This is a genomic window from Listeria booriae, assembly GCF_000766865.1.
GTDB classification, from domain to species: Bacteria; Bacillota; Bacilli; order Lactobacillales; family Listeriaceae; genus Listeria_A; species Listeria_A booriae.
Window position 1 is genome coordinate 230,686 of record NZ_JNFA01000024.1, and the last position, 57,671, is coordinate 288,356.

52 protein-coding genes (2 of these 52 only partly in view) are annotated in these 57,671 nt (G+C 40.6%); 43 read left to right on the forward strand and 9 right to left on the reverse strand.

The genetic code is table 11. The features are described 5' to 3' along the window. Positions 1-394, forward strand: partial view of a carbohydrate ABC transporter permease gene (locus EP57_RS10760; RefSeq protein WP_036086607.1) — the 3' portion only. The gene continues 431 nt to the left of window position 1, outside the view; the window shows 394 of its 825 coding nt (coding positions 432-825); its start codon lies off the left edge, out of view; the stop codon is at positions 392-394. A gap of 19 nt (positions 395-413) precedes the next feature. Further along, entirely contained in the window at positions 414-1,076 is a 663-nt protein-coding gene (gene pgmB, locus EP57_RS10765; protein WP_036086608.1) for a beta-phosphoglucomutase, read from the forward strand. Positions 1,077-1,119: 43 nt separating this feature from the next. Here pgmB and def read toward each other — a convergent pair whose 3' ends face one another. Further along, a complete protein-coding gene (def, locus tag EP57_RS10770) occupies positions 1,120-1,671 on the reverse strand; it encodes a peptide deformylase (RefSeq protein ID WP_036086610.1) in 552 nt (183 codons plus the stop codon). A gap of 733 nt (positions 1,672-2,404) precedes the next feature. Here def and pdhA point away from each other — a divergent pair. The 8 genes from pdhA to EP57_RS10810 all read left to right on the forward strand — a co-directional run bounded on the left by pdhA (position 2,405) and on the right by EP57_RS10810 (position 9,516). After that, positions 2,405-3,520: a pyruvate dehydrogenase (acetyl-transferring) E1 component subunit alpha gene (gene pdhA, locus EP57_RS10775; protein ID WP_036086611.1), complete on the forward strand. Its 1,116-nt coding sequence runs from the start codon at positions 2,405-2,407 to the stop codon at positions 3,518-3,520. 2 nt (positions 3,521-3,522) lie between these two features. Beyond that, positions 3,523-4,500, forward strand: a complete 978-nt coding sequence (locus tag EP57_RS10780; protein WP_036086613.1) for an alpha-ketoacid dehydrogenase subunit beta — start codon at positions 3,523-3,525, stop codon at positions 4,498-4,500. Positions 4,501-4,690: 190 nt separating this feature from the next. Continuing rightward, positions 4,691-6,331, forward strand: coding sequence for a dihydrolipoyllysine-residue acetyltransferase (locus EP57_RS10785; protein WP_036086614.1), 1,641 nt, complete (start codon positions 4,691-4,693; stop codon positions 6,329-6,331). 4 nt (positions 6,332-6,335) lie between these two features. Continuing rightward, positions 6,336-7,739, forward strand: coding sequence for a dihydrolipoyl dehydrogenase (gene lpdA, locus EP57_RS10790; RefSeq protein ID WP_036086615.1), 1,404 nt, complete (start codon positions 6,336-6,338; stop codon positions 7,737-7,739). Positions 7,740-7,858: 119 nt separating this feature from the next. Beyond that, positions 7,859-8,179: a hypothetical protein gene (locus EP57_RS10795; RefSeq protein ID WP_052167641.1), complete on the forward strand. Its 321-nt coding sequence runs from the start codon at positions 7,859-7,861 to the stop codon at positions 8,177-8,179. A gap of 81 nt (positions 8,180-8,260) precedes the next feature. Then, complete coding sequence (locus tag EP57_RS10800; protein WP_036086616.1) at positions 8,261-8,578, forward strand: hypothetical protein; 318 nt, start codon at positions 8,261-8,263, stop codon at positions 8,576-8,578. 119 nt (positions 8,579-8,697) lie between these two features. After that, entirely contained in the window at positions 8,698-8,970 is a 273-nt protein-coding gene (locus EP57_RS10805; RefSeq protein WP_036086617.1) for a UPF0223 family protein, read from the forward strand. A 12-nt stretch (positions 8,971-8,982) separates the two neighbouring features. Next, positions 8,983-9,516: a DsbA family protein gene (locus tag EP57_RS10810; RefSeq protein WP_036086620.1), complete on the forward strand. Its 534-nt coding sequence runs from the start codon at positions 8,983-8,985 to the stop codon at positions 9,514-9,516. Positions 9,517-9,569: 53 nt separating this feature from the next. Here EP57_RS10810 and EP57_RS10815 read toward each other — a convergent pair whose 3' ends face one another. From EP57_RS10815 to EP57_RS10830, 4 genes are all read right to left on the reverse strand, one after another. Next, positions 9,570-10,616 carry an acyltransferase family protein gene (locus EP57_RS10815; RefSeq protein WP_036086624.1) on the reverse strand — a complete coding sequence of 349 codons (1,047 nt, stop codon included), beginning with the start codon at positions 10,614-10,616 and terminating at the stop codon, positions 9,570-9,572. Between the two features lie 104 nt (positions 10,617-10,720). Next, positions 10,721-11,551, reverse strand: coding sequence for a hypothetical protein (locus EP57_RS10820; RefSeq protein ID WP_036086626.1), 831 nt, complete (start codon positions 11,549-11,551; stop codon positions 10,721-10,723). 81 nt (positions 11,552-11,632) lie between these two features. Beyond that, positions 11,633-12,577, reverse strand: a complete 945-nt coding sequence (locus EP57_RS10825) for a magnesium transporter CorA family protein (RefSeq protein ID WP_036086628.1) — start codon at positions 12,575-12,577, stop codon at positions 11,633-11,635. Positions 12,578-12,772: 195 nt separating this feature from the next. Beyond that, positions 12,773-13,390, reverse strand: a complete 618-nt coding sequence (locus EP57_RS10830; RefSeq protein ID WP_114982933.1) for a YktB family protein — start codon at positions 13,388-13,390, stop codon at positions 12,773-12,775. 141 nt (positions 13,391-13,531) lie between these two features. On the opposite strand from EP57_RS10830, the gene EP57_RS10835 reads away from it, so the two are divergent. From EP57_RS10835 to EP57_RS10845, 3 genes are all read left to right on the forward strand, one after another. After that, positions 13,532-14,305, forward strand: a complete 774-nt coding sequence (locus EP57_RS10835; RefSeq protein WP_036086631.1) for an inositol monophosphatase family protein — start codon at positions 13,532-13,534, stop codon at positions 14,303-14,305. A gap of 243 nt (positions 14,306-14,548) precedes the next feature. Next, positions 14,549-16,390: a translational GTPase TypA gene (gene typA / locus EP57_RS10840; protein WP_036086633.1), complete on the forward strand. Its 1,842-nt coding sequence runs from the start codon at positions 14,549-14,551 to the stop codon at positions 16,388-16,390. 147 nt (positions 16,391-16,537) lie between these two features. After that, on the forward strand, positions 16,538-17,470 hold the full coding sequence (locus EP57_RS10845; protein WP_036086635.1) for a DUF5068 domain-containing protein: 933 nt from the start codon (positions 16,538-16,540) through the stop codon (positions 17,468-17,470). Positions 17,471-17,502: 32 nt separating this feature from the next. Here EP57_RS10845 and EP57_RS10850 read toward each other — a convergent pair whose 3' ends face one another. After that, positions 17,503-17,718 carry a YlaI family protein gene (locus EP57_RS10850; protein WP_036086636.1) on the reverse strand — a complete coding sequence of 72 codons (216 nt, stop codon included), beginning with the start codon at positions 17,716-17,718 and terminating at the stop codon, positions 17,503-17,505. A 69-nt stretch (positions 17,719-17,787) separates the two neighbouring features. On the opposite strand from EP57_RS10850, the gene EP57_RS10855 reads away from it, so the two are divergent. The 7 genes from EP57_RS10855 to EP57_RS10885 all read left to right on the forward strand — a co-directional run bounded on the left by EP57_RS10855 (position 17,788) and on the right by EP57_RS10885 (position 21,749). Next, positions 17,788-18,087 carry a hypothetical protein gene (locus EP57_RS10855; RefSeq protein ID WP_036086638.1) on the forward strand — a complete coding sequence of 100 codons (300 nt, stop codon included), beginning with the start codon at positions 17,788-17,790 and terminating at the stop codon, positions 18,085-18,087. Between the two features lie 137 nt (positions 18,088-18,224). Beyond that, complete coding sequence (locus tag EP57_RS10860; RefSeq protein ID WP_036086640.1) at positions 18,225-18,503, forward strand: Fpa/YlaN family protein; 279 nt, start codon at positions 18,225-18,227, stop codon at positions 18,501-18,503. Positions 18,504-18,660: 157 nt separating this feature from the next. Continuing rightward, positions 18,661-18,945 carry a DUF3130 family protein gene (locus EP57_RS10865; RefSeq protein WP_036086642.1) on the forward strand — a complete coding sequence of 95 codons (285 nt, stop codon included), beginning with the start codon at positions 18,661-18,663 and terminating at the stop codon, positions 18,943-18,945. 1 nt (position 18,946) lies between these two features. Continuing rightward, complete coding sequence (locus EP57_RS10870) at positions 18,947-19,315, forward strand: hypothetical protein (protein WP_036086644.1); 369 nt, start codon at positions 18,947-18,949, stop codon at positions 19,313-19,315. Beyond that, entirely contained in the window at positions 19,312-20,820 is a 1,509-nt protein-coding gene (locus tag EP57_RS16520) for a T7SS effector LXG polymorphic toxin (protein ID WP_052167642.1), read from the forward strand. Before EP57_RS10870 ends, EP57_RS16520 begins: the two co-directional genes overlap by 4 nt. Before the next feature lie 4 nt (positions 20,821-20,824). Then, on the forward strand, positions 20,825-21,274 hold the full coding sequence (locus EP57_RS10880) for a hypothetical protein (protein ID WP_036086647.1): 450 nt from the start codon (positions 20,825-20,827) through the stop codon (positions 21,272-21,274). A 220-nt stretch (positions 21,275-21,494) separates the two neighbouring features. Then, entirely contained in the window at positions 21,495-21,749 is a 255-nt protein-coding gene (locus tag EP57_RS10885; protein WP_036086649.1) for a hypothetical protein, read from the forward strand. A 243-nt stretch (positions 21,750-21,992) separates the two neighbouring features. Here the strand turns inward: EP57_RS10885 and EP57_RS10890 are convergent, their stop codons facing one another. Continuing rightward, on the reverse strand, positions 21,993-22,907 hold the full coding sequence (locus EP57_RS10890; RefSeq protein WP_036086650.1) for an ArsR/SmtB family transcription factor: 915 nt from the start codon (positions 22,905-22,907) through the stop codon (positions 21,993-21,995). A gap of 341 nt (positions 22,908-23,248) precedes the next feature. Here EP57_RS10890 and EP57_RS10895 point away from each other — a divergent pair, with 341 nt between their 5' ends. From EP57_RS10895 to EP57_RS16525, 14 genes are all read left to right on the forward strand, one after another. Then, the gene (locus EP57_RS10895) at positions 23,249-24,511 is read left to right on the forward strand and encodes an extracellular solute-binding protein (protein ID WP_036086651.1); all 1,263 of its coding nucleotides are present in this window, start codon (positions 23,249-23,251) and stop codon (positions 24,509-24,511) included. A 69-nt stretch (positions 24,512-24,580) separates the two neighbouring features. After that, the gene (locus EP57_RS10900) at positions 24,581-25,483 is read left to right on the forward strand and encodes a carbohydrate ABC transporter permease (protein WP_052167643.1); all 903 of its coding nucleotides are present in this window, start codon (positions 24,581-24,583) and stop codon (positions 25,481-25,483) included. Between the two features lie 21 nt (positions 25,484-25,504). Next, positions 25,505-26,347, forward strand: coding sequence for a carbohydrate ABC transporter permease (locus EP57_RS10905; RefSeq protein ID WP_036086654.1), 843 nt, complete (start codon positions 25,505-25,507; stop codon positions 26,345-26,347). A gap of 12 nt (positions 26,348-26,359) precedes the next feature. Further along, entirely contained in the window at positions 26,360-26,788 is a 429-nt protein-coding gene (locus EP57_RS10910; protein ID WP_036086656.1) for a hypothetical protein, read from the forward strand. Further along, positions 26,785-28,518 (forward strand): glycoside hydrolase family 2 protein, encoded by a 1,734-nt coding sequence (locus tag EP57_RS10915; RefSeq protein ID WP_036086658.1) that lies wholly within the window; start codon positions 26,785-26,787, stop codon positions 28,516-28,518. Before EP57_RS10910 ends, EP57_RS10915 begins: the two co-directional genes overlap by 4 nt. Before the next feature lie 141 nt (positions 28,519-28,659). After that, positions 28,660-29,871 carry an FtsW/RodA/SpoVE family cell cycle protein gene (locus tag EP57_RS10920; RefSeq protein WP_149028041.1) on the forward strand — a complete coding sequence of 404 codons (1,212 nt, stop codon included), beginning with the start codon at positions 28,660-28,662 and terminating at the stop codon, positions 29,869-29,871. 500 nt (positions 29,872-30,371) lie between these two features. After that, the gene (pyc, locus tag EP57_RS10925) at positions 30,372-33,815 is read left to right on the forward strand and encodes a pyruvate carboxylase (protein ID WP_036086662.1); all 3,444 of its coding nucleotides are present in this window, start codon (positions 30,372-30,374) and stop codon (positions 33,813-33,815) included. Positions 33,816-33,892: 77 nt separating this feature from the next. Next, the gene (locus EP57_RS10930; RefSeq protein ID WP_036086665.1) at positions 33,893-34,798 is read left to right on the forward strand and encodes an ABC transporter substrate-binding protein; all 906 of its coding nucleotides are present in this window, start codon (positions 33,893-33,895) and stop codon (positions 34,796-34,798) included. 278 nt (positions 34,799-35,076) lie between these two features. Beyond that, on the forward strand, positions 35,077-35,883 hold the full coding sequence (locus EP57_RS10935; RefSeq protein WP_036086779.1) for an ABC transporter permease: 807 nt from the start codon (positions 35,077-35,079) through the stop codon (positions 35,881-35,883). A gap of 13 nt (positions 35,884-35,896) precedes the next feature. Beyond that, complete coding sequence (locus tag EP57_RS10940; RefSeq protein ID WP_052167644.1) at positions 35,897-36,928, forward strand: ABC transporter ATP-binding protein; 1,032 nt, start codon at positions 35,897-35,899, stop codon at positions 36,926-36,928. A gap of 234 nt (positions 36,929-37,162) precedes the next feature. Then, a complete protein-coding gene (locus tag EP57_RS10945; RefSeq protein WP_036086667.1) occupies positions 37,163-38,110 on the forward strand; it encodes a glycosyltransferase family 2 protein in 948 nt (315 codons plus the stop codon). Beyond that, positions 38,107-38,544, forward strand: a complete 438-nt coding sequence (locus EP57_RS10950; RefSeq protein ID WP_036086670.1) for a GtrA family protein — start codon at positions 38,107-38,109, stop codon at positions 38,542-38,544. The genes EP57_RS10945 and EP57_RS10950 overlap by 4 nt, the downstream gene beginning before the upstream one ends. A 15-nt stretch (positions 38,545-38,559) precedes the next feature. Further along, a complete protein-coding gene (locus EP57_RS10955) occupies positions 38,560-40,050 on the forward strand; it encodes a DUF6056 family protein (protein ID WP_052167645.1) in 1,491 nt (496 codons plus the stop codon). Positions 40,051-40,154: 104 nt separating this feature from the next. Next, positions 40,155-43,766 (forward strand): PA14 domain-containing protein, encoded by a 3,612-nt coding sequence (locus EP57_RS16525; protein ID WP_052167646.1) that lies wholly within the window; start codon positions 40,155-40,157, stop codon positions 43,764-43,766. 48 nt (positions 43,767-43,814) lie between these two features. On the opposite strand, the gene EP57_RS10965 is transcribed toward EP57_RS16525, so the two are convergent. Further along, on the reverse strand, positions 43,815-45,827 hold the full coding sequence (locus EP57_RS10965; RefSeq protein ID WP_036086672.1) for a DUF6270 domain-containing protein: 2,013 nt from the start codon (positions 45,825-45,827) through the stop codon (positions 43,815-43,817). Positions 45,828-46,087: 260 nt separating this feature from the next. Here EP57_RS10965 and EP57_RS10970 point away from each other — a divergent pair, with 260 nt between their 5' ends. Together EP57_RS10970 and EP57_RS10975 are read left to right on the forward strand one after the other, a co-directional pair. Then, complete coding sequence (locus EP57_RS10970) at positions 46,088-48,409, forward strand: bifunctional glycosyltransferase/CDP-glycerol:glycerophosphate glycerophosphotransferase (protein ID WP_036086673.1); 2,322 nt, start codon at positions 46,088-46,090, stop codon at positions 48,407-48,409. Further along, positions 48,409-49,437 carry a hypothetical protein gene (locus tag EP57_RS10975; RefSeq protein ID WP_036086675.1) on the forward strand — a complete coding sequence of 343 codons (1,029 nt, stop codon included), beginning with the start codon at positions 48,409-48,411 and terminating at the stop codon, positions 49,435-49,437. The genes EP57_RS10970 and EP57_RS10975 overlap by 1 nt, the downstream gene beginning before the upstream one ends. 49 nt (positions 49,438-49,486) lie before the next feature. On the opposite strand, the gene galU is transcribed toward EP57_RS10975, so the two are convergent. After that, a complete protein-coding gene (galU, locus tag EP57_RS10980; protein WP_036086677.1) occupies positions 49,487-50,380 on the reverse strand; it encodes a UTP--glucose-1-phosphate uridylyltransferase GalU in 894 nt (297 codons plus the stop codon). A 226-nt stretch (positions 50,381-50,606) separates the two neighbouring features. Here galU and EP57_RS10985 point away from each other — a divergent pair, with 226 nt between their 5' ends. The 7 genes from EP57_RS10985 to EP57_RS11015 all read left to right on the forward strand — a co-directional run. Beyond that, positions 50,607-51,320, forward strand: a complete 714-nt coding sequence (locus EP57_RS10985; RefSeq protein WP_036086679.1) for an IspD/TarI family cytidylyltransferase — start codon at positions 50,607-50,609, stop codon at positions 51,318-51,320. Next, positions 51,313-52,338, forward strand: a complete 1,026-nt coding sequence (locus EP57_RS10990) for a ribitol-5-phosphate dehydrogenase (protein WP_036086681.1) — start codon at positions 51,313-51,315, stop codon at positions 52,336-52,338. The genes EP57_RS10985 and EP57_RS10990 overlap by 8 nt, the downstream gene beginning before the upstream one ends. A gap of 339 nt (positions 52,339-52,677) precedes the next feature. Continuing rightward, a complete protein-coding gene (locus tag EP57_RS10995; protein ID WP_036086682.1) occupies positions 52,678-54,057 on the forward strand; it encodes a glycosyltransferase family A protein in 1,380 nt (459 codons plus the stop codon). An 18-nt stretch (positions 54,058-54,075) separates the two neighbouring features. Next, positions 54,076-55,230, forward strand: a complete 1,155-nt coding sequence (locus EP57_RS11000; RefSeq protein WP_036086685.1) for a CDP-glycerol glycerophosphotransferase family protein — start codon at positions 54,076-54,078, stop codon at positions 55,228-55,230. Between the two features lie 10 nt (positions 55,231-55,240). Then, positions 55,241-56,395: a CDP-glycerol glycerophosphotransferase family protein gene (locus EP57_RS11005; protein ID WP_036086687.1), complete on the forward strand. Its 1,155-nt coding sequence runs from the start codon at positions 55,241-55,243 to the stop codon at positions 56,393-56,395. 54 nt (positions 56,396-56,449) lie between these two features. Beyond that, positions 56,450-56,833: a glycerol-3-phosphate cytidylyltransferase gene (gene tagD / locus EP57_RS11010; RefSeq protein ID WP_036086689.1), complete on the forward strand. Its 384-nt coding sequence runs from the start codon at positions 56,450-56,452 to the stop codon at positions 56,831-56,833. Between the two features lie 136 nt (positions 56,834-56,969). Further along, positions 56,970-57,671, forward strand: the 5' end (the start) of a protein-coding gene (locus tag EP57_RS11015) for a sensor histidine kinase (protein WP_036086692.1). 744 nt of this gene lie beyond the right edge of the window; only the first 702 of its 1,446 coding nucleotides appear in the window; the start codon lies at positions 56,970-56,972; its stop codon lies off the right edge, out of view.

Genomic DNA, 57,671 nt, shown 5'->3' on the forward strand with positions numbered 1-57,671 from the left:
ACCAGGCGCGATTAATTTTGGTTATATTTTTATGATGCGACAGTTTTTCGTGAATTTCCCTAAGGAGGTCGAAGAAGCGGCGCAAATGGATGGGTTAAGCCGGACGCAAACCTTCTTCCGGATCGTGTTCCCAATGGCGCAGGCCTCGATTGCCACACAAGGTGTATTCGTATTCCTCGGATTGTGGAATGAATTCATGAAGCCATTGCTATACATCACATCTCCTGAAAAATACACATTAACACTTGGTTTACAGTCATTTCAGACGCAAAATGCGACACAATGGAATTACATTATGGCGGCATCCGTCGTTTCGATTATTCCAATTTTGATATTATATATTGTTTTGAATAAATATTTCATGAAGGGCGTACGAATCGGTGGCGATAAGTAAGCTTGAAAAGGAGTTTAAGATGGAAAAATTAGAAGGTATTATTTTTGATTTAGACGGTGTCATTACCGATACAGCGGAGTTTCATTACTTGGCGTGGAAGAAGCTCGCGGACAAATTTGGTATTGAGATAGATCGGGATTTTAATGAAACGTTAAAAGGAGTGAGCCGCACAGATTCTTTGGAACGCATTTTAGCATATGGTGGCCGTTCTGCGGATTTTGATGCCAAAGAAAAAGCAGAGATGGCAGAATGGAAAAATGATGTGTACAAAGAGATGATCGAGGCAATTCAACCAAGCGATATTTTGCCGGGAATTGAATCGTTTTTGAAAGAATTGAAAGAAGCAGGAATTCGGACAGCGATTGCCTCTGCCTCGAAAAATGCAGAAATGATTTTGTGCTCACTCGGAATTCGCGACCAATTTGACTACGTGGTAGATGCTGCGAAAATTACGAAATCCAAACCAGATCCAGAAGTATTTTTGAAGGCGTTAGAATTATTAGGGCTTTCTGCGGAGGTGTGTATTGGTGTGGAGGACGCGGCGTCAGGAGTGGACGCGATTAAAGATGCAAAGATGCGCGCAGTTGGTATCGGCAGCATTGACATTCTAGGACGGGCAGATTTAGTACTAGCCAGTACAGCAGACCTGCAGTTAGAACAACTCCGAAATATCGGTAACTAAAAAAATGCGCCTCCACATCACTTGCGGAAGGCGCATTCTTCATTTATTCATACACAATCACGTCAGGAGGCAAGTACGACGGATTCTTCTTATTGATATGGTCATAAAACATAACCCCGTTCAAATGGTCAATCTCATGCTGCACAACAATCGCGGGATAACCCTTCAAACGCAATTTCAACGGCTTGCCGTCAATATCAAAAGCTTCCACCGTCACACGCGCACTACGCACGACATAACCCGGAATCTCGCGATCGACCGACAAACATCCTTCGCCGCCGCCAAGACACGCATTTTCCACCGAATGGCTACGAATTTTTGGATTGTATAAAATATGGCTGTACAGGCGATCGTTATCATCGTGTAAATGAATCGCGATAAAACGCTTCGAAATGCCAATTTGCGGTGCAGCGATACCAACACCACCACGAAGTTCGTGTTCCTCGGCGATTTCAGGATCTTGACTATTAATTAGAAATTCCAACATTTTTTGACCGGTTTCTTTATCTTCATCCGACAAAGGAAAATCAACAGGTTCTGCGACAGCGCGCAAAACGGGGTCTCCCTCACGGACAATATCATCCATTGTAAGCATTTTTTTCTCTCCTGTTCTTAATAAGCTACTATTTATTTTAACAAAAAATCCGGATATTGTGAATGAATTTTGCTTCAATAGGGTATGGTACTGTATTCAAGTTATTTTTAGTGAAAATAAAAACATAATAAACACGAACGTTTGAATCGTATTACATAATATCGTTCGCTTAGCATGACTGTTATACAAATCATTAAGTTTGTGAATTCACAAACAAAAGAAGCTATTTACAAATAAAATTGGAAAGGTGAAGCCTAAGCCATCTTTGCTTTATTATATAACAGTTTGCTTCTATAAACGTAAATCCTAATACAGTTTTTCAAAAGCGAATGATCGCTAAAAAACACTGAAACCGCAATAAAACAAAGTAAGTTTAAGTTATTGACGAAAGCGAAAGGATGGTGTAAATTAAAAGGGAAGATTGGTGTATTAATAGTAAGGTGTTTAAAAAATATAACAGCGATGAACTTGTTCATGGATCACCACGAAGCAAGATGAATTTGTGAGAGCGTACGTTTTTCACAAACTCATCCTAAAAGTTTGCGCTACATTATCATTTTTTGCAACCAACCAATACACGAATCCAGCTAGGAAACTTGAGAATGGAACCGAACATTGTATTGCTTGCCTGACAAGCTATCTTTTTGCTACATTAGAAGTAGTGGAAAAAATATCAAATGTTTGCGCATTCAATTCTTAAAATATTTCAATCCAGAAGGGAAGAGATTACACGATGGCTTCTAAAACAAAGAAGACAGTAGTAGATGTGAAAGAACAGTTTAAAGCTGTTGCCGATCAATTTGAATTGGTCCAAATTTTAAATGAAAAAGGAGAGGTTGTTAATCCTGACTTAATGCCTGACTTAACAGACGAGCAGTTAGTAGAATTAATGACGCGTATGGTTTGGACACGTGTGCTTGACCAACGTTCGATTTCATTAAACCGCCAAGGACGCCTAGGTTTCTACGCGCCAACAGCAGGACAAGAAGCGTCTCAACTTGCTAGCCACTATGCACTAACGAAAGAAGATTACGTGCTACCAGGTTACCGTGACGTTCCACAAATGATTTGGCACGGACTACCATTAACTAAAGCTTTCTTATTCTCACGCGGACACTTCGTTGGAAATCAATTCCCAGACGAACTAAACGTATTATCTCCACAAATCATCATCGGCGCACAAATCGTGCAAGCAGCTGGTGTTGCATTAGGCCTTAAGAAACGTAAAAAAGACGCAGTAGTTATCACATACACTGGTGACGGTGGTTCTTCACAAGGTGATTTCTATGAAGGTATGAACTTCGCCGGTGCTTACCACGCTCCAGCAATCTTCGTTGTTCAAAATAACATGTTCGCTATCTCTACACCACGTGAAAAACAATCTGCTGCCGTAACATTGGCACAAAAAGCAGTTGCAGCTGGTATTCCAGGCGTACAAGTAGACGGTATGGACCCATTAGCAGTTTACGCAGTAACAAAATTCGCGCGTGACCGTGCAGTTGCAGGCGATGGTCCAACACTTATCGAAACAATGACTTACCGTTACGGTCCACATACACTTTCAGGTGATGATCCAACGCGTTACCGTACAAAAGAATTGGACGGCGAATGGGAATTGAAAGATCCAATCGTTCGTTTCCGTACTTTCTTAGAAGCAAAAGGACTTTGGAACGAAGAAAAAGAAAACGAAGTCATCGAAAAAGCGAAAGAAGAAATCAAAACAGCAATTAAAGAAGCAGACGCTACACCAAAACAAAAAGTAACGGATCTTCTTAAAAATATGTACGAAACACCAACTGCTCCAATCAAAGAGCAACTGGCAATTTTTGAAGCGAAGGAGTCGAAATAATCATGGCGCAAAAAACAATGATTCAAGCGATTACAGATGCGCTTGCAGTAGAACTAAAAAATGACGAGAACGTTTTAGTTTTCGGTGAAGATGTAGGTAATAACGGTGGGGTTTTCCGTGCTACTGAAGGTCTTCAAGCAGAATTTGGCGAAGATCGTGTATTCGATACACCACTAGCTGAGTCTGGTATCGGTGGTCTTGCTATCGGTCTTGCACTAGAAGGCTTCCGTCCTGTTCCTGAAATTCAATTCTTCGGTTTTGTATTTGAAGTAATGGATTCCGTTGCTGGTCAAATGGCACGTATGCGTTACCGTACTGGTGGCACACGTACTGCTCCAATTACAATTCGCGCACCATTTGGTGGTGGTGTTCATACTCCTGAACTTCACGCAGATAACCTAGAAGGCTTAATGGCTCAATCACCAGGTCTTAAAGTAGTTATCCCATCAACACCATACGATGCAAAAGGTCTATTAATTTCCGCGATTCGCGATAATGACCCAGTTATCTTTTTAGAGCACATGAAATTATATCGTTCATTCCGTCAAGAAGTTCCAGAAGGCGAATACACAGTTGAAATCGGTAAAGCAGCTGTTCGTCGTGAAGGTACTGACGTTTCTATCATCACTTACGGAGCAATGGTTCAAGAAGCTGTAAAAGCAGCAGAAGAACTTGAAAAAGAAGGCGTATCTGCAGAAGTTATCGACCTTCGTACAATCAGCCCGTTGGATGTTGACACAATCGTTGCTTCCGTTAAGAAAACAAACCGTGTTGTCGTAGTACAAGAAGCGCAAAAACAAGCTGGTATCGCAGCTAACGTTATCGCTGAAATCAACGACCGCGCAATCCTTTCACTAGAAGCACCAGTAATGCGTGTTACAGCACCAGACAGTGTTTTCCCATTCGCCCAAGCAGAAACAGTTTGGTTACCAAACCATAACGATATCGTTGAGCGTGTGAAAGAAGTATTGGCGTTTTAATTAGAAAAGCTGAACCAGCCGCAATAAAAACCCGTACTTGGTTTTTGTTGCGGGCGTGAAGTTTTCGCGGAGTTGGCTGGTGAAGCTAGATCCGAAGGCGCTAAACAAGACGTTTCTTGAGTTTGTTACTTTCATTTAGAACAGACTCAAAAACGTCCTTTTATAAAATAAATCAGGAGGCTTTTAAAAAATGGCATATTCATTTAAATTACCTGACATTGGTGAAGGTATACATGAAGGAGAAATCGTCAAATGGTTCGTAAAACCAGGCGATAAAATTGAAGAAGACGCGTCCCTTTTTGAAGTTCAAAATGACAAATCTGTAGAAGAAATTACTTCTCCTGTAACCGGAACTGTCAAAGAAATTCTAGTAGACGAAGGCGTAGTAGCAACAGTTGGTCAAGTATTGATTACTTTTGACGGTGTAGAAGGTCACGAAGACGACGCCGAAGAAGCACCAGCACCTGCTGCAAAACAAGAAGAAGCGCCAGCAACCGCATCAGGCGGTAAAGGCATTTACGAATTCAAATTACCAGACATCGGCGAAGGCATCCACGAAGGCGAAATTGTGAAATGGTTCGTAAAACCAGGCGACCAAATCGAAGAAGACGCAACAATTTTTGAAGTACAAAACGATAAATCTGTAGAAGAAATTACTTCTCCTGTCGCTGGAACGGTTAAAGACATTCTAGTAGGCGAAGGCGTAGTAGCAACAGTTGGTCAAGTTCTAATCACATTCGAAGGCGACTTTGAAGGCGAAGCGACAACAGCTGATCACTCTTCTACTCCAGAATCTCCAGCAGATTCAGCGAAAGTAGCAAACAATGACGCTGCTAAAGCTCCAGTATCAGGCGGAAACGGCACACCATCATCACAAAAAGATCCAAACGGTCTTGTGATTGCAATGCCATCCGTTCGTAAATATGCACGTGAAAAAGGCGTTGACATCCGTCAAGTTGCTGGCTCCGGCAAAAACAACCGTGTACTTAGCGCAGATATCGATGCTTTCCTAAATGGCGACGCATCAGCAGTTGCAAGCACTTCAAGCGAAGCGGCTCCAGCAGCGAAAGAAGAAACAAAATCTGCACAACCAGCAGCAAAAGCAGCACCAGTTGTTAGCGGCGGCACATACCCAGAATCACGCGAGAAATTAACACCAACACGTAAAGCAATCGCAAAAGCAATGGTTAACTCGAAACACACTGCGCCACACGTAACGCTAATGGACGAAATCGAAGTTTCGGCTTTGATGGTTCACCGTAAACGTTTCAAAGATGTAGCAGCAGAAAAAGGTATCAAACTTACTTTCCTACCTTACATGGTAAAAGCGCTAGTAAACACATTGCGTGAGTTCCCAGTGTTAAATACAACACTTGACGACGCAACAGACGAACTAGTTTACAAACACTATTTCAATATCGGTATTGCAGCAGACACTGATCACGGTCTTTACGTACCAGTTATCAAAGACGCTGACAAGAAATCGATTTTTGCAATCTCAAATGAAATTAATGAATTAGCTACAAAAGCACGCGACGGTAAATTGACTGGTGAAGAAATGCGTCACGGTTCTTCTACTATCTCAAACATCGGATCTGCTGGCGGACAATGGTTCACACCAGTTATCAACTACCCTGAAGTAGCAATTTTAGGTGTAGGTCGTATCGCTGAAAAAGCAATCGTAAAAGACGGCGAAATCGTAGCAGCACCAGTACTTGCATTATCACTAAGCTTCGATCACCGCGTTATCGACGGCGCAACAGCTCAAAAGGCTATGAACAATATCAAGCGGTTATTAAATGACCCAGAACTTTTACTAATGGAGGCGTAAAAAAATGGTAGTAGGCGATTTTCCAGAAGAAAGAGACACCATCGTCATTGGTGCAGGACCCGGCGGATATGTTGCGGCAATTCGCGCAGCACAATTAGGACAAAAAGTAACAATTATTGAGAAAGAACATTACGGCGGCGTTTGTTTAAACGTTGGTTGTATCCCTTCTAAAGCCTTGATCACAGTTGGTCACCGCTTTGCAGAAGCAAAACATTCCGATAACATGGGAATCACAACAGACAACGTAAACCTTGACTTCACAAAAGCACAAGAATGGAAAGGTTCCGTAGTCAGCAAATTAACAACAGGCGTAAAAGGCTTGCTTAAAAAGAATAAAGTGGAAATGTTAGAAGGAGAAGCTTTCTTCGTTGATGAGCATTCTCTCCGCGTTATTCACCCTGATTCTGCGCAAACTTATACGTTCAACAACGTAATCATAGCAACTGGTTCACGTCCAATCGAAATCCCAGGCTTCAAGTTTGGCAAACGCGTGCTTAGCTCAACAGGCGCTCTAGCTCTTACAGAAGTTCCTAAGAAATTGGTTGTTATCGGCGGCGGTTATATCGGTACAGAGCTTGGCGGAGCGTTCGCTAACCTTGGTACAGAGCTAACAATCCTTGAAGGCGGTCCAGAAATTTTACCAACATACGAAAAAGACATGATTTCGCTTGTAAAACGCAACCTTAAAGGTAAAGGCGTAGAAATCGTAACAAAAGCTTTGGCTAAATCTGCCGAAGAAACGGAAAACGGCGTAAAAGTAACATACGAAGCTGGCGGCGAAACAAAATCAATCGAAGCTGACTACGTATTAGTAACTGTAGGCCGTCGTCCAAATACGGATGATATCGGTTTAGAACAACTAGGCGTAAAAGTAAGCGAACGTGGTTTGATCGAAGTTGACAAACAAGGTCGCACAAATATCTCTAACGTTTACGCTATCGGCGACATCGTTCCTGGTGTTCCACTAGCACACAAAGCAAGCTACGAAGCAAAAGTTGCCGCTGAAGCAATCGCTGGCGAAGCATCTGAAAATGACTACACAGCATTACCAGCCGTAGTTTTCAGTGATCCAGAATTAGCAACAGTTGGTTTAACTGAAAAAGAAGCCAAAGAAAAAGGCTTCGACGTGAAAGCTGCTAAATTCCCATTCGGTGGTAACGGTCGTGCCCTATCACTTGACGCTCCAGACGGATTTGTACGTCTTGTAACACGCAAAGAAGACGGCTTAGTTCTTGGCGCACAAGTAGCAGGAATGAACGCATCTGATATCATCTCTGAAATCGGATTAGCAATCGAAACAGGCGTAACAGCAGAAGATATCGCGCTTACAATTCACGCTCACCCATCATTAGGCGAGTTGACAATGGAAGCAGCAGAACTTGCGCTAGGACGTCCAATCCACATGTAATAATAATGACGCTATTCGGGGCAACTCGGATAGCGTTTTACCTATGTAAAAAATTATTGTGAAACGACCCACAAAGTAGTATGATAAACATATAAAAATAAAAGAATCCAGGTGTAAAATTGAAAAAGCAAGTTGAAAAAATAATCTTCGGTATTATTTACGGTTTCTCAGCAATCTTCTTTCTAGGTTTTATCGTCAACATCGTGCATGGTTTTATTATTCATATGCACGAAACAGATAGCTGGCGCGCAGTCTTGCGTATTTTAGCAAGCCCAGTCACTGATCCCGCGATTTTCCAAGTACATGTAGGCAATAACATTTGGTCGATGTTTCTAGCAATCATCATCAGTTACGTATTGCCAGCATTTTTCTGCGTTTCCACGTATTTCTTAAAACAAGATTACCTAGAAACCCACGAAAACAGCAGATTTCTTCATTGAAAACAGTTTTTATGTGATTTTACATAACAAAAGGAGTAGAATGAAGACAGACCACATAAACTAAAGGGATTAGGTGAAATAATGGGGACGTTAAAGCGCGCGTTGTTTTGGATTTTGTATGTCATATCAGGCATTTGTTTTGTGCTAACGATCGTAGCATTCATTATTGGATTTATGCACCACTTACACGATACAGGCGGGTGGCGCTCGGTCATTCAGATTTTAGAAACACCGATTACAGGCTTTATTAAGCTAACACAAGGCTACATTCAAAAATCGGTTATCGAAGTCATTTTACTATGTATCGTAAGCTATGCATTGCCAACATTTTTCTGTATCGCAACACACTACATACGGAAAAACAAACGTTTAGCTTTAGAGAACGACGATGAGCATTGATTCTACGGAGTCAGTGCTTTTTTCTTGCAATCACAATATTTTAAACCATACAAAGTTCGTGCTAAAATAGAAGAAGAACATCCGAAGAAAACGCCATAAAAGCAAAGGGGAGGTTAAACATGGAATATAGTTACCCGCTCAATCTCGATTGGTCTACAGAAGAAATAGCGATTGTTATTAACTTTTATCAAGCCGTTGAAAAAGCCTACGAAACAGGAATTGACGCATCGGAAATAAAAGCAAAATATAGTGATTTTAAGCAAGTCGTACGCTCCATCGGCGAAGAAAAGAGTCTCGGTCGCGAGTTCGAAAAAGCAAGCGGCTATTCTGCGTATCGCGTCATGCAGCTCGTAAAAGACGCCACGACAAGCAAAATCAAAATGCAACCCTAGGAGGAATTTTAAATGGATATTAGTGAAATTATTGCAGGAAATGTAGGAACAGAAGCAGGCATTCATATCGGGAAAAGCGACGCACCCGTGAAAGTATTATCATTTATCAACGTACGTTGCCCATTCTGCCGTGAATGGCACGAGAAATCCCGTGACGTGCTTAGCCGTTACATCGAATCTGGCCGTATCGAACTAATCGTGAAACCTTTTGATAAGGAAAAAGAATCTTTACAACGCGGCAACGTTTTCCATCACTATCTAGATTACGCAGCACCAGAAGAAACATTGTCGATTTTAGATGATATTTATGCACGACAAGACCTTTGGGGCTCGCTAACACTAGAAGAAGTGGCGAACTTCGCAGAGGACGAACTAGGCCTTACAAAACAAGATAACCAAGACCAAGCAGATAAAATCATCGCAGAAGCTAACGCAGCCAACATCCGCTTAGTACCAACTGTTATCATCGGCGAGCATATTTTCGATGAGCATATCTCACCAGAAGAGTTAGAGCAATTGATTTTAGAAGAAGTAGGGAAAGAATAAGAAAAATAGCACGTTTAGCTAATTATAAATTTAGCCAGACGTGCTATTTTGTATTATTCTTCAAGTGCGGCCTTATTTCTGTCATGTCGAAACTGAAGAATGGTATTTAAAGGATTGGTTATCCAACAAAGCCATTTGCTGATCGCAACTAAAAAACTACAGACAAACAGGGAGATACAAATAACAAAAGTGAGCTTTAAAAAGATGTTCCATTGGGTTAAATTTGATGTATACATGCGGAGTACAAAGAAAAATAGAGGATGAAATAGAAAAATAACAAGTGAATTATCACCCCATAAAGTTAGAAGGTTCTCGCTTTGATTGATAAGTGCAAAAAGAATAGCAATCATAATACATGCGATAAGGTATTGCTGGAATTCTATTTCAAAAAAATTGCGCCAATTTATAGCAAATGCACTCGATTGTAAAAAGCCATAAAAGGCATTTTCAAACTTTAACAAGTTTGTGGATAGCAGCCAGACAATACCGAAAATAAGAATCGAGCTTCCTAACAACTTGAATTTGAAAGAATAAAGGATCGTTTTGCACTTATTCATTGTCTTGTAATCGATATAAAAACCTAATAGAAAGAATGGAAAAAACACGAAAGTTCTTTGAATAGAAAGAAATTGTCCAGAAACCTGAGGATGATTCACTAGAAATCCTGTAGCCCACCAGCGAATCCCGATACTAATAACTAGAATCCCTGTGATGATAAAAAAGCTCCATAAACGATGTTTCCCAATTTTGTTGAGTGAAATAGCAACTAAATAGAAACAAGCAAGGCTGATTAAATACCATAGATGGAAAATAGGTGTTGTAAATCTGAATGTAAAAGCTTCCGAATAATGTGTAAAATAGGTGATAAAAGCATAAAATGATTGAAAAATTATGTATAACAACAATAGATTGATTACCTTTTTAAAAGTAACGTTTTTTGCAAAATAACCGTTCAGGAAAATAAATGCAGGCATATGGAATGAATAAATCAGTACGATTAATGGTTCCATTCCAGCCCTTACAACTAAAAGTAAGTGTCCTAAGACAACTAGAAAAATGAGTATCCCTTTTATATTACTTAATTTCACATCTTTTGTCATGATATCCCTCCACTAGGATTATATCATAACTGAATAAAAAATAGAGAGATGCAAAAAATAAAAAAGGCAACTTAAATATTCCTTGAAGTTGCCAATTTTCTATATCAATCCGTAAAACTCGTCGCAACAGAAATCCCATCCAATGGATCAGCAAACTGCGTCACCATATAAGTGGTCGCGCCGTCTTGCCAGCTAATCCTATTTCCATCTGCTCTATTTGGCACGGCTTCTAGCTTCACACCACCAACTTGATGCGGTGCAGGAAGCGTCTCTGTTTCTAGTTTAGCGACTACTTTTTTCGCTAAATCGATCGAATCTTGCTGATTGCCGCTCGTCGTGTTACGCACGCTCAAGCTCCAACGACCTTCTGCCCAACTAAGAAAAGTAGAGCCAGCCCCAGCGTCTGAATAGCCTGTAATGCCAGACCCTAAGTCCACGCCATTAACGCCTGTGTTCACGTTATCCATGTGGCCTGTCGCATCTGCTGCTTCTTGTTCGGTCGCATATGTCTTTCCGGAAACAGTTACAAGTGGGGTAGCTTTTTCTGTGTCTTTCAAGTCTGCACTATTTACCGAAATCGGTTGTTTTGTTTCGTAAAACACCACTTGATAGTTATCGGAAGTAGATGTTGTTTTAGCGCTTAAATAATCTTTTTTAGAAGACAACGGGATGTTTTTAGGGAGCATAACGATGACGTCAGTAGTCAATTTTGATTTTACTGTAGCTAAAACATCTTTTTGAGATAGTGTCGTTGTGTCTGAACTGCTTTTCGTGTCTTTTTTCGCTGTGTCATCCATTGTTTTACCGTAGTTGTTATTATTGCTTCCGTACGAATTTCCACCGCCGCTAGAACTATCTGAGGAGTATGAACCGCCGCAACCTGCAAGCGTCAGTGTGCCTAAAAGAATTGGAATCATCACCATTTTCTTGTTCATCACATTTCACCTCTTTGGTAGAGTTTTCCCGATTTTCATATAAAAAAACCACCTCCAGCCAAGAAGGTGATTTCGTCGTACTTAAAAGAATTTTCGTCTCCAAAAAACAAAGCCGAGTAGTCCCGCGATACCAAAGGAAATGCAGATAACGAGGACCCAAGCAATCGGTATATCCGAAAGTGGCAACCGCACGTTCATCCCGTAAAAACTGAAAACCATCGTTGGAATCGTTAAAATGATCGTAAAAGAGGTCAGGAATTTCATCACGATATTCATGTTGTTCGAAATAATCGAGGCATAAGCATCCATCATCCCGCTCAGAATATTCGAATGGACTTCCGCCATCTCGATACCTTGACGATTCTCGATAATAACATCTTCTAGTAAATCTTGGTCTTCTTCGTACATTTTCACGATATGTTGGCGCATCATCTTATCTAGCACCAATTTATTTGATTTCAGGGCGGTTAAGAAGTAAACCAAACTTTTCTCAATCCCCATCAAATCATATAGTTGCTTGTTTTTCATGGATTCATGTAGTTCTTTTTCAATGTCATCGGTTTGGCGACTCATCCGTTTCAAGTGACGGAGGAATTGCGTGGAAATCATGTATAAAATCTGCAAGGCGAAACGCGTTTTCATATGTGTAAAGAAGCCTTTAATGCGATTTTTGATGAATGATTGAATAATCGATGAGTCAATCGTGCAAATCGTGATAAAGTAATCTTTCGTCATAATCATCCCGAGTGGAATGGTTTCAAATGAGGCGTAATGAATATCATCCTCATCGACAATCGGAAAGTCACAAATAATCAGGACAGCTTCGGTATCGTCGTCGCGCTCAATCCGGGCACTTTCATCTTTATCTAGTGGATCTTCTAGAAATTCTAATGGAATATTATATTGTTCGGCAATTTGGTTGATTTCTTCGGACGATGGCGCTACGATGTTAATCCAGCAATTGCGTTCTGGATGTTCTAATTCTTCTAATTTGCCAACGTCATTTGATTTGAATATTTGATGCATATTTATTCCTCCCTTTCTAGGATTCTAACGTATGCATGGGATACTGATGCACGCCATGAATAGAATCCTTTATTATCTGATGCGGATCAGGTTCGCTCGGTGCTATATTCGTTTTCATGGTGCTCAACTCCTTTTTCAAATAATCACAACCCCTCTATTATACAGAGATTTCGCCTTTTTGTATATGCTATTCGCTTAAATTTCTTGCATTTCAAAACTCATCTGATAAAGAGGTAACAATAAATCAACAGTTTCTTCCAATGTCTTGGTAAAAGCGGTTTTGTTCTTCAATGCCGCGTCACCAGGTTGGAAAATACGACCAACTAAAAACTCGCCTTTTTTAACATCGCGGAAACGTTCTAACGCTTTCGTCAAATCGGTATTTTGCACAAGGCTCGTTGGTTTTTCTGTGTGATCTAGTGAGATGGAGAAGTTTGCTGGTAAATTTTTAAGTGTATCGAGATTTTCTAGGAAGTTGTGGACAACGATTTGGCGGTTTTCGGTTTCATATATGAAGGCAAGCCAGATAAAAACATATTCATCCCAAATCCCAACTTGGAAGTGTGGGTGTTTTTTGTAGCCGCGTTTGTTATTCGCGACAGCAAGCCAAGTGCTATCAGGTGGATTGACGGAACGGCGCGCATGTCTCGCAATATGTAGAAACATTTCGTCTCCTGTTTTGGCGCTTAAATAAGTTGCAAGCCCTTCACCAATTTGGCGAAATTTCGGTTGAATCTGCGTTTGAATAGCCTCCATCCGCTCCTCCAAACCCGGCGTTTGCATGGCTTTAAAATCTTTTTTCGTAAAACTCATTGTGATTCCTCGCTTTCGTGAAAATAAACATTATCTCTATTATACGGAATCCAGAAAAGAGATGAAAGCAATAGTGCTCAAAAGCTGAATTTAACGCCTATTTATGATAAGCTAGGAAAAAAGAACGGGGAGAGATTAGTTATGCCACTAGAAAAAATCGATCAGCTAGCACGTGAATGGCTTGAAGAAGCGGGAAATCGTATTTTCATGTCGCTAGAACAATCCAATATCGAAGTCGACACAAAAGCAGACCGCAATGATTTAGTAACGAACGTGGATAAAGCGACAGAACGCTATTTTGCAGATAAAATTGCCGAACATTTTCCAAATCATCGCTTACTTGGTGAAGAGGGCTACGGCGAGGAGATTACAAGCTTGGAAGGTGTTGTCTGGGTACTTGACCCAATCGATGGCACGGTGAATTTTGTTGAGCAAAAGCGGAATTTCGCGATTTCACTTGGTATTTATAAAGAAGGTATCGGCGAACTTGCTTATATTTATGATATTATTGCGGGCGAATTTTACTTTGCAAAGCGCGGTGAAGGGGCATTTGTGAACGATGAACCAATCCCGGCGTTAGCTCCTGATAAAAAACTGGAGAATGCGTTAGTGATTATTAATACAGCGGCCATGCGTAAATTTCCGCAAACACTGGAAGTTATTCGAAATGCTCGCGGCTTGCGTCTTTACGGTGCGGCGACACTCGAATACATGGCTGTAGCAACAGGACGAGCAGACGCGTATATTAGCGCTAATTTGTCACCATGGGATATCGGTGCAGGTAAAATCATCGCCGAAGAAGTAGGTGCTATCGTGACGCGTGCAAACGGCAATCCAATGGTGGTCACAGAAAAAGGTGATTCTTTCGTAGCAAGCCCAGGCGTCCACGCTGAAATTTTACGAGATTATTTTTAGTTTTTGAAATAAAAATCGTGCCAAATGCTTGCGAATATGCTATAATTGGAAAGTTGAAAAACTAAACGATCTAGGAACGGGGAAAATAACTAATTTTCCTTTTTCTTTTGGCTCTGGTAGCTAAGTCGTATTACCATATATGTAGAGCGCTTGACTTTAGTTAGGCCAATATTTGAGTCGCTGAGCTAACGAACACAAAAGCCAGCTTCGCGAAAGGTAATTTTATATTAGGAGGAACTAGTTTTGAAATTAAGAGAAGATATTCGTAACGTCGCCATTATTGCCCACGTTGACCATGGTAAAACAACATTGGTGGACCAACTTTTACGTAAGTCAGGAACATTCAACGATCATGAGCAAGTAGCTGAACGTGCGATGGATAGTAACGCAATTGAGAAAGAACGTGGTATCACTATTTTAGCTAAAAACACGGCCATCAATCACAATGGCGTGCATATTAATATTTTAGATACTCCTGGACATGCCGATTTCGGTGGGGAAGTAGAACGTATTATGAAAATGGTTGACGGTGTTGTCTTGGTCGTTGATGCCTATGAAGGTACAATGCCACAAACGCGTTTCGTATTGAAAAAAGCGCTAGAACAACATTTAACACCACTTGTTGTTGTAAACAAAATTGACCGCCCATCTGCTCGTCCAGCAGAAGTTGTGGATGAAGTTTTAGAATTGTTTATCGAACTAGGTGCAGACGAAGATCAATTGGAATTCCCAGTTGTTTACGCTGCGGCAGTTAACGGAACAAGTTCATTAAGCGACAACGTGGATGACCAAGAAGAAACAATGGACCCAATTTTTGACTTGATTATTAATAACGTACCAGCTCCTGTGGATAACAGTGACGAGCCATTGCAATTCCAAGTATCTTTACTTGATTACAATGACTATGTTGGTCGTATCGGTATTGGCCGTATTTTCCGTGGTACAATGGAAGTTGGTCAATCGGTAGCCTTGATGAAATTGGACGGAAGCGTGAAGAAATTCCGCGTAACTAAAATGTTCGGTTTCTTAGGCTTAAAACGTGTCGAAATCACGCAAGCAAAAGCGGGTGACTTAGTTGCCGTTTCTGGTATGGAAGACATTTTCGTAGGGGAAACAGTAACGCCAGACGATCACCAAGAAGCATTGCCAATTTTGCGTATCGATGAGCCAACACTACAAATGACATTCGTAACAAACAATAGCCCGTTCGCAGGTCGCGAAGGAAAACACGTAACAAGCCGTAAAATAGAAGAACGCTTGCTTGCTGAATTACAAACAGATGTAAGTTTACGTATCGAGCCTACTGCTTCACCAGACGCTTGGATTGTATCAGGTCGTGGTGAGTTGCATTTATCTATCCTAATCGAGAACATGCGTCGTGAAGGTTATGAACTACAAGTATCGAAACCAGAAGTTATCATCCGCGAAATCGATGGCGTGAAATGTGAGCCAATGGAGCGCGTTCAAATTGACACACCTGAAGAATACGTTGGTAGCATCATGGAATCTATCGGTTTACGTAAAGGTGAAATGGCTGATATGGTCAACGATGGTTCTGGTCAAGTTCGCTTGATTTTCCTAGTACCATCACGTGGACTGATCGGTTACACTACCGAATTCCTATCAATGACTCGTGGTTACGGTATTATCAACCACACATTCGATTCTTACCAACCAATGCAAAAAGGTCGTGTCGGTGGACGTAGCCGTGGCGTACTTGTATCTATGGAAACAGGTAAATCAACAACTTACGGAACAATGCAAGTCGAGGACCGTGGTACGATTTTCGTTGAGCCAGGTACAGACATTTACGAAGGTATGATCGTCGGTGAAAATAACCGTGAAGGCGATATCGCAGTAAATATCGTAAAAGCGAAACAAATGACAAATATCCGTTCAGCAAATAAAGACCAAACAAACGTTATCAAAAAACCTCGTACATTGACGTTAGAAGAATCATTAGAATTCCTAAACGACGACGAGTATTGCGAAATCACACCAGAAAACATTCGTTTGCGTAAGAAAATCTTGAACAAAAACGAACGTGAAAAAGCAGCGAAACGTACAAAAACTGCTGATAAATAATAATTTGCAAAGCCGTCTGATCCGATCAGGCGGTTTTTTGATGTAGAAATTTCACTGTGTTAATTATTTTTGTAACACGATTGTAATATGGCGATTTTTTTGGTATAGTTAGAAGTAAGGGGAAACGTTTAATAAGGAGGGATTTACATGAAGAAATTACTGATGGTAGGCATGATGAGTGCAATGTTAGTGGGGCTTGCGGCTTGTGGTTCGGACGCAGATTCAAAATCAGCAGAATCAGACAAAGCAACACCCAAAACCGAGGAAAAAGAAGTAGCAAAGAAGGCGGAAACAACAAAGCAAGATGTAAATTCCGATACTGATGCGAATAAACAAACAGAAGAAAAACAAGATAAAGAGAGCACAACAGCTAAAGAAGACACACCGACAACTGAAAAGGCAGAAGAAAAAACAAGTGAACCAGCAGCACAAAATGATACAACCAAAGAAACACCAGACACAGACACTGCAAAAACAGAAGAAAAAACACCGGAACAAAAACAAGCGGCAGCGGCTGGCGCCTTCTCTTTGACACCAGCTGGTTTCAAACAATCCGCAGTAGCGCCAAAAACAGGTGGAACCGTATCACTTGTCTATTTGAATACAACGCCAGAAACAGCCGATTTTGGGCCACTTAAAGTAACCGTCAAACAATACAAACTAGAAAGCGTAACAGGAGCTAATAAGAAGATGGACCCGTATAGCCCAGAATCTTACTTAGCAAATCAAGATGGTTTCGTTGTTACAGCAGATGTCGTTATTGAAAACACATCAGCAAGCAATATTAACTACTTGGCTGAGCGCATCCAAATCAATGGCGGCGGCATTTCTAAAGGTGCTAGCTTAGAGAACTTTGTGCCGACTGCCTACCAATTGAGCGGTAGCGCTACATCACACAATATTTTCCCGGCGAAATCCAAACGCGAAGGGGCGATTACGTACATGCTTAACAAGGACAATTACTATACGCTTGTCCACTTAACGAAGCTTGTCGTACCAAACCCAAATGATTTCGCAGACAAAGCATTACCAGTAAAAACAACAAAGGCAATCGATTTAGATTTTCGCATCACAGAGTAACAAAGTCGTAAGTACGCGAAAACCCGCCAGTCCTAAAGATTAGCGGGTTTTTCGATAAAGTTTTTCGTTTTGGGTTTATGAAATTCGAACTTGCCAGAATTAATTCGTTCCACCGTTTTTTGTGCAATTCGGGTTTCGCATTCTGGGCAAAGATACATACGAATCGGCTTATTGCGTAGCTGCTTCGTCTTAAATTTCTTATCGTCTAATTCATCAATTGTTTCACATAAAATACATTGTGCCTTCATTTGCGTTCACCTCGTGCTTTTATTATAGCATGGAAAAATAGAAAGTAAAACGTAGAGGAGCTGTTTCCTATGATTCAAATACAGAAAAAATATACAGAGTTGATTTGGACCTCGGTTACTGGATTATTGGCTGTTTTGGCATTCGTGTTCGTGCAAGATGCTGTGTATTGGTTTGATAACTTCTACGTGGTGTTTAGTGCGGCAGGAATTATTATTGCGAGTTATCTTGTTGCCACCTGTATTTCCTTTGTACGCTCATTGAAAGGAACGCTATCAGGAGTTGAAATGCTCGTCATTTATTTTTCCGTGCCGGCGAGTTTGGTTTTATCCGTATGCATGTTTCTTTTAACAGTTATGTGGCTAGGCTAAAAAAATTATGTTGATATCAGGTTACTTTCGTAAAAAAATATGCTATACTTTAGGAAGATAAAATTCAAAAAATTGTACTTTCTTTGGAAATAGATGAATTAGGCGCATACGATGTGTTTTGAATGGGGGTTTCTGTAGTGACGGATAAACAAATAGACCACAGAGAAGAGGCAGTAAAGCTTCTTAAAGATGACGCAAAGCGAATTTTGCAGTTGATTAAAGTGCAGATGGATAACTTAACTTTACCTCAATGTCCAGCTTACGAAGAAGTTTTGGATACTCAAATGTACGGCTTATCGCGCGAAATTAATTTTGCGGTGCGATTAGGACTGATTGATAGAGCAGAAGGACAAAGCTTGCTAAACACGCTGGAGAAAGAACTTTCCGTGTTGCATGAGTTGTCGACGAGTAAATGAATAGACAAAGAAAAGCCATTCGACACGGTGTCGGGTGGCTTTTTGAGTTTGAAGGAGTAATAGAGTAGGAGTGGATTTCTCATTATTTACCTGACAAGGCACCTATATTTTGTTATAATAAAAATATCTTATTCCTATCAAAAAAGGAAGGTGCAACATGGCTAAAATTAATGTGAATAGGGAAATCATGATGAATCATGCAGCTGATTTGAGTGCTAGTGTACAGGGAATGTCGTATCACCCGATGAAAAATGGGAATATGAGCTATACGCAGAGTCACTCCATTTCGCAATACAGAGCGTGTTTGCTGGATTTATTGGAGGCCGTGGAGACTTTTGAAAGCGTTGTCTCTGAGGATGCGAAGCGTATCAAACAAATTGGTGAGGCTTACGCGCAAAAAGACAGAGAAGTTGGGCAAAAGCTACAGTTGGAGGTGCGCTAGAATGGATCGAAAAGTGGAGGCACTACACCAGCAATTACAAAAGATGAGGCAGGAGAAAGAAGTACAGGAAGATGCGTTATATGCGATACGGCAAAAACAGGTGCGGTTAGAATCGGTGGAATCGGAACTATTTCATATGGAACGAGAGAAATCGAATTTGGTGGCGCAAGCGCATGAGGTTTGGCAAGGAAATCACGGAAGAAGCGTGGCACATGAAGCGGAAGGTATAGCGCATCAGAATTGGCGCCAACTTCGAAGGACGGTCGAGGAATCAAGAGAAGCCTTACAGCAGGAACAACAACGGCTACAAAAGACGGTCTATCAGCTAGAGAAAGAGCAGAAACGGATACATAAGGAGTTGTTGCTATGACGCGCATTGATATCGCAGAAGTCACCCATTTCAGAAGCCAACTCCGTGCAACAAATCAGACCATCACACCACGCATCGAAGCTGTCAGACAAGCAGTGATACAGTACTTGAACGATGAGTCAATAACAGGCGAAGCGATTCAGGCATCCAAAGACTATTACGCAGGCGCATATATTCAGCTATGTGGATCAATGAAACAAGCATTAAAAATGAGTGAAGAGAAGCTACAGCAGTATATTCAGGCTTTTCACAGCCAAGTAGATTCATCTCCCAATGCAAAACTGGACGCAGATGGTATTTACGATTTAAATCAAAAAATCAACGGCTTTGAGAATCGAATGGAGCATCTAACCGCAGAACTCAGTGCGATTAATGGAACCCAAAAAGCATCCGAGCTGAATAATCTCGCGACACAAATCTTTGAAGCACATAAAAAAGAAGCCATTTTAGCGAAGTATCTAGACTTTGAGCGGAATCATGCCAATTTTTTCAGTGAGTTAGGAGAACTAGCCCATTATATCAAGCAGGCTTTGCAGGATATTCAGAAAAATATTCGTTTTGATAGGGCGACTGGCACGTATGGCATGGAGAAGATAAATCGAACCAATTTTAGCGAACTTTCCAGATTATATGCGAGTCAACAAGCCATCGATGATCAAATAAAAGAAATCGAGGCTATTGGTTTGACTCCTATGATTTCAAAGGGGAACAGTGCAGGATTTATACTGCAAGACGGGCAACTGAATACGACGGCTACGCTTGGATTTGTAAATGAGCAGATGATATACTGGGAGAATGAATCGACTTTCCGAGAGCTTTTCTTAGTAGGCTCTTCGTATCGCGTGTTGTATGGTATTGACGCGGTAACAGGTCAGCATGTGACTGACTCGAGATTAGCATTTGATTTGCTAGTATTGGCCAGTAGCGCTTTTGGTGTTTCCGGTTTTGCGACACGTTTCGGAGCAGCCAAAACGGCAGCTTTTGATAAGAATGTGGTACTGAAAAATATCGAGGCAAGCAAGACCGCACGCGCCAGTTCTAATTTTAATGTATACGCCTCGAAAGAAAAAGTGGTGTTAAGGGATGTAGAGGAGCGAATATACGAGGTTAGAAAAGACAGCGCTGGAACTGAGATTGGAAAACATTCTGTAGGAACTTTAAATAGAGAACAAACTAGAATAGTAGTTGAAAATCTTTTAGACAATGGAGAAATAAGCTTAAAGGATTTACAAAATATGATTCCAGAAGGCACGCCAAACACATTTAAGCCTACAGACACTATGAAAATTGGTGGGAAATTTGAATTTCAATTGTCTGATGGTCAGAAAGCTATTATTAGATGGCATGAACCAGACCCTGTTGCAGCAGCCAAGTTTCCGAACTCAACATCGGGTTCAAGATGGACTGCTCAAATTAAGATAGGCAACAAACAAGTAACTGTCGATGGATTATGGACGAAAAAGCAAAACTTAAATGAAGTTCATATTCCAATTCAAGGGAGGTAATAGAATGGAAAAAGTGATGAAAAAAGAAGATTATTCTGAAATGCCATGGCTGTCTGTAGATAAATTATATTTATTATTTGAACAAGCTATCAAGGACTTTGAAAATGAAAAATTAACTAAGAAAGAATTTTTTGCTATTTTAGATGAATTAATGATGAGGCAAGGAGATACTTACGAAAATTTAAAAGAACCTTTGAGAAGTGAACTAGATAATGTTTTGTGTAGCTTATGGAACACGGAACATTATGATGATGTAGATATAATTACATCACTATTAATAAATTTAGGATTGAAAAAGACTTATAATAAAATGAAAGATTCTATTAAAGATACTACAAATATATCATCAGAAATACTTGAAGAAATAGAGGACACCATTGAAGAGGTTGGAGATAACATAGAAGACCCTTACCATGATTACATGAAGAAAATAACAGATTCAGAGAATAATTAATAAAACAAAATGGCACTCTCTTATTTGACTGGCATTGAAAAAATAGAGCCTTGATAGTTAAGATAGGATGTCAAGTTGCCCACAAGATTACAAAATAGGTGAAAAAAATGAGTGAAATAAGTTATTTAGAGGCAAAAGAGTTAACTTTAGAGGATTTATTGAAGATGAAGGGTTTACCCCCAATCAAGCAATAGCTGCAACTTTTGAGGATTCTGTACTAATGATGAAAAAAAGTAATAAGGTTTATGTCTCAGTTATGATAAATCTTTCAATTTTGAGTTTAAACAAAAAATTCATGCCAAACTATCTATTAGAGAAACAAGAAATTCTACCAAGACTTGAGAACTTAAATGAAGAGGAACAATCGGCTTATGAGTTGGATATTAATACTTTGAATCAGTTGCTAAGTAATCAAAATTTTGAAATTGATAAAGATGAAGAATACAGAGTAAAAGTAAATATGTTGTTAGTATAACACTCTGAACGAAAAATTAGGTTTTTAATACACTATTTTGCTATCCAAGTAGGGAATATTAGAAAGCTTGAATTAGAGCATACTCTTGTTTAATTTGGAACGCTAGAATTGAGTGAAAACCTTAAATAGAGGAGTTACCTTACCGTGATCATATGTCATAAAAAGGGCTTTGAGATGCTTAAAAACTCGAAGCCCTTTTGGCGTGCTAGCATTTTGGAGGGTGCTTTGGTCAAACTCAAAACATCAATTTGATTTCTCGCTATAATAAAATCCGAACTCAATATCTTTCTGATGATTTCCAAATCCTTTTCCGAAAATCGTTGTTCCGCCAATGTTTTTCGCGTCTTTTTCAACGGCGATGCGAAAGCTCACGAGGTCGCTAGTTAGTTCTAGGTCATCTAATGTCAGCTCGGACAGGATATCACCGTCAAAATGCGTACCGTGTTTCGAAATGCGAATCGTTTTAAATAGCCCGTACTGGCTGTTAGAGTCTTCCCACCAGCTTGGCGTGTATTTACCGCGAATATCGGAAAAATTGCCAGGACACGTCCATGTGCCCAATCTATGCCCGTTAATATAAAAGGAAATATCCGACGGCCAAACATTGTTCGAATACGGGAATTCTGATGCAATCTCAAAACTGATTTCTAGTAATTCGATACGCTCATTGGCTTGCAATGGATTCGGGACTTTGTATTCCAAATAACCTTGCGTAAACCAAATAATTTGCGCGTCCATCCGGCTGGAATCCATGAAATATTTCGGTTCATCGACATGGCCAATAAACGCTTTGCTCGACGCAAGCCCGCATGTCGGCGTCACATCATAGTCCGTATAATGCCCAACAGGAAGTTCAATCGAACGCATTTTGAAATTCGGGTAGATCGTTGTCGGGAAATTAATTTCGATTTTATCAACTACAAGCTTGGAAACCTTCTGGATACCAGATTTTCCAGGCATTTTTTCTGTGCGGATTAGTTGGGCTTTCTCTAGTTGATTAATGTGCCTCGTAATAATCGCGCTACTCATATGTAAAGCATGTGCAAGTTCTTTAATATTCATGGAACTTTGTGAAAGTAGATTCAAAATTTGGATTCTCGTCTCGCTAGCTAAGGCTTCATAAACATGAATGGAATCTTTCGAAATATCTAACTGCATGTTAAAAAAATCCTCCTTTAGTTAATGCTTTTATAGATGGAAATAGCTGAAATTAGTTCTAGAAAACAATTTAGTAAACCTATTAGTTCATCATAACATAAAATTGGTACTAAAAGAACTAAAAGAGTTGACAATAAAATTTTAGTGAATTATAGTAAAAATATAAAAGAAGTTTAGTTATTAATTTACTTAACGGTTAACTAAGTCTCTTCTTTTTTTGAAATGTTTTATGTAGGCGTTTACATCGGACTGCAGCTGATGTGGAAATACGCGAAAAAATGTCACCAAGAAGTTTGTGAAAAGTCGTTTGCTTTAGAACAATGAAAGTGGGAGGAATTGAGATGAAAAAGGTAGTAGGGCTAATTTGTATGTTAATGCTAGTTGTTGGGTTGGCAGCATGTGGAGGTTCGACTGACGCGAAAGATACGGCGAAAAGTAAGGAAATTATATTCTGGAATCCATTTACGGGTCCTGATGGCGCGAATATGCAAAAAATGGTGGATGCGTATAACAAAACCAATCCTGAATTCAAGGTGAAAAACATGTCATTAAAAGAAGGGGATATGTACACGAAGATTCCAACGGTTGTTAACTCCGGCAAAAACATTCCAGATTTGACGATTGTTCACGCCGAGCGCATTAAACAATATGTGGATAACGATATGTTGATGTCATACGATGATTACTTAGCAGATTTTCCAGACATTAAAGCAGAGAACTACGTACCAGAAGCTTGGAATATCGGCCAAATTGAGAATAAACGCTACAGTGTTCCGCTAGATATTCACTCCTTTATTATGTACTACAACAAAGATTTAGTGAAAAAATATGCTCCGACAGCGCTTGACGACGGTGTTGTGACGTTCGACGAAATTCAAGCTGCTGGAAAATTGGCTAAAAAAGATAAAATCGATGCCGTAACAGTGAGCTGGGTAAAACCAACGTTCCTATCACTTTACGCACAAAACGGCGGTAAATTAACGGAAAACGGTATTGATCCAACGCTTGATAACCAACAAGCTAAAGACACGTTCAACTTATGGAAAGACATGTACAAAGACGGAATTACAACAAAAGACGGCGAAGATTACTTCCAAAAATTCATCGCTGGCAAAGTCATTTTCGCACCGGAAGGTATTTGGATGCAAAATACGGCGAAAGATGCCAAGTTCGACTGGGGTATCACAAACGCGCCACAACTGAGCGAAGATAAAAATAAAATGGTGAACTGGTCCAGCTCACATCAATTCACGATGTTTAACAGTGAAGGCCGCTCCAAAGAAAAAACAGCTGGCGTATTGAAATTCATCGACTGGGTACAAGACAACTCACTAGAATGGGCAAAATCAGGTCAAAACCCAGCATCGCTTAAAATTGTGGAAGACCCAACTTATAAAGAAATGCCACAATCCTTCTTGTTACTTGATCCAGCAGAACAAAAATCATTGAAAATTTTCGATTATAAATACAATGGTTACGTATCAGAACAACTGGACGCGAACGGAAATGATATTATTTTCGGCAAAACACCAGTAGATAAAGGTCTCGCAGATATGCAAAAAGCAGTCGAAGATAAGATCGCCAAAGATAAATCGAATAAATAAGGAATGAGGGGCTAAGGATGTGATGATGCCTGGCCCCTTCATTAAGAATCTAGAGTGGGGGTTTGGTTAATGGAAGCAAATGCTAAAACAATCACGTATAAAAAAAGGAACTGGCGCTTTACGCCGTGGTTATTTGCGGGTCCGCATTTGATTATTTTCTTGATTTTCTTTTTGGTTCCGGTCGTGTATGGTATTTATATTTCGTTTACGGATTGGGATTTAGTTGGGACGCCTGATTTTGTCGGGTTTGATAATTATCGCGAGATTTTGTTTCAAAAGGATTCAACGTTTTATGAGCAGTTACATAATGGGTTGCGCAATACCTTCATTTTTGTTGTGTTGACTGTGCCATTTTGTATTATTGTGCCGTTGTTGCTTGCGAGTGCATTGAACGCGAAACCGAAGTTAAATAAGTTGTTCCAATCGTTGTTTTATTTGCCTTCGTTATTTGCGATTTCAGCGGTTATTATTATTTGGGGCTTGATGTTTAATGTGAGTTTCGGACCGATTAACCAGTTTCTTGGAACGACGGTTAACTGGGTTGGAACGCAGCCTTATGCCTGGCTGACGCTTGTGATTGTAACGGTTTGGTGGTGTATTGGTGGGAACATGATTATTTACCAAGCAGCGCTAAATGGGATTTCGAAAGATTTCTATGAAGCGGCGGACATTGACGGGGCTACTTCGATGCAAAAATTCTTCCGGATTACGTTGCCAAGTATTCGCGCGCAGTTACTTTACACGGTCGTAATGACAACGATTGCGCAGTTTAACGTTTACGGGCAACCGTTGATGCTGACAAAAGGTGGGCCATCTGGTTCGACGTCGGTACTTTTGATGTATATTCAGCAAAATGCGTTCGGTACAGGCCAGTCTATTGCGGGGATTGCGTCTGCGATGGCTGTTATTCTCGGACTGTGCATCATGGCTGTTTCTGCTGTCCAATTTTTCTTTTTACGGAATAAAAACTAGAGTGAGGGGAATGAAAATCTGATGAAAAAAGATTCGCGCTTTATTCCAAAATTAATTGCTTTTGTATTCTTGCTTGTGATGGCGATCATCTGGGTTGTTCCGCTTGCTTGGGGGATTGTGACGTCGTTTAAATCGGAGGCGGAAGTGGCAACGGTGGGCTTTAAGTTCTTGCCGGTGCAATGGGTGACGACGAACTATACGGAATTGTTGTTTGATAATGCGGCGACACCGCTTTTACGTTGGTTTATGAACTCGATGATTATTGCGGTTTCGCAAACGGTGTTAGTGCTCGTTGTGGTATCTTTAGCGGCATTTGCTTATAGTCGTTTGAAGTTCCGCGGACGCAATGCCATGTTTGTGTTTTTGATGGCTACGATGATGTTTCCGAGTGTCGTGAATTTGATCCCACTTTACAAAATTATCGACACGTTCGGATGGGTGAATAATTATTTAGCGGCGATTGTGCCGGGGGCTGCAGCTGTCTTTAATATTTTCCTAGTGAGACAGTTTATGGTGAACATTCCGATTGAATTTGATGAGGCGGCGCGCATTGATGGTGCTGGCGATTTCAAGATTTTCTACAAGGTTATTTTGCCACTTTTGCGGCCGGTGTTGATGGTTGTGGCGTTGTTTACGTTTACAGCTGCTTGGAATGATTTCCTCTGGCCGTCGATTGTGTTTAATGATATTGAAATGATGCCGATTACGCCAGGATTGCAGTTGTTGCAAGGGATGTACCAAGCACAACCAGCGCATTTGATGGCAGGGGCACTTGTCGCGATTGTACCGACGTTTATCTTGTATTTATTCGCGCAAAAATATTTCTTGCAGTCTATGGCATTGTCATCAGGCGTAAAAGGATAAGGGGGAGTTGGCATGAGCAGACGATTAGAACGAGTCTTTATATATATCGCAGCGGCTTGGCAGTTGTTGGACGGCTTGCTGACAATCTTCGTGTACGGCGTATTTATTAAAAAGCAAGGCTTGGATGTAGCGGGGCTTTCTGTTGCGCAAATGCGGGCGATGAAGGCGTTGTTTGGTAGTATTTTTAACTTTGTCGTAATCTTCGGGGTATTGTTGATTTTACTCGGATTATTGAATATTTATTTGGCGCGGAAACATTGGAAAGACGGCGCGGTCGGTTGGAAATTGCCAGTTTGGCTGCTCGTTTGTGGGATTTTCTCTTACTTCATTATGGATATTCCAAACATTTTCTTGTTTATGAGCGCGGGGATTATTGGCTTGGCTAAAAATAAAGGTATGAGAGCACGACAAAATGTGACGATTGGGGAGGAATTAGGATGACAGTTTTACATCCAAGGCCGCAGTTTGTGCGGGATAATTGGGAGAGTTTGGACGGTGTGTGGGGATTTGCGTTTGATGATTCGCAGGTTGGCGTGACGGAGCAGTGGTATGATGGTTTGCCAGAGCAGACGCCGATTCAAGTGCCGTTCACCTATGAAACAAAAGCGAGCGGAATTCATGATGAATCGCATCACGCGACGGTTTGGTATGAGAAAGAAGTGACGCTTACGACGGATAAAAATGTGTTGCTACACTTCGAAGGTGCGGATTATGCAACGACCGTTTGGGTGAATGGTAAGGTTGTTGGCGAGCATCACGGTTGCTATACGGCGTTTTCTTTTAACATCGCGGATTACATGGTCGACGGCAAAAATCGCATCACGGTTCGCGTACAAGACAGCATGGACACGGCGCAACCTCGCGGTAAACAGCGCTGGATTAAGGACAATTTCGGCTGTTGGTACGTGCAAACGACGGGTATTTGGAAATCGGTTTGGCTAGAATACGTGTCACCGATTCATATCGACTACGTGAAAATGACGCCAGATGTAGATAATCGCAAAATCGATCTAGAGCTAGAAACGAACGCATGGCATGACGGTTTAATCGCGGAAGCAACAATCACATTCGACGGCGAACTTATTGAAAAAGTAAGCGCGTTTGTAAAAGACGGTGTTGCAACCATGCAAGCATCTGTCCTTGCGAAGGGCGATCCGTGGAGTATGAAACTTTGGAATACCGAAACGCCGAATTTATACGATATTCATTTTTCACTAATAGAAGAAAACACCGAAATCGATCACGTCACCTCTTATTTCGGCATGCGCAAGATTGCGATTGAAGGCGATAAAATTTTGCTAAATAACGAAGAATTGTATCAGCGCCTCATTCTCGACCAAGGTTATTGGCAAGACAGCGATTTAACACCGCCATCCGTCAGCGCGCTCGAACTGGACATCGACAAAATTCTCGAAATGGGCTACAACGGCGTGCGTAAACATCAGAAAGTCGAAGATAACCGATTCCTATACCTCTGCGACAAAAAAGGCGTCCTTGTCTGGTCAGAAGTCGGCTCCACATACAGTTTCAGCGACAAAGCCGTGGCGAATTTCACTTCCGAATGGCTCGAAATCGTGAAACAAAATTACAACCATCCGTCCATCATCACATGGGTGCCATTCAATGAATCATGGGGCGTTTCTGACATTCACGTCAACAAGAAACAACAACAATTCACAGAAGGCATCTACTATCTCACAAAAGCATTTGACGGCATGCGACCGGTTATCACAAACGACGGCTGGGACCACACGATTTCCGACATTATCACATTACACGATTACGAAGAAATCGGCGAACTTTTCACCAAACGCTACACCGATCGCGAAAAATTACTCTCCAACGCGTTCCAACACAACCGTTTTCGCCATCCATTCGCGAAAAACTACGTCGATAAAGGACAACCAGTGATTATTTCCGAATTTGGCGGTATCGCTTTCCAATCCGAATCAGGCTGGGGTTACGGCAATCAAGTCAAAGACGAGGCGAGCTTTATCGAACGGTTTGACAAGATTACAGGTGCGATTCAAGCGCTCGATTATATTTCCGGTTTTTGCTACACTCAAGTCAGTGATGTGCAGCAAGAAATTAATGGCTTATTAACCATTGATCGAAAAGACAAAGTAGATCTTTCTGCGATTCGCGCCATCAACGAACGACGTAAGAAATAACACACAACGGATGACTTTTCAATCATTTTTTCCAATGCGGCGCAATTATTATTTCTTTTCAGAGCTATTTCCGATATAATGAAAAGATATACTAAAAGTAGGGACCTCGAAAGACAGGCTCGAAATGATTGGAAGATGTCTATGTTTAAGAAAATGCTCAAGTCCTATGATTACTCACTACTAGCTGTATACCTTATCGTGTGTATCTTCGGACTAATTATGGTTTACAGCTCCAGCATGTTTGTTGCCATTAACAAAGGATGGGACCCAGCCACGTTTTATAATAGCCAGTTGAAGAATTGGATTATTTCGCTTGTGCTGCTGATTTTCTTTGCTGTGTTCCCGTACAAAATTTTGCAAAATAATAAAATGTTGATGCTGATTATGTTTGGCTCAGTGACCTTGCTATTACTCGTTTTAGCGTTCGGTGATTCGGCCAATAACGCACAGAGTTGGCTCGTGTTAGGTCCCATTCGGATCCAGCCATCAGAATTTATTAAAGTATCGATGATTGTCTACATGGCAGCCGTTTATTCCAAGAAGCAGCGCTATATTGATGATTTTAACCGCGGCGTTTTGCCACCCGTACTATTCCTTGTTGTCATTTGTTTCCTGATTTTATTACAACCAGACATCGGGACAGCAGCTATTGTTTTCATGACAGGCTGCGGCATTATCATGGCATCTGGAATGCGCCTCAAAACCATTTTAAAACTTGTCGGATTAGGCTTAGCCATTTTAGCAGTTTTATGTATTATCGTGTTTTTGTTACCAGAAGACATTCGCTCCAAACTGATCACAACAAAGCGTATCGGACGGATTACAAGTTTCCAAAATCCATTTACCGATCACGGAGCTAGCGGTTATCAGTTGGTCAACTCGTTCTACGCGATTGGTTCCGGCGGCTTTTTCGGCCAAGGCTTAGGTGAAAGTGTACAAAAATTAGGTTACCTACCAGAAGCCTATACCGATTTTATCAGCGCGATTATTGCGGAAGAACTAGGCTTTTTCGGGATTTTAATCACGGTTGGTGGTATTTTCTTTATCGTGTTGCGTTCGATTGTTAACGGCATGCGTTCCAATGAAGCGTTCGGATCTCTGCTTTGTTACGGAACCGCGACCTTAATCGGTATTCAGGCATTCATTAACCTTGGCGGGGCCACTGGGATGATACCACTCACCGGTGTAACATTACCATTTACAAGTTTCGGCGGTTCCTCCTTAATGTCCATGTCGATTTTAGTTGGCATTGTGCTGAACGTTTCGATGATCAATAAGTTCCAGAAGAATTACGGAACAGATAAGCAATTAGAGAAACCGGGAAAAACGGTACAAACTGGAACACGAAGATAGAAAGGTTGGGACAAAACTCAATATAAAGCAAAGCGGCCGAGCCATATACTTTGGGTAGGAAGAAAAATTTTGCTTTACACAAATCGAGCGAAAGCGTTTGTATTCAGAGGATTTGGCGGAAGCCGGAAGCGGAGCATACTGGTGTATGTGAGAACCGGAAGTCCGCCGAATCCTCTGAATGCGAGCGCTTGTCGCCGATTTATTTGGGTTATGCCCCAGACTTGTTTTTCGTTCATAATGGGCTTTGTAAGCTGAATTATCAGAGTCGCATACAATATTTTTTATGAAAATGGGTGAAAAGAATTTACATTCGGGGCACTTTAATACTATAATTGATTGATATACCGAATTTCTCCATGACGGTAATATGTTAGCAGCTATGTAGATAGAAAAGTCCAGTGGATGACAAGCCTGATCTTGGTTATTTTATGCCTAAGACAGCGTTTGTTACTAAGAGCTGGAGAAAAAATTTTAGGTAGTGTAGGTTAGGAGGAAAAAAAATGAACAACATTAAAAAGGTTTTAGTTGCCAATCGTGGCGAAATCGCAATTCGCGTATTGCGTGCATGTACGGAACTAAACATTAAGACAGTGGCGATCTATTCGCAAGAGGATACGGCGGCTTTTCACCGTTATAAGGCGGATGAGGCTTACCTGGTAGGGGAAGGGAAGAAACCGATCGATGCTTATCTTGATATCGATAATATTATCGAAGTTGCTAAAATAGCAAATGTTGACGCAATTCACCCTGGTTATGGCTTTTTGTCGGAAAATATCGACTTCGCCAAGCGTTGTGAAAAAGAAGGCATCATTTTTGTAGGACCTAAATCGAAACACCTAGACATGTTCGGTGACAAAATTAAAGCGAAAGAACAAGCTTTATTAGCCGATATTCCAGTTATTCCAGGTAGTAACGGACCTGTGGCAAGCGCTGAGGAAGTAGCTGCTTTTGGAGAAAAACATGGCTATCCATTGATGGTAAAAGCATCACTTGGCGGAGGCGGACGTGGTATGCGTGTCGTTCAAGGCCCAGCCGATGTAAAAGAAGCATTTGACCGCGCAGGATCAGAAGCAAAAGCTGCATTTGGTAACGATGAAGTATACGTTGAGAAATGCGTAGTAAATCCAAAACATATCGAAGTACAAATACTCGGTGACTCACATGGCAACATCGTCCATTTATTTGAACGTGACTGTTCTGTACAACGTCGGCACCAAAAAGTAGTGGAAGTGGCACCATGTAATGCTATCACATCTGATTTACGTGAACGCATTTGTGATGCTGCCGTTAAACTAATGAAAAACGTGGATTATTTGAACGCAGGAACGGTTGAATTTTTAGTCGCTGGCGAAGAATTTTACTTTATTGAAGTAAATCCGCGTGTTCAAGTAGAGCACACGATTACAGAAATGATTACAGGAATCGACATCGTGCAGTCGCAATTATTTATTGCCGATGGTTCATCGATGCATGATCAAATCGTTGGTATTCCGCAACAAGAAGACATTCGTATTAACGGTTCGGCGATTCAATGCCGGATTACAACCGAAGACCCGTTGAACAACTTCATGCCAGACACTGGGCGTATCAATACATACCGCTCAACAGGTGGTTTCGGAGTTCGTCTTGATGCAGGTAATGGTTTCCAAGGAACAGTCGTAACACCATTTTACGATTCTTTACTTGTAAAACTATGTACGTGGGGCATGACTTTTGAACAAGCATCCCGCAAAATGATTCGTAACTTAATCGAGTTCCGTATCCGTGGCGTTAAAACCAATATTCCGTTCTTATTAAACGTTGTACAACATCCCGATTTCATTAGCGGGAACTACAACACATCCTTCATCGACTCCACACCAGAACTATTTGACTTCCCGAAAGTGCGTGACCGCGGTACGAAGACATTGCGCTACATCAGTAACGTAACAGTCAACGGTTTCCCAGGCATCAAACAACGCGAGAAGTTAGTATACGACGATCTCCGCATTCCAAAAATTCCTTTCGACGCAAAAATCGAACCAGGAACGAAACAAATTTTGGATGCAAAAGGTCCTGCTGGCGTAGTCGAATGGGTAAAATCACAAAAAGAAGTATTACTAACCGATACGACATTGCGTGACGCGCACCAATCTTTACTTGCAACACGCGTTCGCTCAAAAGATATTTTCCAAATTGCCGACCCAATGGCGCACTTATTGCCAAACATGTTCTCCTTTGAAATGTGGGGCGGGGCAACATTTGACACAGCGTATCGTTTCCTAAATGAAGACCCGTGGGTACGTTTAGAAACATTGCGCAAACAAATTCCAAACGTTATGTTCCAAATGCTATTACGCGGAGCCAATGCCGTTGGTTACAAGAACTATCCGGACAATGTGATTCGCGAATTCGTGAAACAATCCGCACAAAGCGGCGTCGATGTTTTCCGTATTTTTGATAGTTTGAACTGGTTGAAAGGTATGGAAGTGTCTATCGAAGCTGTTCGCGACGCAGGTAAAGTCGTGGAAGCAGCGATTTGTTACACAGGCGACATTGAAGATCAGACACGTACGAAATACAATGTAGATTACTACAAAGACATGGCGAAAGAACTTGTCGCACAAGGTACCGATATTCTGGCGATTAAAGATATGGCTGGACTTTTGAAACCACAAGCGGCTTATCGTCTTGTTAGCGAACTAAAAGATACAGTTGATGTGCCGATTCACTTGCACACACACGATACAAGTGGTAACGGTATTTACACGTATGCAGCAGCAGTAAGTGCGGGCGTTGATATTGTCGATGTAGCCTCAAGCGCAATGAGTGGCGCCACATCACAACCAAGTATGACAGGCCTTTACTACGGTCTCGAAAACGGAAAACGTCAAGCGATTCTTAATGCGCATAACTCGCAAATGATTAACCATTATTGGGAAGACGTTCGTAAATACTACAAAGACTTCGATAACGCGCTAAATTCACCACAAACCGAAGTTTACATTCACGAAATGCCAGGCGGTCAATACACGAACCTACAACAACAAGCAAAAGCAGTCGGACTTGGCGATCGTTGGGACGAAGTAAAAGAAACATACGCGGTCGTTAATGACATGTTCGGCGATATCGTAAAAGTAACACCATCATCTAAAGTTGTAGGCGACATGGCGCTATTCATGGTCCAAAACGACCTGAGCGAACAAGACATCTACGACAAAGGCGAAAGCATCGATTTCCCTGACTCCATCATCGAGTTCTTCATGGGCGAAATCGGCCAACCGTACCAAGGTTTCCCTGAGAAACTACAACAACTAGTTCTTAAAGGTCGCAAGCCGCTAACAGAGCGTCCAGGAGCCCTAATGGAGCCCGTTGATTTTGAAGCAGTTCGTGCCGAGCTAGCAGAAAAAATGCCAAAAGCCGAGCCTACAGACCACGACGTCATGTCTTACATCCTTTATCCAAAAGTATTCCTAGATTACTTAACGATGATCGACAAATATGGCGATGTCACAGTACTTGATACACCAACATTCTTCAAAGGCATGCGCTTAGGCGAAACCGTAGAAGTAGAACTTGAAAAAGGAAAAACACTGATTATCAAGTTAAACTCTATCGGAGAGCCAATTGCCGACGGAACACGCGTTATCTATTTCGAACTAAATGGCCAACCGCGTGAAATTTCGATCCAAGACTTCAACGTTCAATCTACCGTTGTAACGCGTCATAAGATTGACACAACCAACCCAGAACACGTTGGCGCAACAATGACCGGTTCCGTTATCAAGATTGTCGCAGAAAAAGGCCAGCTAGTGAAAAAAGGCGATCCATTGCTGATTACAGAAGCAATGAAGATGGAAACAACCATCCAAGCCCCATTCGACGGCAAGGTCAATGCCATTTTCGTAACAGACGGCGACACCATCGAATCAGCAGACCTACTCATGGAAGTTGGTCGCGTATAACACATAATAAAACAGAAGAGTCGGGCGTATCCATTTGCCTGGCTCTTTCTATGTTAATGAAAGGGAGAGTATAACACATGTTAATCAAAAAAAGCCTCGCACTTCTAAGTCTAGCCATCATCCTTGTTCTAACAGGATGTAGCGCCCAAAACACCGCCGAAAAACAAGCACAAAAACCAGAATACATAGCAACAGATGCGACCGGTTCTAAAGTAGAACTAGACAGCAAACCGAAAAAAATCGTCTCACTTATGCCAAGCAATACCGAAACACTATACCGCCTAGGCGTAGGCAAAAATGTGATTGGTGTCACATCAAGCGATGACTACCCAGCAGCCGTCAAAAAAGTCCCAGTCGTTGCAACAACCGAAATCAACGTTGAAAAAATAATCGGCATGAAACCCGATCTTGTCTTAGGCCACGCATCCACGATGATGTACAGCAAAGATTCCTACGACCAAATCAAAAAAGCCAATATCCCATTATTCATCGTAGAAGACGCCCAAGATTTCGATACCGCCTACAAAACGTTCACTCAAATCGGTGACCTAACAGGCACGACCACAGAAGCGAACAAACTCGTGTCCTCGATGGAAGCAACAGACAAACAAATCCGCGAAGAAGCCAAAAAACGCGTAAAAACAAAAGCTAAAGTATGGCTAGAAATCAGTCCAGATTTATACACCGCAGGCAAAGGCACTTTTATCAACGAAATGTTAACCAATATCCAAGCAACCAATATCGTCTCCGAAGAAGGCTACCCACAATACAACGAAGAACAAGTCATCAAAGCAGCCCCAGACGTCATCATCACCATCTACCCAAATGCCAAAGAAGCCATCGCCAAACGCTCCGCATGGAAAAACATCCCCGCAGTCAAAAATAATCGCATCTACGAAATCGATCCATCCATCGTGAGCCGACCAGGACCACGACTTATCGAAGGACAAGAAGCCATTTTTGAAGCCGTGTATCCAGAATAATTTTGAAAAAAGTAAGGCTCTTACTTTACAAACGCCCGTTTTTGCGGTAATTTAACATAAGGTGGGGTTTTATTGTCTCACCACAAATACGAAGAAACGGCTTACATTTACGGAAGAATCGACAAATAACAACAAGAAGAGCAACTAAGACACGCGTAAACGACATCATTATGTATCTTTTTCTAGACACAAGGGGTGGAGCCTATACGACATGGAGCAAGAGATTTTCGGTTGCTGACACAGTAAACCGCATTATTATTCCGGAAAGAAGTGTTTTTGTGAAACAAGTATTAGAAGTCCTAAAAGAACAATTTAAGTACGCGCCAATGATTTTTCGAATTGCGCGTTATGAAGATAAAGCCACCTACCAAAGTCATTACCTAGGCCTTGCGTGGCAAATATTAAACCCACTAATTCAAGTTGCGATTTACTACTTTGTATTTGGATTCGCGATGAGCGGTCAATCAGGAATTGCCGGCGCAAGCTACATCGAATGGATGTTAGCAGGTATCATTCCCTGGTTTTTTATTAGCGCAGTTATCCTGCAAGGAGCAAATAGCATTTTTAATAAAATACACATGGTTTCTAAAATGAAGTTTCCAATGAGCGTTATGCCAAGTATAACCATTGTGTCGAACTTAACAAGTTACATTACAATGATGGTTATCTTTTTTGCACTACTTTTTGTAAAGGGCGCTCCAGTTTCCATGTATTGGATTCAATTTTTCTATTATTTTGTTGCGATGATTGCATTCCTTTTCAGCGTTACGTTGTTAAATGCGACAATTAGTGTGCTCGTACGCGATTATTATGTGATGTTACAGTCCGTGATGCGTGTCCTATTCTATGTTTCAGGTGTTGTTTGGAACCTAGACACGAAGCTTCCTGCATGGGTTGTTGATCTTTTAAAACTAAATCCAATTGTCTATATTTTGAAAGGTTTCCGGGAAAGTTTTGTCGGAAATAAAGGCTTTTGGCAAGAACCATCTTACACAATCTACTTCTGGCTTATCACGCTTGTCTGTCTATACGTAGGATCAGTATTACACATGAAATTCCGCGAACGCTTCGTGGATTATTTATAGGAGGTAAGGACAAATGGCAAAAAATATCAAAGTAGCATTCAAACATGTGTCCAAAGAATATGACCTCTATCAAAATAAATCCGACAAAATCAAAAGTCTATTCTTACCGAAAAGCAAACAGAACCAATCATTCTGGGCACTGCGCGACGTTAATTTCAATATTTATGACGGCGAAACAGTAGGGCTAATTGGAATCAATGGCTCCGGGAAATCAACCATTTCCAATATTATGTCTGGCGTCATCCCGCCAACCCAAGGTGAAGTAGTCATAAACGGTGAGACATCTTTAATCGCGATTGCGGTTGGTCTAAAAGGTCCACTAACTGGTTACGAAAATGTCCGTCTGAAACTACTTATGCACGGCTTAAAAACATCGGAAATCAATGCCCTCATGCCTAGCATTATCGATTTTGCTGATATTGGTGATTTCATGAACCAACCGATACAAAATTACTCTAGTGGTATGCGTTCTCGTTTAGGTTTCGCGATTTCCGTGCACACGGATCCTGATATACTAGTTATCGATGAAGCCTTATCCGTTGGGGACTCTACTTTCTATAAAAAATGCGTAGACAAAATTACAGAATTTAAAGAAGCTGGACGCACAATCGTATTTGTCAGCCATTCATTAGGTCAAATGAAGGGATTATGCGATCGCATCATCTGGATGCACTACGGGCAAGTTCGTGAAATAGGTGACGCGCAAGAAGTTGCTGATAAATATGATGAATTCGTACGTTGGTTTAATGGACAACCTAAGTCATATAAAAAAGAATACCAAGATGACTACAAAACAACACAAAAGCAACCTCAAAAAGTCAATTACCCAAATCCAAATGCTAATAAATACAGATTAAGTTGGTTTGACAAGATCATGATGACATTACTAATCGCACTCGCCATTTTTTTCGGATATTTCGTTGGTACAGGCCATTCTGTAATGGGACTTTTCAAGGCAAGTGATGATAGGCCAGCAGAGAACCAAGTTGTGAAAACCGCAACTACCGAAACGATTCATATCGAAACAAATAAAACCACTGCTTAGAAAGCTTATCTTCATATCAGGCACGAGTTAGGAAATCGCTAGCTCGTGCCTTTTTTGCGTATAATATATTAATAAAGAAAAGTAAAGTGTAAGTTATTTAAGTACTAAAAACGGTGCTGTCACATGATTAGTCTCCATTTTTCAAGGCGCTTATTCAAGTCTTTCCTTTTGCCAGCAAATGTTTTCTGTTATAATGATTGAGTATGCAAAAAAATAATGAGGATGTAGAAAAATATGAAATTATTAACGATTTCGGTGCCTGCTTATAATGAAAGTGAGGTACTACCACACCTATATGATCGAATAAAGGAAGTTATGGCCACGGTTTCAGATCGTTACGATTACGAATTGTTATTCATTAACGACGGTAGTTCCGATAATTCTGTTCAAATTATGAAAGAATTGCGAGCGAAGGATCCGCGAGTGTCTTATGTTGATCTTGCTCGGAACTACGGGAAAGAAGTGGCAATGGCTGCGGGATTCGATTATGCGAAGGGCGACGCAATGGTTACGATGGATGCCGATTTGCAACACCCGCCAGAACTAATTCCAGAAATGTTACTACTATGGGAACAAGGCTATGAAGACGTCTATGCGAAACGCAAAATTCGTGAGGGCGAAACATGGCTGAAAAAATACACATCGAAGAAATATTATCAATTGCTTCAAAAAATGTCAAAAACACCAGTTCTTCCTGATGCTGGCGACTTCCGCTTACTTGATCGCCGTTGCATTGATGCACTCAAAAAATTACGGGAAACTCAACGTTACTCCAAGGGCTTGTATAGCTGGATGGGTTTTAAAAAAGTAGAAATTGAATTTGATGCAGCCCCTCGTCTGGCTGGTGAGACAAAATGGAACTACGGTTCGTTGTTCAACTTGGCTTTAGAAGGCATGACATCATTTACAACTACGCCACTTAAAATTTCTTCTATTTTAGGATTTATTGTATCGATTGCTGCGTTTGTTTATATGATATACATATTCATTGCAACGCTGGTTACTGGAAATGCTGTCGCAGGCTTTCCAACACTACTGATAGTTATTTTGTTTTTAGGTGGGATTCAGCTGATTTCCATTGGAATTATTGGTGAGTATTTAGGGCGAATCTTCAATGAAGTTAAAGGACGTCCGCTTTATTTTGTAGAAGAATACAACGATGAGAGAGAGCCGATAAAATGAGAAAAATCCAAGAGCTAATAGCTAATTTTAGGAAAGCGCATGCCAATTTGTATAGTATTATTATGTACATCATTATGGGTGGCTTTACAACCGTCGTGAATATTGTGTCGTTTTGGTTGTGTAATTCCGTTTTTGGAATCGATTATGTGACTTCTAACACGGTTTCTTGGATTGCATCCGTTGTGTTTGCGTATGTGACTAACAAGCGGTATGTATTTGAAAGTTATACACCAACTTGGAAAGATCGGGCTCGTGAAGCGTCATCTTTCTTTGGTTTCCGTTTCTTAACATATTTAGTGGATTTAGCCGTTATGGTAATACTAATAAGCGGGCTAGGAACGAATGCACTGCTGGCGAAAATTTTGACGAACGTGATTGTGCTTGTGTTGAATTACGTGTTTAGTAAGTGGATAATATTTAAAATTAGGAAATAAAAAGGTAGGTTAATTATGATTCGAACAGAGAGAAATTGGAAATTATTGAGTTTGGTAAGTTTTGTTGCATTTATGTTTTATTTATACATTGCATTTAGAACGCCTTTGACGCATGATGATTGGACTTGGGGAATTGCTGAAGGTATGAAACGATACCATAATGGCTTCGCTGACTACAACGGTCGGTATCTTGGAAACATTGTAGAGATATTGATTACAAGGATAGATTGGTTCCGTATTTTGATGATGGGTGCATTTGGCGCGTTGATGGTTGTTTTGCCAGCTGTTATTGCAAAAACAAATTCACTCGGCGCCTATTTGCTAAGTTTTCTGTTATTCTTGGTTGTTCCAGCGAATATGTTTGCGCAAACGTATGGTTGGGCAGCGGGCTTCGCCAATTACAACACCGCGGCGATTTGTATTTTAGTCTATTTACTTATTGTAAAAAACGTATTTTACGATAAAGCACCGAAGTATAATATTTTCCTAACCATTTTTGCGGTACCACTAGGTTTTTGTTCACAATTATTTGTAGAACATGCCACATTGTATAATATTATGGCCGGCGTATTTATTATCGTTTTAGCGTTCGTGAAGTTCCGTAAATTTTTCTTATTCCACATTCTATATTTAGTATCAACGATTGCGGGCGCAGTATGGATGTTCTCAAACGGCGCATATGCAAAGATTTTTAGTGGAGAAGATACATATCGTACAGTTAATCACGATGTGGGCTTTATTGAGAAAATCTATGGTATCTTTAAAACAACCATGTACCAATTCCTAGTCATGAACAATGTTGGTTTAAATATTGTTTTGGCCATTATAGGGATTCTGGTATTAACAAAAGTAGCGCAGAACCTATCTACACTACAACTTATTTTCAAAAATGTATTCATCATGATTTTAACGGTCTATCCATTATATCGACCAGTGGTAGGGCAAGTATTTCATATCTCGTCTTCGAATACAGCAACATTTGAAGCTTTCTTCTCGCTAGCATTTTACCTTGTGCTTGTTGCTATTGTTATTATGTTTATTCCAGGAAGTAATTTGAAAACAGAGTTATCATTTTACTTGTTGTCGGTTGTTACGCTAGCTGCACCACTATTCTTCGTAACGCCTGTTGGTCCGCGTAACTTTATTATTTGCTACATGTTCTTTGTTCTCTTTGCAGTTAGGACGATTCATTTTATGTATGAAGAGAATTATTTGAATTTCCGAGCGGCATATGTACCGTTGTTTTCACTTGTAGTTGTGTTTATGATTGCTTTCATGTATATGTTTACGCAAATCGGTAGGTCCGATGATGCGCGTATTGCAAGCGCGAGAGCACAGGCTGAGGCAGGTGCGAAAGTTATTACAATCAAACGCTTACCGTATGAACAATATTTATGGATGAGCACACCGATTATACCTAGCTATCAAGCCACAAACTTTGTAAAATACTACAATCTACCTAATGGCACGACCCTAAAAATAGTTCCATCCAATAGTGCAAAATAACACAATTGTAATGTTGTTTTCGACTGCCAACTGTGAAATAATAGAGAGGTACACAAATTATTTCAAGGAGGTAAAGGTCAATCAGAAAAATAGCAATATTAGCGTTGGGTGTTATAGCAACCTGTACTTTTTTTGTGACGAAAGAACCGTTACAAGCGGAGGCAGCGACGGCGACTTCTTGGTCGGCAAGTTACTATAATAACACAACGCTTTCTGGCACGCCGGTCCTGAAACAGACGGAGAAAGCACTTCATTTTGACTGGGGCTATGGTTCACCAAGTTCGAAAGTTAATAAAGATAATTTTTCGGCGAAGTACGAAGCTGACATGACATTCAGTGAAACAGCGACGTATCGAATTAGTGGTGTGGCGGATGATAGGGTTAGAGTCTATGTCGATGGAAAATTGGTAGTTGATAAGTGGACAAACAATGTTCACCAACTCAACGAATTGGTTAGTATTACTAAGGGAACGCACAAGATTAAAGTAGAGTATGTGGAAGTAACAAGTGCCGCGAAACTCTGGGTAGACTTTACGAAGAGTAACAATTGGAGTGCGCAATACTATCCGAACAAAACGGTGAGCTTGCCGATTAAAGGTTCCGAAGACCTCGGTGCAAAAATCAAGAAAGACTGGGGTTACGGTTCACCAAACGCAGCTTTACCAGTAGATGCTTTTTCAGCAACCTTTCGCAAAAATATTACGCTAAGTACTGCGACTGATTACCGTATTATTGGTCGTGCAGATGATGGAATCCGAGTGTATGTAGATAACAAGCTTTTGTTTAATAATTTTAAACCAAGCACAGATAATCTAAACACGACGATTCCTCTAACAGCAGGTACGCATGAAATACGTGTGGACTATTTGGAAGCAGGCGGTGCGGCTTATATTATGGCTGACTTAGTCCCTGCTGCCCAATGGAACGCTGTATATTTTCCTAATAACAATTTGGCAGGTATTCCGAAATTGACAGAATATCTGAAGACAGATAATTACTTGAATAAAGTTTGGGGCTACGGCTCACCAGGTGCTGGTATTGGTGTGGATAACTTTAGTGGTTTCTTCTCGAAGCAATACAATATCACCGAAGCGGGCAATTATCGTCTTGTTGGAAAAGTAGATGATGGCGTACGTATTTATGTGGATGGAAAAGCGGTTGTCAATAGTTGGGATACATTTCAGGATAATCTGAACTATACCCTCCCACTGACAAAAGGTAAACACCAAGTGACCGTTCAATATCGCGAAAAGACTGGAGCAGCTCATGTACAGATGAATCTTGTGAAGGCAAACGCGTGGTATGAACAGTATTTTAACAACACGACTTGGGGCTTGAATTCCGTTTACACAACAGTTGGTTCGACATCAAATAAACTATCGCGAAATTGGGGGACAGGTTCTCCTAGCGCTAGTGTAAACAAAGACAATTTTACAGGTATTATGGATAAGCAAGTCGAAGTTACTGAAGCGAAAGATTACCGAATCGTTGGTAATGTAGACGATGCAGTAGCTATTTATGTGGATGGTAAGCAAGTTGTGAACAAGACAGAGCGTGGCGAAATTTATCCGGTTGTATCTTTAACAAAAGGTACACACGACATCCGGATTAAATTCCGAGAAGGCGGTGGAGCCGCTTATATTAACTTTGACCTCATCGACGCTAATTCTTGGTATGCAAAATATTATGCTAATGAAACTGTATCAGGTTTTCCATATGCGTATGACGAAGTGATTGGTACAACACTTGCCAAGAACTGGGGAACTGGTTCGCCGAACAGTAAAGTGCCAAGCGATCATTTCTCTGCAAGAATACACCGTCAAATCAATGCCCCCGAAGCGTTTAACTATCGCTTTTATGGTGATGTGAAAGACGAAGCTACTATTTATATGGATGGTAAAAATATGGGTACCGTTTCTGGTCAGTACAATCAGGTGATTTGGGTTCCAAAAGGAAAACATACCATTTCTGTTGTCTATAAGCATAAGACTGGTGCAGCATCCATCAATATGAATATTGAAAAGCTAGATAAATGGTTCGCGCGTTACTATAAAAACACCACATTAACAGGTGATTATGTGGCAAAATTATATGACACACAAACCGCATTTTATCAAAACTGGGCATACGGTAGTCCAGATCCAGCAATACCAACAGACAATTTCTCCGCAGTCATCGAGAAACAATACTACGCACCAAAAGCGCAAAACTACAACATTGTAGGGCGTGCCGATGATGGTATGCGTGTGACAATTGATGGCAAGGTTGTTTTCGATAATCGGAATCAAACTTACGTACGCGAAGAAAACTATGTCGTGGCATTAACTGCTGGCTGGCACAATGTCAAAGTGGAATATGTGGAACGCACAGGGGCAGCATCTGTTGATTTTAATATCTTACCTTCCAACACGTGGGTAGCAAGATATTATCCAACAAATAATTTCTCTGGTCGTCCAGTCTACAAAACAATGAGTAATATTAATGATAACTGGGGTGCAGGCAGTCCAGACCCAAGCATTCCTAGTGACAACTTCACGGCTCGCTATGAAGCAACATTAAACATGGCGAAAGATGGTAACTATGAAATGACAGGTCGCGCCGATGATCGTATCCGCGTAAAAGTAGATGGTCAAGTTGTGTATGAACAATGGACAGCAGGACTTAATAATTACAAGGAAACAATCCCGCTCACAAAAGGAAATCATAAATTTATCGTTGAATACATGGAAGATACGGGAAGCTCAGCACTTTCTTTCAATATCAACTATGTCACAGGCATCGAGCAAAACTATACAACAATGCCTTATAACTACACACTTGCTTCGGCGTTAGCCAAACAAATGGCCGGATCACCACCGCCGCAAACAAGCGTGAAACCACCAAATAATTATGTTCGCAGTAATTTTGTAACGTTAAATACTGGTGGCGCAACAGGCAAAACAAACGCTGCAACTAGTGTACGAGATGCAGCAAATCCAAATGCCTTCCTTGTTGGACCGCTCGCAAAAGATGTCACTATCACCATCACAGGAACTGTAACAGGAACCGATGGCGCGAAATGGTATAAATTCAACTACACACGTGCATGGGTTAATGCCTACCAAAAAGACGTACAATTTTACATGAATCCAAACAATTTTACGAAGGGTTCTAAAGAATATTTACAATTCCTTGTTCTGTCAAAAGCAGCAGGTATTAATGTTGCTGAAGTAAACAGTAAAGTTCTTGTTAACAAAGGAATCTTAACTGGACAAGGTGCAAGCTTTGCAACGGCGGCTACGACATATAAAGTAAACGAAATCTACTTGATGTCGCATGCGCTGCTAGAAACAGGAAATGGTTCATCACAACTTGCCAATGGTGTATTAGTAAGTAATGTCGATGGCAAACCAGTAACACCGAAAACCGTGTATAACATGTATGGAATTGGTGCTGTAGATAGCAACCCGTTAAAAGGTGGTTCTGAGTATGCCTATAAACAAGGTTGGGACACACCAGAGAAAGCAATTATTGGTGGTGCGCAGTTCGTCGCGCAAAACTATGTATCCAAAGGACAAGATACACTCTATAAAATGAGATGGAATCCTGCTAATCCTGGCGTACATCAATATGCAACAGATATTAAATGGGCGACAAGTCAAACAACGAGTATGTATAACATCTATAATTTACTAACAAGCTATATTCAAAACTTTGAAGTGCCTAAATATCAATAAAAAGTTTGGAGTTTCAGACATTGTTATCTGAGGCTCCAAACTTTTTTATTATTTTTGAGTGATGTAGATGAGTTCTTTCAAAAAATCTTTGTAATACGTTGACTCGAAATGTGATGGAGATTGACCAAAAGGATGGTTAAAATCGCCGATATAAGGCTTTTTAGAGAAATCAATAACGGTTGCTTCAGGAATTTTGGACATGAAATAATTGTTTAGGCGATTCCAGAAATAATTATTTCGCTCGATTTCCATTTTACCCTTATACTCAAGAATAGCTCTATTTTTAGCATAATACGAAGTTGTGAATCCGCCCGAGTTTAAAATAACGCGATTCGGTGGGATTATTTCGGTTAACTTTGAAATGAATTGGTCGGCATATTTGGTCCATTCATGAAAGAAAGCTTCATTATCCACATGATCCACTATTTTTTCGTAGGAGAGGTCATTCAGTAATTGACTTTGTTCCACTACGTAAGACAATGTGATGGCGGTCTTATCGTTTAGCCACATGACTGGGCGTACAACATCTGGATAAAGATCAATTAGGAAATAATCAGGATTAGATGCCTCTAGGTTAGCAAAGAATTCTTTTTTCAAGTCTTCTGCTATAATAGGACGTCGCTGCTCTACTATATCCGGATAGTTAGTCAAATCAATATCCTTTGCAGGCTCAGTCATCATGCTAATAATAGACGAATGAGATTGTATAATGCTACATTCAAAAAATTCTTCGTAATCAGGATTGAAAAAAGGTCTAGAATTAAAGGCGGAGTAGCTAAAATCAGTGCCCAATATCGCAATTTTAGTGACGTTTTCTGAATTTGTTGGTGTTTTAATGGTGTAACAAGATAAGTTACGCAAGCCGTTTTTAGTTATTTTAGCTTTAAATTGGTCATTTGCAATATCAAAGTACTCCAAAGGGCTTAAGTCAACCATATCTGGAACCATAATAGGTAAATCGGGTAAATTTTCCGAACGTAAATAAAAGTCCCAAGTAGTATCGGCTTTATTGACAGGCCCTGCTAGAAAATCTTTTTTACTAATAGATGCGCTGTATTTATTAAGTCCTTTTTTGATGGGCCAAGTTTGTTCTATATTATATTCAAATAGTTTATCTTTTTTATCACGACGTTTGGCAACGATTTGACTTTGCGAAAACTTAATATCGCTCTCAGGCTTAAGTTGGAATTTAAATTCTTCCCCTGTGTCGCTAAGTTGCGTAAGTGTAGCGATACCTTGACGATTTTTCTTGAAAAGAAAGGATAATCGATTCGAACCGGTAACATAAGCATGTAATGTAGCTAAAAGAGGTGCACCTACTTTTCTATTTTGGGAAACAGTAGGTTTTACTTCTGAGCTAATAGAGAGATATGTAGGAATTCCTTTTTCCATGTCAACAGGTACGATTTCGATAATGGCATCCAATACATTGCTATCATCGACTAAAAATTGAGAGGATATGTCCTGAAGTGGGATGGAGAACGTGATGCGATTATTCATAACGGCTCCTAAATTAAATACTTGCTGCTGTTCGTGAAATAAGTAAAATTGAGCAGTTGGACGGCGCTTAAGAAGCAATCTAGCTTCGAAAAGCTTATCGGTAAGCGATGGTTTAATGGAAATTTCTCCAGATACAGACTGTTCATCCATCGAGAAGTTTTCTAAATGAGTTGAGACTTCTAAAGGCTTACTAATAAGTGTAAGAATACCTAGAGGAAACTCAAATTGATAACGAAAAAGCGATGAATCTGACTGAAATGGCTTGTTGGTGATAGGGCCATCTGTACACAAATTAGTATAAGGATAATCTGTGTTCACTTTAAATTTCCAATCAGTCTCTTGGTCTGCCATAGAATACTTTGCGATGTCAGCAACTGAAATGGTAGCAGTGAACATGTTTGTATCTTGTTCAAACGGGATATTTATTTTCTGCTCAGGATGTACATATTCACGGGAATCATTAAAATAAGCCTGAATACTAGTGATTTTTCGTTCTGAAATACCGAATATTTTCCATGTTTTATTATCTATTAACTGAATGTCTTTAATAAGAATCTTCATTTGTATCTCCTTAAAATTTTAGTTTTCATAGTATATATTTTAGCATAGATTCACGAAACGCCCTACAAAAAAGAACATGGAGGAAATTATATCGTGGTATGGAAGTAGCATTCGACTTATTGGATATCAAAGATAACAGAATATCTATAGATGATTTTACGCATCTCTTGAATAAACGATTGACTTGTAGAGGATGAATGGATAGAATTAAGGGATAGATATGTGACATTTATATTTCAAATTAGGGAGAGTCTGTAAAAATGAGCAGTGATTCAATTACAAATATGGAAGAAAATCGAGAATTAGGAATAAGTATCATTATTCCGCTTTATAATGTCGAGGAAGTAATCCTTGAGACTTTGGAAAGCATTCAAGAACAAACGTTTAACATGTATGAAGTGATAATGATTGATGATGGTTCAACAGATAGGACTACAGAAATTGTAAATCAATACATACAAGATAAACCCAATTTTAGACTCTATTCGCAGCCAAATGGTGGACCGGCCTCTGCCAGAAATCATGGATTGCGTATAGCAGATAGAATGTATATTTGTTTTGTAGATAGTGACGATATTCTGCCAAACTATTCGCTGCAACTAATGTATGAGGCGGCTATCTCGACGGGATCGAAATTAATCACAGGTGCCACAAAGCGTTTTAACTCAAATAGCGAATGGTTCATCCCGATGCATATTAAGCATAACATTGCCAAACCAGGTATGAAGACATTATTAAAAAATCCTGAGTTGTTTTTTTCGATTGGACCCTGTGCTAAATTGTATCATCATTCACTCATTGATGGTGTGTTTTTTCCAGAAAATATTCGTTATGGTGAGGATCAACCTTTTGTTTTGCACGCTTTATTGCAGGCCGAGGAGATTTATACCGTTGAGAAAGTGGTTTATTACTACCGGCTTCGGGACGGGGAATCGCAATCATTAACGCAGTCTGTAAATAAGGATCCTATCCGTATTTTGAAGTCCGTTTTCCAAATTTTTGATTATGGAGAAATAGAGCTTGAGAAAAACAACACGGAATATGAGGTTGCATTGAAATATTACCAGCGTGTTGCGAGCATTGAATTGTGGGGTGCGCTCAGAGCAGCAATTGAAAGTAAAAAGAGTGAGAATCAGGAAATTGCGTTTACAATGACACTGGATTGGTTTAAGTCTAAATCAGATGACTTTTTAAATATTATTTCTTCTTTTCGATATTTCTTATTGTATAGTTGCATTGAACGAGTGCGCTATATTACAAAGGATAATAAAGATAATTACCGGAAGCTCATTGCGTATTTGTGGAGCAGACAGGATAATGAGGCTAAAAAGGCGTTTCAAAAAGCATATCCAATACACATGAATGCGGCATTGCAGATAATTGATGCGGATAATTGGCGAAGTGCTCGAAAAATATCCTTAAAATTTATCATACGTCGCAAATTAAAAGCACCAATTTTGATTCGAAAAGTTAGTCGCCGTATTATTTTTACAATAGCTAGCTGGATGCCACGTAAAAAAAATCAAATCATTTTAGCGACAGAGCGCGGTACACGATTAGAAGGTAATTTATTAGCGATTTACGATTATTTGTTCTATAAGGATATGCCTCAAAAAGTGTATGTCTTTTTACGTAAAAACCGGAACTGGTTTGAGATGTTTCAATTGCATTATGCGTTAGGTCGCGCACAAACGATTGTACTCGATGATTACTATAACAAAATATACGGGCTTAAGTTCAATAAGAAAACGCATGTCATTCAGTCTTGGCACGCGACCGGCGCTTTCAAGAAATTTGGCTTTAGTTCGCTTGAAGGAACAGATGCGAACACCGAAGAGTTTGAAACGCGTGCACACTCGTCGTATACAGATGTGCTTGTTAGCTCTGAGGGTATTATTTCGGAGTATGCGGATGCTTTTAGAAAACAAGAAAACCAAATTAAACCGATTGGCGTACCTCGGACGGATATGTTTTTTGATGAGGAGTATACGAGTTATGTAAAAGAGAAATATTACAAGAAATATCCACAGCTGCGAGATAAAAAGATCTTACTTTATGCGCCGACATTCCGTGGAGGTCCCAACGAAAGATTTAATTACAGTGTCGTACTTGATATCGCTAAGATGAAAGAATCACTTGGTGAGACGCATATTTTGATTTTGAAATTCCATCCAGTTATCAAAAATGTTTCCTTTAATGTTGAAAAAGATGATCCATTCATATTAAACTTGTCGATTAATCATGATATCAATGACTTGATGCTGTTTAGTGATGCGTTAATTACGGACTATTCTTCCGTTATTTTTGAGTTTAGTTTGATGAATCGGCCGATGTATTTCTTTGCATATGATATCGATGATTATTTGGATGAACGTGGTTTTTATTTCGACTATAAGACGATGATTCCAGGGGCTATTTTTAAAGAGACGATGCCGCTTATTCAGGCAATACAAGAGGAAGTATATGATTATGCAGGCTTGGATGAATTTAAGAAGAAATTTGTTGGTAGTTTAGATGGCCAATCAACGAAAAGATTTGTAGAAACATATGTGGAAAACGCAGATAAGGGGGGTACCAAGTGATGTCTATAGTATTAGAGCAGCTAATTTTTAATGATATTGAAAAAAGTTGGGGAAATTCGGATTTCTGTGAGCAGGTAAGGGCAGTTGCTGTTAGTACAGATGCTGATTTTGTAGTTGTGGCTCCAAAAGATGAGCGGGGATTAGCACTACAAATGCAATACTATATGAATAACTTTCCTGAAAATATGGACGGGGCTGATATCCACCTTTTTAACCAAAACCCAGCTTTTTTACAGCATTTACGTAAACTACCAGATAATGAGAAATATGAGATGACTTCTGAACTTATGTTTTTAGGGGAGGACGAGCCTAAACCTGTTAGTACTTATTTAGAGCAGGATCCACACATGTTACTAGCTGAGATGGGGGCTTATGTTTTATACAAAACAAGTTTTCTGAGAGAATATTTTAATAGAGTAGAAGGCTCTGTGAAGCTAATTGATATTTTTCAACAGTCGAAAATGATTTGGAAGCACCGTGTATTGGAAGATGCGACGGAAAAGGAAGCGATTTTTACTGATTACACGGTAAGCGAGATGGTTTCTTGCTGGAGTTATTTCCGAGAACTAGAAGATAAATACACAACTCTGAGCTTAGAATTGCTAGACTTTGATAAAAATATGTTTAATTACCTCATCCGAAACAAACTAGGCCCGGCATTCAACCAGAATTTAATGAGTGGTAAACTAGTTGAGGCACGGAATGGGCTTGAAATATTTACTGATTTTCTAAAGGGGCAAGATAAGAGGTTGGTTAGTGCGCTTGTTTCTTCAGGATATTTCTATATTCACTTTCCAGTTGCTAACTATATGATGTGGCAAAATGATAAATTATTTGTTGCAGCATATTTAAGGTTCTTGAAGGTGTTATTTGATAAGACGCACTATCAAACGAAGCAGTACTATTTGAGGCATTATCGACGTGCAACGAACGCAACATATAAAGCACAGGGCTTAAATTCGATAAGACCTGTGGCAAAGTGCTTTAACCTGTACTTTGAGCATGAGAGTAAAAATTTGGTTTACTAATACAAAAAGGAAGGTACGGTGAACGTTTGTCCATCATACCTTCCTTTTGTTATTTTGATTTTTTGTCTTTTTTGTGGATTTGTTGATAAAGGTCATCGACAAGTTTTGCGACGTCATCTTTAATTTCTGGGTGTCTTAGCGCGAATTGCATCGTTGTTTTGATAAAACCGAATTTATCTCCTACATCGAACCGCTCGCCTTCAAAGTCATATGCAAAAACACGTTGTACTTCATTTAGACTATTAATGGCATCTGTTAGTTGGATTTCTCCGCCTGCACCTGGTTCTTGTGTTTCTAGGAAATCAAAAATCTGTGGTGTAAGCAAGTAACGACCAAGGATTGCTAAATCAGATGGAGCTTCTTCAGGCGTTGGCTTTTCGACAAATCCTTTTACATTATACAAACCTTTGCTGTATTCATTCATTGGATCAATAATACCATAGCGGTAGGTTTCTTCATGTGGAACACTTTGTACGCCGATAATTGAGCTATGTGTTTTCTCGTATTGATTCATCAGCTGTTTGGCACAAGGAACTTTCGACTCTACAATGTCATCACCAAGCATAACGATGAATGGCTCATTTCCGACAAATCCTTTTGCTTGAAGAATGGCATCACCAAGACCTTTTGGTTTGGACTGGCGTATGAAATGTAAATTGATATTTGTTGTCTCTTCCACGAGATGAAGTAGCTCTAGCTTGTTTTTGTCTCGAAGATTGTTCTCAAGTTCAGGTACGGAATCGAAGTGATCCTCGATAGCTCGTTTTCCTTTACCCGTGACGATTAAAATATCTTCAATGCCAGCTGCAACGGCTTCTTCAATAATATATTGAATAGTAGGTTTATCAACAATGGGTAGAATTTCTTTAGGCATTGCTTTTGTGGCAGGTAGAAAACGTGTTCCTAAACCTGCTGCAGGAATAACTGCTTTTTTTACTTTCATAGTTACATTCTCCTTAAATTTTATTTAGGATATAGATACAGGTTAATTATACGTTATAGCGACGGACGATTACAAGCTTTTATGATTTTTTGGTAAACCGAACATGCGTACCCAGAGTAAACGAGCGTATTAGATAGAATTTATGAGTAAGCGCTAGTTTAAGTTGACACTTCTATGTTACAATAAAACATATCAACATAAAAAAACAGTTAAAGGAGATTAGAGAATGATATACGCTCAAATTTTAGCTGGAGGTAAAGGTACGCGGATGGGGAACGTCAGCATGCCAAAACAGTTTCTATCCTTGAATGGTAAGCCGATTATTGTGCATACCGTGGAGAAGTTTATTTTGAATAACCGTTTTGATAAGATTATCATTTCGTCACCGAAGGAATGGATGAATCACGCGGAGGATAATATTAAGAAATATGTGTCAGATGATCGTGTGGTTGTCATTGAAGGCGGCTCGGATCGGAATGAAACGATTATGAATGGCATCCGTTATATTGAGTCGAATTTTGGCTTGAATGACGACGATGTTATTATTACGCATGACGCGGTTCGCCCGTTCTTAACGCACCGGATTATCGAGGATAATATCGACGCGGCACTTGAAACTGGCGCGGTTGACACAGTTATCGAAGCGATTGACACGATTGTAGAATCATCGAATCATGATTTTATTACGGACATTCCAGTTCGTGACCATATGTACCAAGGTCAAACACCGCAGAGCTTCAACATTAAGAAGCTATACGACCATTATCAGAAGCTAACGGCAGATGAGAAACAAATTTTGACGGATGCTTGTAAGATTTGCTTGCTTGCAGGAGATCACGTGAAGCTTGTGAAGGGCGAAATCTTCAATATCAAGATTACAACACCATACGATCTAAAAGTGGCTAATGCGATTGTTCAGGAGCGTATTGCCAATGATTAATCAAGTATACCGACTAGTATCGGAGCGACAATTCGAAGTTGCCAATGTGGATGAGTCTTTGAATGAAGATGTAGTCGTTGTTCGCCCAACCCATTTATCGATTTGTGCCGCGGATCAACGCTATTATACCGGTTCTCGCGGAAAAGAAATGCTTTCAAAAAAACTACCGATGGCGCTGATTCACGAAGGTATCGGCGAAATCGTGTATGACGCAACAAAAGAATTCAAACCAGGTACAAAAGTAGTCATGATTCCAAATACGCCTATGGAAACCGATCCAATCATCGACGAGAACTATTTGCGTTCCAGCAAGTTCCGTTCAAGTGGTTACGATGGCTTAATGCAAGATTACGTTTTCATGCGCCGCGACCGTGTCGTTGTCCTTCCAGATGACATTAACCCACGTGTAGCCGCGTTTTCAGAACTAATCTCCGTAGCCGTTCATGCGATTTTACGATTCGACGAGAAAGCCAATGCGAACCGCGAATCATTCGGCGTATGGGGCGACGGAAATCTAGGTTTCATCACAGCATTACTACTAAAAAACTGGTATCCAGAAAGCAAAGTTTACATTTTCGGAAAAACACCATATAAATTAGACTTCTTCTCGTTTGTCGACGAAGCCTTCTCTATCGACAACGTCCCAGCTGACCTAGTCATAGACCAAGCCTTCGAATGCGCAGGCGGACGTGGTAGCGAGTATGCAGTAAGCCAAATCATTGATCTAATCAAACCAGAAGGAACGATTTCCTTACTGGGCGTATCCGAATACCCAATCGAATTCAATTCCCGTATGGTGCTAGAAAAAGGCCTAACCGTATACGGAAGCAGCCGCAGCGGCCGCATAGACTTCGAAAAAACAGTCGAATTCCTAAGCGAAAACAAACGCGGCGTCGAATACCTCCAAAACCTAGTAGGCGAAGTCCACACAGTAAAATGCATCCAAGACGTAATCGAAGCCTTCGAAGCCGACCTCCGCAGCCCGTGGGGTAAGAGCGTGATGGAGTGGAAAATCTAGTGCCGAAACAGCCCGTTTAGCCCTGAAAGAGCTTGGAGCAGGCGCAGTAAAATCCCTCTTTCGGATTTTGCGGAGGCTGTGAAAGCTCCGAAGGGCTGGCTGTTGAGGCCGGAAGCCAGGACAGAGTAGTGCCTATCATGCAATGTCTTTCGTAGAAAACACGATCGCAAAACAATGAAACCATGCAAGCTAGCGCGCAGACTTCCGAACCCACCATTCCATTATTAAACAAAAACAAACGGGCGAGAACAAGCCCCATCTTTTAAGAACCAAATAACTCAACAAACCCAGGGCTATATCCCATCAAACCGATATAGCCCTTTTAACGGAGGTGAACCCATGAAATTCGCAATAATAATCCCATTCTACAACGCCGAAGCACGCTTAGACATATCAATCACGAGCATTATCAAACAATCATACAACTTCACAGAAAACATTCAAATCCTACTCATAAACGACGGAAGTACAGACAATAGCAGCTCTATCGCCGACGAATTCGCTCGCAAACACCCAAACAACATCGTCCACATCCGAATCAAGAATGGCGGACCAGCACGCGCTAGAAACATCGGCTTAATGCACATAAAAGAAGGCATTGATTTCGTTGGCTTTTTAGATGCAGATGATGTATATTCGTTACATATGATACGCGAAATGGCTCGCTTTGCCGAGCAGCACGACGAAATAAACATGATGGTGCCGCCTTTTTATTATTTAGACGATTACGGTTCACGCAGAAAAATAGGAACGCATAAACTAAATACGCGATTCGAACAAGGAACCCGCGTCATTGACATCCAAAAAGAACACCAAGCCATCCATTTTTATATCGGCGGAACCTTTTTACGTTTTAGCAGTTTGAAACATCTTGCTTTTGACGAATCATTGCGTTTTGGTGAAGACCAATTGTTGCTTACGAAATTACTGCTGACCGACGAGAAGTATGGTGTTGTCGCGGATGTTGGCTATTTTTACTACCGCGATATGAAAGAAAAGAAATCACTTGTAAATAAGTCATGGCAAAATAAGTCGCGCTACCAGCCGTTTATGGAGGCTGTTTATCAGTCGTACTTGCAGGAATCCAAGGAAAAATTTGGCGAAGTGATTCCTTATGTGCAATATTTGATTAGTTATCACGCGAAATTGTATTTTTATAAAGAGAATGTGTATTTTCGAGAAGTGTTGACAGAGGATGAGCAGGCGGCGTTTGTGTCGTGTTTTCAGCAGATTTTTAGTGAAATTGAGGCGCGATTTATTTGGGAATTGGATACCGCGCAAGTGGTGAAGGAAATGATGCTTTCATTGCGCAAAAACGGCTGGCCCGTCCAGTTTGAAACGGCGGAATTAGCAGATATTCCTGTCGTTACGATGAGCAAGAAATGGCATAAAAATGGGCACGCCGAGCTGATTTGTCAAGTGGAGGAAGCTCGAACGGAATTTCCAGGTGATGGCTTTTTTGCAGTGAAGACGCTGTTTGCAACGAAGCAGGCGAGTGTTGTGAAGCGAAAAGAAGCGCAGCGCATTTGGGATGTTGTGGTGCGGCCGGTTGGCAGTATCTCCACGACAAAAATTAAGTTGCGACCTTGGGAATTACGAGGAAAATGGTATTATCAAAACCCGGAGAAGAAAGTTGTATTGGAAGACTTTAATCTAACGGCGGAGTTTAGAGAAAAGGCAAAACGGCGATTGAAGTTGAAACGAGCGCTGAATCAATAGAGATAAGAGGTACATCGAATGGCAAAATTAATGCAAGGAGTCTATTATTTTTTATTTCGATTAGTAGGCTTTTTACCGCGAAAACAAAAATTAGTGATGTTTGAAAGTTTTTCTGGGAAGCAGTATAGTTGTAATCCGCGGGCGATTTATGAGTATATGTTGGAGCAGGAACCGGAGTATACGCTTTTGTGGAGTGTTAATCCGCGCCATACGAAGCTTTTTGAGGAGCATGGTGTTCCTTATGTGACGCGATTTTCGGTGAAATGGTTGTTTACGATGGGGCGGGCGAAATATTGGATTTCGAATAGTCGCTTGCCGCTTGAGTTGCCAAAGCCTGCGAAGACGGTTTATGTGCAGACGTGGCACGGGACGCCGCTTAAGAAGCTTGGTGTGGATATTGATGAGGTACATATGCCAGGCCAGACGACGGAGCAATATAAGGCGGATTTTGTACGTGAGGCCGCGAAATGGGATTATTTGATTGCGCCAAATGCGTATTCGAGTGAGATTTTCCGCAGTGCGTTTGGGTATACGGGTGCGATGATTGAGTCGGGATATCCGCGAAATGATGTGTTGTTTAGCCCGAATAAGGAGCAGTTGATTGCTGATATTAGGCAGAAATTGGCGATTCCTGACGGGAAACGGGTCGTGCTGTATGCGCCGACGTGGCGGGATAATGATTTTTACAAGATGGGCGAGTATAAATTTGATTTGAAATTCGATGTTGCGCAGATGAAGGAACGTTTTGGTGAGGATGTTGTGCTACTGGTGCGGATGCATTATTTGGTGGCGGAGCAGTTTGATTTTGCGCAGTACGGGGATTTTATTCGCGATGCGTCGGCGTATGACGATATTCGTGATTTGTATTTAGTGAGTGATGTGTTGATTACGGATTATTCGTCGGTCTTTTTTGATTACGCGAACCTTGATCGGCCAATGATTTTCTTTACGTATGATTTGGCGGAATATCGCGATACGTTACGTGGTTTTTATTTTGATTTTGAGAAAAATGCGCCGGGTCCTTTGGTGGAAACGAATGAGCAATTGATGGATGAGATTGCCGCGACATTGGAGCAACCAGCGCAGAGTCATCGCCAATTTTTCCAACAGTTTTGTGAATGGGAGAATGGGCACGCAGCGGAAAAAACTGTGAAAATTGTCTTTAAAAAGTAGGTGTGTGTAGATGAAAAATGTAGCGATCAAGCTTTATATGACGGCAATTCAGGTGTTAGGCTTTGTGTTTAGACGTTTTCCAATGCAACAAAAAGTGGTGATGCTGGTTAGTTTTCCGGAAAATCCGACGGCGATTTTGCGAGAAATGGACAAAATGCATTATTTGCCGGAAACAATCGTTTTTTATGATCCACGGTTGAATGTGGACGGGATGGCGCGGAACTTCATGCGTTCATTGCCGAAGACAAATGGGAATTTGATACGTTTGATGTTTCATTTAAGTACGGCAAAAGTGGTCGTGACGGATAATTATTTTGCGGAGCTTGCTGGTGTGAAATGGCGTGATAGCGCGACGTGTGTGCAAATTTGGCATGCGAACGGGGCGCTTAAGAAGTTCGGCTGGGAAGACAAGGCGGCGCAAGCGCGTTCGGATGCGGATAAAGCGCGTTTTCAAGCGGTGTACCAAACGTTTTCCAAAGTACTCGTAGGTTCAGACGAGATGGGCGAAATTTTCAAGCGTGCGTTTTTGCTAGATGATTCGCGTTTGCTGAAGCTTGGCGTGCCGCGGACGGATTATTATTTCGATGAGGCAGCGTTACAGCAAAATAAACAAAACAGCGTTAAAAAGTATCGATTAGACGGTAAAAAAGTCATTTTGTATGCACCAACGTTTCGCGATGAGGCGCTAGATGATACGAAATTACATTTGGATGTCGCGTTAATGAAAGAGAAGCTGAGCGCTGATTACAAATTATTGTTGAAATTACATCCTTCTATGTTGGCAGATTTGCCGAAACAAGATGATGATTTCTGCGTTTTTGTGGACAAGGAAATGGAAATTGAGAAGCTTTTGCCAGTCGTGGATATTTTGATTACGGATTATTCGTCTATTCCGTTTGAATTTGCGTTTTTTGAAAAGCCGATGATTTTCTTTGCATATGACAAGGATGCGTATGATGCGAGTCGTGGTCTTGCGGATGGGTATGCGAATGGATTGCCAGGGAAGCTTTGCACGATGACAGGCGAAGTAATTCGTGAGATTGAGAATCCGGAAGATTATACAGCGCAAATTCGTGATTTTGGTGCGCGTTGGAATAAATATTCAGATGGATTGTCGAGTCAGCGATTTGTAGACTTTTTGAAAGTGGAAATGGAGCGGGAATAGGCTGGCGAAAATGCTAATTTATTGATATACTGGTCTAGGAAAGTAGGTGTTTGCATGAAAAAAGTGATTACATATGGCACATTTGATTTATTGCATTGGGGTCATATTAAGTTGCTTGAACGCGCGAAGGAACTCGGCGATTATTTAGTAGTCGCGATTTCAACGGATGAATTCAATCGTTTGAAGCATAAAGAGGCCTACCACAGCTTTGAACATCGTAAATTAATTTTAGAGGCGATTCGTTATGTCGATGAAGTGATTCCCGAAAGTGACTGGGAGCAGAAGATTCAAGACGTGAAGGACCACAATATTGATATTTTTGTGATGGGCGATGATTGGAAAGGCGAATTTGATTTCCTAAAAGATTATTGCGAAGTGGTATATTTGCCACGAACAACCGGTATTTCTACAACAAAAATTAAAGACGATTTGCGTTAATTTAACCCCCGATTTGGCATTTTTGCTGGTCGGGGTTTTTGCATTCTTAAATAAACATTAATTTCCGCCCAAAGCTCTTGTTAAAACGGCGATTTCACTATATGCTTGCTATAGTACAATGAAATGAGGAAGTTTTATGTCTATAAAAATGCGATTTATGCTATCTTATATTGCTGTCATTCTATTGACCGGCGTTTTTCTAATCTCCGCATTCGTGCTTGGCGTGTGCACATTAACAGGCGCTTCACCAGGCCAACTCTATAAATCGGCCACCTTACAACGCCCGCTATCTACCGACGAAGAAAACGCCTTTTTAGAGCTAAAAATGTTGGCAAAAAATACACCAGACAAACTATTACAATATCAGAACTTCGAAAAGTTGGAAAATAGCGGTATCCAAGTCGTCGTTCGAAAAAATGATACGATCGTGTACTCCTCCTCTGAATTATCAAAGAAATCACTGCTAGTTCACATGCCAGAGTATGAACTAAATAACTTGAACATGCGCGGAACCATTGATAATCAAGGCGATTTGTTCCGTTATATTAAGTTTGACTTTCTTTATTCAGAAGGCTCGCACGGTAGCGTGATGGTGCTTCAACCCGAGAACTCCTATACCGAAATTATGCAAAAATGGGGCATACCGATTGTTGGGATTATTTTATTATTCGGCTTTTTAGTCATCGCATTGCTCAGTTATTTCGTTGCGAAAAGCGTCATTCAGCCAATCTTGCATTTAAAAGAAGGCGCGGAAAAAATTGAAGCAGGCAATCTCGACTTCGAAATGGAGAAGACAACAGGCAAAAACGAAATCGCAACACTTATCTCGACCTTCGAA

Bases quoted from the DNA above. Each gene is read 5' to 3' on its own strand.
- pgmB (WP_036086608.1), top strand. From the start codon at position 414: ATGGAAAAATTAGAAGGTATTATTTTTGATTTAGACGGTGTCATTACC.
- def (WP_036086610.1), bottom strand. From the start codon at position 1,671: ATGCTTACAATGGATGATATTGTCCGTGAGGGAGACCCCGTTTTGCGC.
- pdhA (WP_036086611.1), top strand. From the start codon at position 2,405: ATGGCTTCTAAAACAAAGAAGACAGTAGTAGATGTGAAAGAACAGTTT.
- EP57_RS10780 (WP_036086613.1), top strand. From the start codon at position 3,523: ATGGCGCAAAAAACAATGATTCAAGCGATTACAGATGCGCTTGCAGTA.
- EP57_RS10785 (WP_036086614.1), top strand. From the start codon at position 4,691: ATGGCATATTCATTTAAATTACCTGACATTGGTGAAGGTATACATGAA.
- lpdA (WP_036086615.1), top strand. From the start codon at position 6,336: ATGGTAGTAGGCGATTTTCCAGAAGAAAGAGACACCATCGTCATTGGT.
- EP57_RS10800 (WP_036086616.1), top strand. From the start codon at position 8,261: ATGGGGACGTTAAAGCGCGCGTTGTTTTGGATTTTGTATGTCATATCA.
- EP57_RS10805 (WP_036086617.1), top strand. From the start codon at position 8,698: ATGGAATATAGTTACCCGCTCAATCTCGATTGGTCTACAGAAGAAATA.
- EP57_RS10810 (WP_036086620.1), top strand. From the start codon at position 8,983: ATGGATATTAGTGAAATTATTGCAGGAAATGTAGGAACAGAAGCAGGC.
- EP57_RS10815 (WP_036086624.1), bottom strand. From the start codon at position 10,616: ATGACAAAAGATGTGAAATTAAGTAATATAAAAGGGATACTCATTTTT.
- EP57_RS10820 (WP_036086626.1), bottom strand. From the start codon at position 11,551: ATGAACAAGAAAATGGTGATGATTCCAATTCTTTTAGGCACACTGACG.
- EP57_RS10825 (WP_036086628.1), bottom strand. From the start codon at position 12,577: ATGCATCAAATATTCAAATCAAATGACGTTGGCAAATTAGAAGAATTA.
- EP57_RS10830 (WP_114982933.1), bottom strand. From the start codon at position 13,390: ATGAGTTTTACGAAAAAAGATTTTAAAGCCATGCAAACGCCGGGTTTG.
- EP57_RS10835 (WP_036086631.1), top strand. From the start codon at position 13,532: ATGCCACTAGAAAAAATCGATCAGCTAGCACGTGAATGGCTTGAAGAA.
- EP57_RS10845 (WP_036086635.1), top strand. From the start codon at position 16,538: ATGAAGAAATTACTGATGGTAGGCATGATGAGTGCAATGTTAGTGGGG.
- EP57_RS10850 (WP_036086636.1), bottom strand. From the start codon at position 17,718: ATGAAGGCACAATGTATTTTATGTGAAACAATTGATGAATTAGACGAT.
- EP57_RS10855 (WP_036086638.1), top strand. From the start codon at position 17,788: ATGATTCAAATACAGAAAAAATATACAGAGTTGATTTGGACCTCGGTT.
- EP57_RS10865 (WP_036086642.1), top strand. From the start codon at position 18,661: ATGGCTAAAATTAATGTGAATAGGGAAATCATGATGAATCATGCAGCT.
- EP57_RS10870 (WP_036086644.1), top strand. From the start codon at position 18,947: ATGGATCGAAAAGTGGAGGCACTACACCAGCAATTACAAAAGATGAGG.
- EP57_RS16520 (WP_052167642.1), top strand. From the start codon at position 19,312: ATGACGCGCATTGATATCGCAGAAGTCACCCATTTCAGAAGCCAACTC.
- EP57_RS10880 (WP_036086647.1), top strand. From the start codon at position 20,825: ATGGAAAAAGTGATGAAAAAAGAAGATTATTCTGAAATGCCATGGCTG.
- EP57_RS10885 (WP_036086649.1), top strand. From the start codon at position 21,495: ATGATGAAAAAAAGTAATAAGGTTTATGTCTCAGTTATGATAAATCTT.
- EP57_RS10890 (WP_036086650.1), bottom strand. From the start codon at position 22,907: ATGCAGTTAGATATTTCGAAAGATTCCATTCATGTTTATGAAGCCTTA.
- EP57_RS10895 (WP_036086651.1), top strand. From the start codon at position 23,249: ATGAAAAAGGTAGTAGGGCTAATTTGTATGTTAATGCTAGTTGTTGGG.
- EP57_RS10900 (WP_052167643.1), top strand. From the start codon at position 24,581: ATGGAAGCAAATGCTAAAACAATCACGTATAAAAAAAGGAACTGGCGC.
- EP57_RS10905 (WP_036086654.1), top strand. From the start codon at position 25,505: ATGAAAAAAGATTCGCGCTTTATTCCAAAATTAATTGCTTTTGTATTC.
- EP57_RS10910 (WP_036086656.1), top strand. From the start codon at position 26,360: ATGAGCAGACGATTAGAACGAGTCTTTATATATATCGCAGCGGCTTGG.
- EP57_RS10915 (WP_036086658.1), top strand. From the start codon at position 26,785: ATGACAGTTTTACATCCAAGGCCGCAGTTTGTGCGGGATAATTGGGAG.
- EP57_RS10920 (WP_149028041.1), top strand. From the start codon at position 28,660: ATGTTTAAGAAAATGCTCAAGTCCTATGATTACTCACTACTAGCTGTA.
- pyc (WP_036086662.1), top strand. From the start codon at position 30,372: ATGAACAACATTAAAAAGGTTTTAGTTGCCAATCGTGGCGAAATCGCA.
- EP57_RS10930 (WP_036086665.1), top strand. From the start codon at position 33,893: ATGTTAATCAAAAAAAGCCTCGCACTTCTAAGTCTAGCCATCATCCTT.
- EP57_RS10940 (WP_052167644.1), top strand. From the start codon at position 35,897: ATGGCAAAAAATATCAAAGTAGCATTCAAACATGTGTCCAAAGAATAT.
- EP57_RS10945 (WP_036086667.1), top strand. From the start codon at position 37,163: ATGAAATTATTAACGATTTCGGTGCCTGCTTATAATGAAAGTGAGGTA.
- EP57_RS10950 (WP_036086670.1), top strand. From the start codon at position 38,107: ATGAGAAAAATCCAAGAGCTAATAGCTAATTTTAGGAAAGCGCATGCC.
- EP57_RS10955 (WP_052167645.1), top strand. From the start codon at position 38,560: ATGATTCGAACAGAGAGAAATTGGAAATTATTGAGTTTGGTAAGTTTT.
- EP57_RS10965 (WP_036086672.1), bottom strand. From the start codon at position 45,827: ATGAAGATTCTTATTAAAGACATTCAGTTAATAGATAATAAAACATGG.
- EP57_RS10970 (WP_036086673.1), top strand. From the start codon at position 46,088: ATGAGCAGTGATTCAATTACAAATATGGAAGAAAATCGAGAATTAGGA.
- EP57_RS10975 (WP_036086675.1), top strand. From the start codon at position 48,409: ATGTCTATAGTATTAGAGCAGCTAATTTTTAATGATATTGAAAAAAGT.
- galU (WP_036086677.1), bottom strand. From the start codon at position 50,380: ATGAAAGTAAAAAAAGCAGTTATTCCTGCAGCAGGTTTAGGAACACGT.
- EP57_RS10985 (WP_036086679.1), top strand. From the start codon at position 50,607: ATGATATACGCTCAAATTTTAGCTGGAGGTAAAGGTACGCGGATGGGG.
- EP57_RS10990 (WP_036086681.1), top strand. From the start codon at position 51,313: ATGATTAATCAAGTATACCGACTAGTATCGGAGCGACAATTCGAAGTT.
- EP57_RS10995 (WP_036086682.1), top strand. From the start codon at position 52,678: ATGAAATTCGCAATAATAATCCCATTCTACAACGCCGAAGCACGCTTA.
- EP57_RS11000 (WP_036086685.1), top strand. From the start codon at position 54,076: ATGGCAAAATTAATGCAAGGAGTCTATTATTTTTTATTTCGATTAGTA.
- EP57_RS11005 (WP_036086687.1), top strand. From the start codon at position 55,241: ATGAAAAATGTAGCGATCAAGCTTTATATGACGGCAATTCAGGTGTTA.
- tagD (WP_036086689.1), top strand. From the start codon at position 56,450: ATGAAAAAAGTGATTACATATGGCACATTTGATTTATTGCATTGGGGT.